Annotated in this window: 47 protein-coding genes, 7 tRNA genes and 1 pseudogene (1 of these 55 cut by a window edge); 43 read left to right on the top strand and 12 right to left on the bottom strand. The window is 64.9% G+C overall.

Annotated elements, in window-relative coordinates:
- From rlmB to D580_RS0109795, 8 genes are all read left to right on the top strand, one after another.
- Nucleotides 1-340, top strand: partial view of a 23S rRNA (guanosine(2251)-2'-O)-methyltransferase RlmB gene (gene rlmB, locus D580_RS0109830; RefSeq protein ID WP_018954219.1) — the 3' portion only. It extends 407 nt beyond the left edge of the window; only the last 340 of its 747 coding nucleotides appear in the window; the start codon falls outside the window, past its left edge; the stop codon is at nucleotides 338-340.
- Between the two features lie 211 nt (nucleotides 341-551).
- Nucleotides 552-3,278 (top strand): carboxypeptidase regulatory-like domain-containing protein, encoded by a 2,727-nt coding sequence (locus D580_RS0109825; protein WP_231363534.1) that lies wholly within the window; start codon nucleotides 552-554, stop codon nucleotides 3,276-3,278.
- Complete coding sequence (locus D580_RS0109820; protein WP_231363533.1) at nucleotides 3,275-6,910, top strand: NF038132 family protein; 3,636 nt, start codon at nucleotides 3,275-3,277, stop codon at nucleotides 6,908-6,910. Before D580_RS0109825 ends, D580_RS0109820 begins: the two co-directional genes overlap by 4 nt.
- A 43-nt stretch (nucleotides 6,911-6,953) precedes the next feature.
- Nucleotides 6,954-9,893, top strand: a complete 2,940-nt coding sequence (locus tag D580_RS0109815) for a transglutaminase-like domain-containing protein (RefSeq protein ID WP_231363532.1) — start codon at nucleotides 6,954-6,956, stop codon at nucleotides 9,891-9,893.
- A 624-nt stretch (nucleotides 9,894-10,517) separates the two neighbouring features.
- Nucleotides 10,518-11,066, top strand: coding sequence for a transposase (locus D580_RS15400; protein WP_018954215.1), 549 nt, complete (start codon nucleotides 10,518-10,520; stop codon nucleotides 11,064-11,066).
- 149 nt (nucleotides 11,067-11,215) lie between these two features.
- Nucleotides 11,216-11,506, top strand: coding sequence for a DUF1778 domain-containing protein (locus D580_RS0109805; RefSeq protein ID WP_018954214.1), 291 nt, complete (start codon nucleotides 11,216-11,218; stop codon nucleotides 11,504-11,506).
- The gene (locus tag D580_RS0109800) at nucleotides 11,503-12,000 is read left to right on the top strand and encodes a GNAT family N-acetyltransferase (protein WP_018954213.1); all 498 of its coding nucleotides are present in this window, start codon (nucleotides 11,503-11,505) and stop codon (nucleotides 11,998-12,000) included. Before D580_RS0109805 ends, D580_RS0109800 begins: the two co-directional genes overlap by 4 nt.
- Before the next feature lie 158 nt (nucleotides 12,001-12,158).
- Entirely contained in the window at nucleotides 12,159-12,698 is a 540-nt protein-coding gene (locus D580_RS0109795) for an HIT family protein (protein WP_018954212.1), read from the top strand.
- Between the two features lie 22 nt (nucleotides 12,699-12,720).
- Here the strand turns inward: D580_RS0109795 and D580_RS0109790 are convergent, their stop codons facing one another.
- Nucleotides 12,721-13,098 (bottom strand): type II toxin-antitoxin system VapC family toxin, encoded by a 378-nt coding sequence (locus D580_RS0109790; RefSeq protein WP_018954211.1) that lies wholly within the window; start codon nucleotides 13,096-13,098, stop codon nucleotides 12,721-12,723.
- Nucleotides 13,098-13,307 carry an AbrB/MazE/SpoVT family DNA-binding domain-containing protein gene (locus tag D580_RS0109785; protein ID WP_018954210.1) on the bottom strand — a complete coding sequence of 70 codons (210 nt, stop codon included), beginning with the start codon at nucleotides 13,305-13,307 and terminating at the stop codon, nucleotides 13,098-13,100. Before D580_RS0109785 ends, D580_RS0109790 begins: the two co-directional genes overlap by 1 nt.
- Before the next feature lie 553 nt (nucleotides 13,308-13,860).
- Between D580_RS0109785 and rpsF the strand changes: the two genes are divergently transcribed.
- The 6 genes from rpsF to alr all read left to right on the top strand — a co-directional run bounded on the left by rpsF (nucleotide 13,861) and on the right by alr (nucleotide 18,694).
- Entirely contained in the window at nucleotides 13,861-14,277 is a 417-nt protein-coding gene (rpsF, locus tag D580_RS0109780) for a 30S ribosomal protein S6 (protein WP_012637496.1), read from the top strand.
- Nucleotides 14,278-14,311: 34 nt separating this feature from the next.
- Nucleotides 14,312-14,536, top strand: a complete 225-nt coding sequence (gene rpsR, locus D580_RS0109775; RefSeq protein ID WP_012637497.1) for a 30S ribosomal protein S18 — start codon at nucleotides 14,312-14,314, stop codon at nucleotides 14,534-14,536.
- A gap of 46 nt (nucleotides 14,537-14,582) precedes the next feature.
- Nucleotides 14,583-15,479 carry a DUF2232 domain-containing protein gene (locus tag D580_RS0109770; protein WP_018954209.1) on the top strand — a complete coding sequence of 299 codons (897 nt, stop codon included), beginning with the start codon at nucleotides 14,583-14,585 and terminating at the stop codon, nucleotides 15,477-15,479.
- 61 nt (nucleotides 15,480-15,540) lie between these two features.
- Nucleotides 15,541-15,993, top strand: a complete 453-nt coding sequence (gene rplI, locus D580_RS0109765) for a 50S ribosomal protein L9 (protein WP_018954208.1) — start codon at nucleotides 15,541-15,543, stop codon at nucleotides 15,991-15,993.
- Nucleotides 15,994-16,214: 221 nt separating this feature from the next.
- Entirely contained in the window at nucleotides 16,215-17,612 is a 1,398-nt protein-coding gene (gene dnaB, locus D580_RS0109760; RefSeq protein WP_018954207.1) for a replicative DNA helicase, read from the top strand.
- Nucleotides 17,609-18,694: an alanine racemase gene (gene alr / locus D580_RS0109755; protein WP_018954206.1), complete on the top strand. Its 1,086-nt coding sequence runs from the start codon at nucleotides 17,609-17,611 to the stop codon at nucleotides 18,692-18,694. The genes dnaB and alr overlap by 4 nt, the downstream gene beginning before the upstream one ends.
- Before the next feature lie 82 nt (nucleotides 18,695-18,776).
- Here alr and D580_RS0109750 read toward each other — a convergent pair whose 3' ends face one another.
- A complete protein-coding gene (locus D580_RS0109750) occupies nucleotides 18,777-20,024 on the bottom strand; it encodes an MFS transporter (protein ID WP_018954205.1) in 1,248 nt (415 codons plus the stop codon).
- Between the two features lie 339 nt (nucleotides 20,025-20,363).
- Here D580_RS0109750 and D580_RS0109745 point away from each other — a divergent pair, with 339 nt between their 5' ends.
- From D580_RS0109745 to D580_RS0109735, 3 genes are all read left to right on the top strand, one after another.
- Entirely contained in the window at nucleotides 20,364-21,545 is a 1,182-nt protein-coding gene (locus tag D580_RS0109745; RefSeq protein WP_026289875.1) for an O-succinylhomoserine sulfhydrylase, read from the top strand.
- A 12-nt stretch (nucleotides 21,546-21,557) separates the two neighbouring features.
- Nucleotides 21,558-22,820 (top strand): glycerate kinase type-2 family protein, encoded by a 1,263-nt coding sequence (locus D580_RS0109740; protein WP_018954202.1) that lies wholly within the window; start codon nucleotides 21,558-21,560, stop codon nucleotides 22,818-22,820.
- A gap of 193 nt (nucleotides 22,821-23,013) precedes the next feature.
- Nucleotides 23,014-23,778: a ferritin-like domain-containing protein gene (locus D580_RS0109735; RefSeq protein ID WP_419581643.1), complete on the top strand. Its 765-nt coding sequence runs from the start codon at nucleotides 23,014-23,016 to the stop codon at nucleotides 23,776-23,778.
- An 82-nt stretch (nucleotides 23,779-23,860) separates the two neighbouring features.
- Here the strand turns inward: D580_RS0109735 and D580_RS0109730 are convergent, their stop codons facing one another.
- Both D580_RS0109730 and D580_RS0109725 read right to left on the bottom strand, forming a co-directional pair.
- Complete coding sequence (locus tag D580_RS0109730; RefSeq protein WP_026289874.1) at nucleotides 23,861-24,583, bottom strand: UDP-2,3-diacylglucosamine diphosphatase; 723 nt, start codon at nucleotides 24,581-24,583, stop codon at nucleotides 23,861-23,863.
- Nucleotides 24,584-24,592: 9 nt separating this feature from the next.
- On the bottom strand, nucleotides 24,593-25,177 hold the full coding sequence (locus D580_RS0109725) for a peptidylprolyl isomerase (protein WP_018954199.1): 585 nt from the start codon (nucleotides 25,175-25,177) through the stop codon (nucleotides 24,593-24,595).
- A gap of 112 nt (nucleotides 25,178-25,289) precedes the next feature.
- Here D580_RS0109725 and gltX point away from each other — a divergent pair, with 112 nt between their 5' ends.
- Together gltX and cysS are read left to right on the top strand one after the other, a co-directional pair.
- Nucleotides 25,290-26,711, top strand: a complete 1,422-nt coding sequence (gene gltX, locus D580_RS0109720) for a glutamate--tRNA ligase (RefSeq protein ID WP_018954198.1) — start codon at nucleotides 25,290-25,292, stop codon at nucleotides 26,709-26,711.
- 8 nt (nucleotides 26,712-26,719) lie between these two features.
- Nucleotides 26,720-28,102: a cysteine--tRNA ligase gene (gene cysS / locus D580_RS0109715; RefSeq protein WP_018954197.1), complete on the top strand. Its 1,383-nt coding sequence runs from the start codon at nucleotides 26,720-26,722 to the stop codon at nucleotides 28,100-28,102.
- A gap of 158 nt (nucleotides 28,103-28,260) precedes the next feature.
- On the opposite strand, the gene folD is transcribed toward cysS, so the two are convergent.
- Nucleotides 28,261-29,121 (bottom strand): bifunctional methylenetetrahydrofolate dehydrogenase/methenyltetrahydrofolate cyclohydrolase FolD, encoded by an 861-nt coding sequence (gene folD / locus D580_RS0109710; RefSeq protein ID WP_018954196.1) that lies wholly within the window; start codon nucleotides 29,119-29,121, stop codon nucleotides 28,261-28,263.
- Between the two features lie 172 nt (nucleotides 29,122-29,293).
- On the opposite strand from folD, the gene D580_RS0109705 reads away from it, so the two are divergent.
- From D580_RS0109705 to D580_RS0109645, 13 genes are all read left to right on the top strand, one after another.
- A tRNA-Pro gene (locus tag D580_RS0109705) sits at nucleotides 29,294-29,370 on the top strand.
- 61 nt (nucleotides 29,371-29,431) lie between these two features.
- Nucleotides 29,432-29,508: transfer RNA gene (locus D580_RS0109700), tRNA-Arg, on the top strand.
- A 40-nt stretch (nucleotides 29,509-29,548) separates the two neighbouring features.
- Nucleotides 29,549-29,624 (top strand) — tRNA-His (locus tag D580_RS0109695).
- 55 nt (nucleotides 29,625-29,679) lie between these two features.
- A tRNA-Lys gene (locus D580_RS0109690) sits at nucleotides 29,680-29,755 on the top strand.
- 142 nt (nucleotides 29,756-29,897) lie between these two features.
- A tRNA-Leu gene (locus tag D580_RS0109685) sits at nucleotides 29,898-29,982 on the top strand.
- A gap of 82 nt (nucleotides 29,983-30,064) precedes the next feature.
- Nucleotides 30,065-31,375: a trigger factor gene (tig, locus tag D580_RS0109680; protein WP_026289873.1), complete on the top strand. Its 1,311-nt coding sequence runs from the start codon at nucleotides 30,065-30,067 to the stop codon at nucleotides 31,373-31,375.
- Complete coding sequence (gene clpP, locus D580_RS0109675; RefSeq protein ID WP_018954194.1) at nucleotides 31,372-32,022, top strand: ATP-dependent Clp endopeptidase proteolytic subunit ClpP; 651 nt, start codon at nucleotides 31,372-31,374, stop codon at nucleotides 32,020-32,022. The genes tig and clpP overlap by 4 nt, the downstream gene beginning before the upstream one ends.
- A 120-nt stretch (nucleotides 32,023-32,142) precedes the next feature.
- Nucleotides 32,143-33,420: an ATP-dependent Clp protease ATP-binding subunit ClpX gene (gene clpX / locus D580_RS0109670; protein WP_018954193.1), complete on the top strand. Its 1,278-nt coding sequence runs from the start codon at nucleotides 32,143-32,145 to the stop codon at nucleotides 33,418-33,420.
- A 206-nt stretch (nucleotides 33,421-33,626) separates the two neighbouring features.
- A complete protein-coding gene (lon, locus tag D580_RS0109665; protein WP_018954192.1) occupies nucleotides 33,627-36,059 on the top strand; it encodes an endopeptidase La in 2,433 nt (810 codons plus the stop codon).
- 344 nt (nucleotides 36,060-36,403) lie between these two features.
- Nucleotides 36,404-36,676 carry an HU family DNA-binding protein gene (locus D580_RS0109660; RefSeq protein WP_018954191.1) on the top strand — a complete coding sequence of 91 codons (273 nt, stop codon included), beginning with the start codon at nucleotides 36,404-36,406 and terminating at the stop codon, nucleotides 36,674-36,676.
- Between the two features lie 12 nt (nucleotides 36,677-36,688).
- Nucleotides 36,689-36,764: transfer RNA gene (locus tag D580_RS0109655), tRNA-Val, on the top strand.
- Nucleotides 36,765-36,792: 28 nt separating this feature from the next.
- Nucleotides 36,793-36,869, top strand: a tRNA-Asp gene (locus D580_RS0109650).
- Between the two features lie 363 nt (nucleotides 36,870-37,232).
- Complete coding sequence (locus D580_RS0109645) at nucleotides 37,233-39,134, top strand: SurA N-terminal domain-containing protein (protein ID WP_018954190.1); 1,902 nt, start codon at nucleotides 37,233-37,235, stop codon at nucleotides 39,132-39,134.
- 104 nt (nucleotides 39,135-39,238) lie between these two features.
- Here D580_RS0109645 and D580_RS0109640 read toward each other — a convergent pair whose 3' ends face one another.
- Nucleotides 39,239-40,027 carry an enoyl-ACP reductase FabI gene (locus tag D580_RS0109640; protein ID WP_012637518.1) on the bottom strand — a complete coding sequence of 263 codons (789 nt, stop codon included), beginning with the start codon at nucleotides 40,025-40,027 and terminating at the stop codon, nucleotides 39,239-39,241.
- A gap of 322 nt (nucleotides 40,028-40,349) precedes the next feature.
- Here D580_RS0109640 and D580_RS0109635 point away from each other — a divergent pair, with 322 nt between their 5' ends.
- The 4 genes from D580_RS0109635 to D580_RS0109620 all read left to right on the top strand — a co-directional run bounded on the left by D580_RS0109635 (nucleotide 40,350) and on the right by D580_RS0109620 (nucleotide 46,719).
- Nucleotides 40,350-42,218, top strand: coding sequence for a peptide-binding protein (locus D580_RS0109635; RefSeq protein ID WP_018954189.1), 1,869 nt, complete (start codon nucleotides 40,350-40,352; stop codon nucleotides 42,216-42,218).
- Between the two features lie 131 nt (nucleotides 42,219-42,349).
- On the top strand, nucleotides 42,350-43,732 hold the full coding sequence (locus tag D580_RS0109630; RefSeq protein WP_018954188.1) for an ABC transporter permease: 1,383 nt from the start codon (nucleotides 42,350-42,352) through the stop codon (nucleotides 43,730-43,732).
- The gene (locus D580_RS0109625) at nucleotides 43,725-44,921 is read left to right on the top strand and encodes an ABC transporter permease (protein ID WP_018954187.1); all 1,197 of its coding nucleotides are present in this window, start codon (nucleotides 43,725-43,727) and stop codon (nucleotides 44,919-44,921) included. The genes D580_RS0109630 and D580_RS0109625 overlap by 8 nt, the downstream gene beginning before the upstream one ends.
- Before the next feature lie 121 nt (nucleotides 44,922-45,042).
- A complete protein-coding gene (locus D580_RS0109620) occupies nucleotides 45,043-46,719 on the top strand; it encodes an ABC transporter ATP-binding protein (protein ID WP_018954186.1) in 1,677 nt (558 codons plus the stop codon).
- 158 nt (nucleotides 46,720-46,877) lie between these two features.
- On the opposite strand, the gene D580_RS0109615 is transcribed toward D580_RS0109620, so the two are convergent.
- From D580_RS0109615 to D580_RS0109605, 3 genes are read right to left on the bottom strand one after another with little or no spacing between them, the layout of a single operon-like run.
- Nucleotides 46,878-47,693 carry an FHA domain-containing protein gene (locus tag D580_RS0109615; protein ID WP_018954185.1) on the bottom strand — a complete coding sequence of 272 codons (816 nt, stop codon included), beginning with the start codon at nucleotides 47,691-47,693 and terminating at the stop codon, nucleotides 46,878-46,880.
- A 7-nt stretch (nucleotides 47,694-47,700) separates the two neighbouring features.
- Complete coding sequence (locus D580_RS0109610) at nucleotides 47,701-48,531, bottom strand: Stp1/IreP family PP2C-type Ser/Thr phosphatase (protein ID WP_018954184.1); 831 nt, start codon at nucleotides 48,529-48,531, stop codon at nucleotides 47,701-47,703.
- 22 nt (nucleotides 48,532-48,553) lie between these two features.
- Nucleotides 48,554-50,224, bottom strand: a complete 1,671-nt coding sequence (locus tag D580_RS0109605) for a LysM peptidoglycan-binding domain-containing protein (protein WP_018954183.1) — start codon at nucleotides 50,222-50,224, stop codon at nucleotides 48,554-48,556.
- A 139-nt stretch (nucleotides 50,225-50,363) separates the two neighbouring features.
- On the opposite strand from D580_RS0109605, the gene D580_RS0109600 reads away from it, so the two are divergent.
- From D580_RS0109600 to D580_RS0109575, 6 genes and pseudogenes are all read left to right on the top strand, one after another.
- Complete coding sequence (locus D580_RS0109600; RefSeq protein ID WP_231363531.1) at nucleotides 50,364-51,110, top strand: class I SAM-dependent methyltransferase; 747 nt, start codon at nucleotides 50,364-50,366, stop codon at nucleotides 51,108-51,110.
- Nucleotides 51,103-51,555, top strand: coding sequence for a ribonuclease HI (rnhA, locus tag D580_RS0109595; RefSeq protein WP_018954181.1), 453 nt, complete (start codon nucleotides 51,103-51,105; stop codon nucleotides 51,553-51,555). Before D580_RS0109600 ends, rnhA begins: the two co-directional genes overlap by 8 nt.
- Nucleotides 51,556-51,795: 240 nt before the next feature.
- A complete protein-coding gene (gene dnaQ / locus D580_RS0109590; protein WP_018954180.1) occupies nucleotides 51,796-52,521 on the top strand; it encodes a DNA polymerase III subunit epsilon in 726 nt (241 codons plus the stop codon).
- Nucleotides 52,522-52,612: 91 nt separating this feature from the next.
- Nucleotides 52,613-52,846 (top strand): annotated as a pseudogene (locus tag D580_RS0109585) (CDGSH iron-sulfur domain-containing protein); the annotation flags it as partial.
- Nucleotides 52,847-53,019: 173 nt separating this feature from the next.
- A complete protein-coding gene (locus tag D580_RS0109580; RefSeq protein ID WP_018954179.1) occupies nucleotides 53,020-53,352 on the top strand; it encodes a hypothetical protein in 333 nt (110 codons plus the stop codon).
- A complete protein-coding gene (locus D580_RS0109575; RefSeq protein WP_018954178.1) occupies nucleotides 53,353-53,916 on the top strand; it encodes a CPBP family intramembrane glutamic endopeptidase in 564 nt (187 codons plus the stop codon).
- 102 nt (nucleotides 53,917-54,018) lie between these two features.
- Here the strand turns inward: D580_RS0109575 and D580_RS0109570 are convergent, their stop codons facing one another.
- Entirely contained in the window at nucleotides 54,019-55,326 is a 1,308-nt protein-coding gene (locus D580_RS0109570; RefSeq protein ID WP_038043539.1) for a methyl-accepting chemotaxis protein, read from the bottom strand.
- A gap of 567 nt (nucleotides 55,327-55,893) precedes the next feature.
- Here D580_RS0109570 and D580_RS0109565 point away from each other — a divergent pair.
- Nucleotides 55,894-56,418 carry a GNAT family N-acetyltransferase gene (locus D580_RS0109565; protein ID WP_018954176.1) on the top strand — a complete coding sequence of 175 codons (525 nt, stop codon included), beginning with the start codon at nucleotides 55,894-55,896 and terminating at the stop codon, nucleotides 56,416-56,418.
- A 21-nt stretch (nucleotides 56,419-56,439) separates the two neighbouring features.
- Here D580_RS0109565 and D580_RS0109560 read toward each other — a convergent pair.
- Nucleotides 56,440-56,869, bottom strand: a 430-nt coding sequence (locus D580_RS0109560; RefSeq protein WP_018954175.1) for an IS4 family transposase, incomplete at its 5' end; no start/stop codon positions are given.

Here is a 56,869-nt window from a genome sequence, read left to right as displayed (position 1 = left end):
GGGCCTCACCCCCGTGGCCCGCAAGGTGGCGAGCGGCGCCGCCGAGGTCGTCCCCTTCGTGCAGGTCACCAACCTGGCCCGCACCCTGGACCAGCTCAAGCAGGCCGGCGTCTGGATCATCGGCACCAGCGGCGACGCCCCCCAGACCCTCTACCAGGCGGACCTCAAGGGTCCCATCGCCATCGTCATGGGCGCCGAAGGGCAGGGCATGCGCCGTCTGACCCGGTCGCGCTGCGACCTGCTGGTGAATATCCCGATGCAGGGCTCGGTGTCGAGCCTGAACGTGTCGGTGGCTACGGGGGTGTGTTTGTTTGAGGTGGTGCGGCAGCGGTTGAGCTAGATTCAACGGTATGCCGCAGAGGCGCGGAGAAACAAAATCGACTGCATGTGACTCCCCTCTCCCTGTTTCAAGTCAGCAGACTTGATTCTCTCCTTCTGGGTTACTGTGCCAAGCCCTGTTGTACAAGGACTTGGCTTGAATCGAAAGCTTGCTCGTTTCGCGTACCCTGTGCTACAAACTTGGTTCAAGGATACATCACAGGGACAGGGGCATGGTTGCTCGATCACGAATGCCGGATTGGCATGTCAGTTGGCGCGTAATTCTTGGCGCTGTCTTTTGGTCACTCATCGCGGTTGCCTCATTCGTTTTTCCCGCGAAGGGAAGCGAGGTGTCGGTGGCGTGGCTGTTGGATCAACAGCATGATGACGGTCGCTTGGCCGCGTCCGACGATGAGGTCCTCCCGTATCGCTCCACTGCCGAGGCCCTGCGCGCGCTGCATGTACTCGGGCAGGGGGCCGGGCCCGTGTTGGATGATGGGTTGGCCTACCTGGATGCGGCAAGTGAACAGGATTCCCTGCCGTATCTGTCTCGTTTAGTGATCCCCCTGCGACTGGCGGAGCAGCCCGTGGCGGGCGTGATCGACGCGTTGCTCTCATTCCAGAACCGAGACGGCGGTTTTTCCGCGCGACCGGGCGAACAGAGCAGTGTGCTGGACACGGTTGACGCGCTGGAGGCCTTGGCAGTTGCCGGATTCAGTGATGCGTCCGTGATTCGACCGGCGGTGGGCTATCTGCTGCAGCAACAGCTTGCCAGCGGCGCCTACTCTGCTACCCCGACAAGTCCCCCGTCCGCATATCTCACTGCTCGATCGCTGTCGGTGCTGCAACCCCACCGTTTCGACTACAACCTTTCCGCGCCGTTGCAGCGTGCAGCGGATTTTCTCTGGAACAACTGGGAGCAGGGGCTTTGGGGGGAAACCTGGGAAAGTGCTCAGGTCCTTTTGGCCCTGATGCCTGTCACTACGGACGCGTCCAGGTACGATGCTGCGCTGAGTCAGTTGCTGGCAAGGCAGGGTACGAACGGATCCTGGGACGCCAGTGTGTTTGCCACGGCCTTGGCCTTGCGCGCAGTCGAGGCACGACGCAGCGTAACAACTCCGCCGGGACCTGGATTGGCGGCAATCGGTGGCCGTGTTCTTGATGACTCCACGGGAGTACCGCTCAATGGGGCCATGGTCACCGTCGCGGGTGAAGATGGTTCGAGCATCACCCTTTCCACCGGAACAGACGGACGATTCACCCTCGCGGACCTGGAGCCGCAAGGGTACACCGTGAGTTACGTTGCCGCCGGATACACGGAGTACGTCCAGTCGTTTTCCCTGCAGGCCGGTCAGTTCCTGGATCTGGGAAATGTGCGCCTTCCCACGGTGCCTCAAACTGCGTTAATTGCCGGGCGCGTGAGCGACGCTGACACCGGTTTGCCCGTGACAGCAACCATAGAATTCAGTGGTGATGCCGATGTGTCGGTCACCACGGGCATGGATGGTCGTTACGCGGTAATGGTGTCGCCGGGTGTGGTTCAGATTCTGGTGGTTGCCCCGGGATACCATGGAGTCAATGCAACCGCGACGGTGCAGGCGGGGCAGCGGGTGGACTTCTCCCCTGCGTTGTATCTGGATGATGGACAGATGCCCGATGGGCCGGTCTCGATTACCGGGACCATCTTGGACGCGGATACCGGTCTTGCCGTAGAGGGTGTATCGGTCACGCTCCAGGATGGAACGGCAGCGGCTGCCACCGATGGTGCGGGCGTATTCGTCCTCGGTGATCTGGAAGCCGGGGAAATCGTGCTGCATGTTTCCCGGGAAGGTTACCAATCCGTTGCCGTTAATCTGGTTGCCGTTCCCGGATCCCAGGTGAATATCGGAACCTTGCACCTGATGCCGCTCCCGGATCCTACCACCACTCTGCACGGGCGCGTCTATGACGTTGAGACGGATCAAGCGGTTGCCGGAGCGACTGTGACGGTGGGTGGCTTGTCCTCTTCGACCGATGAGAACGGGCAATACCAGATTACGGGCATAGAATCGCTGGCGTTTGAGGTGTCCGCGAGCGCGGTTGGCTATCTCTCGGGGTCCAGTGGTTTCGTCCTACAGCAACATGGCGTCGTTCGTCTGGATATCCCGCTGCAGAAGGCCGCTACGGATGGCATAAGAATTGTGCGCGTGGTCAAGGATCGTGTGGCTTATGAGGCCTTCGATGAGGTGATGCTCTCGGCGGAGGTCGAGAACGAAGGGGATGAGAGTCAGCGGGTGGTGATGGCGGCGACCGTGCTGGGGGTCGATAACGACTTGCGTGAGGACTTCGTGATCCCGCTCCCCGGTGGCCCGCGTGACGCGCGATTCGACATCGATCCGGGCGAATTGGTGACCCGTGAATTCACCTGGTCACCCAGAAACTGGCCGCCCGGGGATTACCGCATGATTGTTCAGGTCCTCACGGAACACCGGGACGTGCTCTTGTCCGAAGAGCTGGTGCTCATCCGCGTTGTGGAGACCAGCCGTTTACGCTCACTGGGTATCCACACCATTCCGACCCAGACGGTCAGGGGTGAGGAGGTGGAGATCGAGTTCCTGGCGAGTCTGGAGAATCTCTCGAACGTGGACTCCGAGCTGGCCTTTGACTTTGCCTTGATTGACCCGGATGGGAACGTGGTACATCAGGGTGACGCGCACATTGAGGTCATGGCGGCCGCATCCTCCAGTCTTGTCTCCTTGGGTACGATCACCCAGGCGTTTGACGAGGCCGGCACTTACCCGATTCAGGTCGTGAACATACTGGGTATGACCGTGAGCTCGGTGCGTGCCGGCGAACTCATCGTGTCACCGAACATCCGGATAGAGGGTCATCTTGGAGCGGAACCGGATAGCATCACTCCGGGCGAAAGCAAGGGTATACGCATAAGGCTGCGCATAGAAGGCTTGGAGGACTCCCCATGACACGATCCGTATGGATGCGCATCGCGTTGCTGGCCTTGCTCGCGTGTCTCTCGACCGCTGTTCCGGGCGCCGGATTCGAGAACGGGATCCCAAGCGGATGGACTTGCGAGGGGAACTGCGGCACTTCCCCGGAGGACGGGGTGGTCACCCTGTCGCCCACGGGGGCGGCCCAGTACGGCTGGGTGGCAACGACCGGGAGCAGCTTTCGTGGTGCAACCTTGCCTGGAATCGGTGGCACCAACGGCTCTCGGCTGCGTTCACCCCTGTTTTCCGCCCAGTCCGGAGAGGAACTGGTCTTTCACTTCAATTATGTGACTTCCGATGGTGCGGGGTTTGCCGATTACGCATGGGCGAGGGTTCTGGATGAGTCCATGGAACAGGTCGCACTTTTGTTCACTGCGCGCACCCGCTCGACGGGCAGCATCGTGCCCGGTTTTGGTATGCCGGAGGTGGAGGCGCAGCTCACGCCGGAGAGCGTGGAGATCATCCGAGGCGGGCCAAGATGGAGTCCGCTTGGGGGTGATTCGGGTCGCTGCTGGAGTGGCGGGTGTGGCTATACCGGCTGGGTTCATTCCAGTTACGTGTTTCCGGAGGAGGGCAATTACGTACTGGAGTTTGGAGTGGTCAACTGGTCGGATACCGCGTTTCAATCCGGCCTGGCGTTCGACGGTGTAATGATCGGAGGTCAACCCATCGGTGGTGACCCGGATTATCGGAATGTCACAGTCCTAGCCACGCTTTCGCGTGACGGCATCGAGCTGGATCCTGACTCTTTTGCTGTCGAACCCGAGCGGGTGGAAACCATTGCGGACCGCATCGAGATCGAATGGTTCTTCGAAACGTTCACCATAGGGCGCCTTGAGGATCTCGATTTCGACGTCACCGTCATGGATCCACAGCCTGGCGAACATCGGCCGATTGTGGACCAGGTGGTGATTACCTACACGGATCTCACGGGTCGTGAACATACCCGCCTCCTGGGCCCGCAAGGCGTTGACGTCCTGCCTTCCGGTTTTGACATCGTATTGTCCACGGACCATAGCAGCTACCTCCCTGGCGAGGTGGTGAATGTTTTCGTCGATATCACGAACCTTGACGCCGTGGACGCGACGGCTACCGCAACTCTTGAAGTTCGAGATGCTGCCGGCAACGTAGTGGCGGTGCTGCCGGGTATCGATGCCCTGGATGTGGCTGCCGGCACGCTCGTTTCCGTGACGCCGCGCCTGATCGATACCTCGGGCCTGTATGCCGGTGATTACGAGGTCGTGCTCAGGTTGATTGAAGAAGACGGTGCATCCAATCACGAAGTGGTCTCAGTGTTTAGAATCGATGTGCCGGAGGACACCGGGATCGGCGCCTCGGTGAATACGGATCAGGCGGTCTACGAGCCTCTGGAAACTGTGGTAATTACCGCCCGCTTCCGTAATACCGCACCGAACCTGCAGTTGGAGGGCCATACAGCGAGCCTGGATGTGCTGGATGTTGGCGGCAGTCGGATCTGGAGTGACGAACTGGCATTACGCACGCTGATGCCGGGCAGCCAACAGGACGTGGTCCGGTCCATGCCACTGGGACCCGCGCCTGCCGGCGACTATCAGGTCGTTCTCACGGTTCGTGATGCGGACGGGGTGACCCGTGCTGTCACCGGTACCGAGTTCGAGGTGTTGTCTACCAGTGAAACAGGTGCAGGTCTTTCCGGAAGCGTGTCGGTTGCGCCCGATCCTGTATTGCGCAGCGAGACGCTGTACCTGGAGGCACAGCTGAGTAATCACGGCAATGATGCCGTGGCGGATCTTCCGGTGACGCTCACGTTGCTGGATCCCGAGAACGAGCAGGAATTGGCGAGCTGGTCGGAGACCTTGGACCTGCCCCGTGACGGGGTCGCCAGCCTGACCGGCTCCTGGTTCGTGCTCGAACCCGTGGGTACTGTGCTGATGGCCGTATTGAGTGCCGAGATCCAGGGAGAGGTCCGGGTCCTTGGTCATGCCGCCGTTCGTGTGGAGGAGAAATTCGTATCCGCACCGATGTTGGGTGAGCGGGGACGTCTTCTGGTCCTGATGGACATACCACGCAGGGATCAGTGTGAAGGCGTGAGCGGAATGCAGTGGGATCTGATGCCGCCCGGCGGGTTGATGCAGGGTGACACCGTGCAGGTGAGCCTCTTCGACGGGTCAGGGTTTCTGCACGACATGGAGACCGTCCGTGTCGGAGACGGGTTACCAGTCGACCAGAATGCCGGACAAATGGCCAATCTCAGTATCGACGCCCTCACGGTGAACGGCATTCGACTGCTGGTAGAGGCCACCGAGGGCGGTGAGGCGCTTGCAGACCGCCTGCGATTGCTGGCCACCGTTCAGCAGGACGACGGAACCGTTAGCGAGTACGACTCCGGTCTTGTCCCGGCGGCGTGTGGCGATTACCCCGAGGTGGGGGCCGCGTTGGGTGCGTTCACCTTTGCAGGCGCACTCACGTGGTCAGCCGACGGAGTTGCCGAGCAACGCGATTATCTGACGTCCCTGCTCCGAGATGCAGGCTGGTTACACACCATCGTGACCGACCGTGAAGCCTTCGCGAGAGAGCTGAGGAGTGGCGGCTACAGCGTTTACTTGTTGCTTTCGTCCAATGTCGCTCTCAATCCGCAGGTGGAGCGCGAGCTTCGCGAAGCGATCTACGGGGGCGCAGGCGTCGTCATGGCCGGTGGCCGGGATCATCGTAACCAGCAGATGATGATGGACGGCGGGTCTCTGGACGTATTTGGAGTCCAGATCGTGGGCATGTTGCCTGAAGTGACCGGTATCGAGCCGGTCCCAGGCGCGCCGATCTCTGTGCCGGAGGCTGCCCTCCCGGTCAGTGAGCGGTCCCTGGCGCTTCGGCTCGCGGGTGCCGTGCCGATTGCCGAGTACAGGGTGAGTCGCGGACGGCCACGGGATCACACGGCCATGGCAGTGCATCAGTTCGGTTCCGGCAGGACTGTGATGGCGGGATTTGATCTCCTGGCACAGGCCTACGCGCAAGGCGCCGAGGGCGTCTTTGCCCGGCTATTGCTTGATGCCCTGGAGTACGTCCAGCCGGTACCGGGCTTGCATCGCGCCGGGATGGCCGTTCCGGTCCACTGGCGGATCCTCAACCGGGGTGACCTGGCATCCATTCGCCTGAGCCTAGAGACGGCCGACGGGGTACTTCTGGATCCTGGGGTGGGCGTTCTGCTTGATCCGTACACCGTGATGTTCGACCTTGAGATTGCAGCCGGCGAGGAACTGGAGCGGGTGTTCTGGTGGTTGCTGCCGGACGACGTCGAGGATGCCTGGATCAGCGCAACCATCGAGGTGCGCGAGGGGGTGGCACGGGTGGACTACCGCACCAGTCGGTACCGGTTCCAGGTTTCGCCGCCGCCATCGTTCGATGAGGTGCGGGCCGGGCTTCTCGGGCGCTTGGAGTTTCACGCGGATTACGGACGAGTCCTTGAGAAGTTGGACCAGGCCTACGCTTTCCATGAGCGTGGTGATCCGGAAAAGGCCGTGTTCCACCTCTTGAAGGCAGCGGACCGGCTTGCGCGGATTCACGAGCCGGAGGCGCGACAGTTGCGGGAGGCTCTCTCCTGGCTGATTCACGGGATCTCCGGTGAGATCTGATTTCCGAACGGAATGAAACGCTAATTTCGAGGGATCGACTCCCATGCGCACCACAGCAGGTTTTCCATTGATCTTCCGGCACGCCCTGTTCTGTCGAACGGTGGCGACGATGGTGATCGTTGCATTCACCATGCTGATCACCCAGCCGTTGGCCGCGGCGTTACATACCGAGTCCCACAGGCATCAGGAAGAGCGTGTCAGGGCACCGACCCAGGGGGAGCTCCTGGCGGCCTCGCTGCGTCAGGCCCGAGAGGTGTTGCGCGCCGCTGAACGGGGTGTCGGCCAAGGCCGGGCTATTGCCGCGGAACGCCGGGCGCTCGCCGACCTGCGCCGCCAGATCGCCGCCCTGGACCGGGACATTCTGCGCGAGTTTGATGAGATCGAGGCGCGTCTGCAGGCGCGTGGTGTTCCCGGCGAGATCGTCGCCCGGCATCACGAAACGGTGGCCGCCTACCAGGAGGAGATGAGGTCCCTGCTTGAGGACCTCACCGGCATCGAAACCATCGAAGCGGAAAGCGAACTGCGCGACCGCATCGAACGTGCCGAGCGGCGTCTCTCAGCCCGGCAGATGGAGCGTTCCCAACATCCCTTCGACCCGGAGCAACTGCCCCATCGTCCACAGCGGCCCAACCCTGACAACATACCGCGGGAAGACCGGGACGGCTTCCTGGGGGCGGGGCTCCTGGATAACCCGCTGGCACAATGGGCGGGCCTGGAAGGCTACACCTACGATCTGCTCCCCGGCGCCGATGATCCGGCCTACCTGGATGAAACCATCGAGATCCGGCTCAGTCCGGCGATCCGGGCAAAGGCCGAGGAATTGAATTACCATCCGGTGGAGATCTACCACTGGGTGCGCAACAACGTCGAATGGCTACCCACCTGGGGCGCTGTGCAGGACAGCGATCTGACGCTGTCGGCGCGACGGGGCAACGCCATGGACATCGCCGGCTTGCTCGTGGCCCTGTTACGTGCCTCGAACGTGCCCGCCCGCTATGTCCACGGCACCATCGAGGTGCCCGAGGACCGTTTCCGCAACTGGGCGGGTGGTTTCCAGAACATCGAGGAGGCCATGGACTATGCCGCCTCCGGTGGCATCCCCTTGACAGGGCTCATCCAGGGCGGCCGTGTGACCCATGTGCGCATGGAGCATGTCTGGGTCGAGGCGGCCATCGACTTCCTGCCTTCGCGGGGCGCGGTGATGCGCAGCGCCGACACCTGGCTGGCCCTGGATGCGAGCTTCAAGCAATACGAATTCCTGGAAGGACTGGACGTGGCGGCCATCGCCGGGATCGACGCCCAAGCCCTGACCGACAGCTTTTTACAAAGCGGTGCCGTCAACGAATCCGAGGGTTGGGTCCAGGGGCTCGATCCAACCCTGCTTGAGTCGGCGCAGGAAGATGCCCGTCAGGCCCTGGAGGCGTACATCGAACAGATGCACGAACCCACCGTGGGCGAGGTTATCGGCGGGCGCAAAGTCATTGTGCGGGAGGAGCCGATCCTGCCGAGCGGACTGCCCTATCCACGGGCTGTTGAAGGCGTGCGCTACGCGGCCCTGCCCCAGGTGCTGCAGCCGCGCATCAGCTTCGGCCTCGGAGCCGACATCCTGGGCGATCCCCTGGCCCAGACCAGCTTCCCCTGGGCCCAGGTCAACAATGCGCGCATCACCCTCTCGTTCCGCCCCGCGACCCAGGCCGATGAAGACGCCCTTATTGCGCTGCTGCCGGAGGGCGAGATCACCGACATCAGCCAGCTGCCCTCCAGCATCCCGGCCTATCTCATCCAGGTGGTGCCCGAGCTCAAGGTGGAAGGGGAAACGGTGCTCACCGGACCCCGCATGCGCCTGGGCGAGGAGTTGGCATTCCGCTACAGCGTCCGGGACCCGGTGCACGGCACCCGCCACTACCCCAACAAGGTGGTGGCCGGCTCCTACCTGGCGGTGGGCGTGATCGGCGGCAGCGTGGCGGTGGGCAGCCTGGAAGAGGTACAGGCGCGCCTGGAACAGACCCGGGACATCCTCGAATCCGAGAATGAGGCACTGCTTGGGGGCCTGACCAGAGAAGACCTGCTGGGGGACATGTTCCACGCGGGGCTGCTGGGCTACTTCGCCCAGTACCAGGCCCTGGGCCATCTGTCCGCCCTGACGCAGCAGAGCCACTTCCAGCTGGCCACCTCGGTGGGGACCTACGGCTATGTGCCCAATGTCACCTATTTCTTCGGTATTCCGAGAAGCATCACCCCCGGCGGCGTGGAGATGGACCTGGACCGGGTGGCGCACGTCTCAAGCGTTGATGGGCAGGGCCATGAGACCTGGAAGCACTTCAACTTCCAGCTCGGTGCCTTGAGTTCCGCCCTGGAGCACGCCGTGCCGGAGCAGATGTTCGTGACGCCCGAGAACCCCGGCGAGGCGGTCTCGGCGGTCAAGGCGCTGCAGAAGGCCGCGCAACAGGGCCAGAGGATCTATCATATTACCCGGGCCAACCAGGCCGAGGCCCTGCCGCACATCCGTCAGAACAGCCTGACCATGAACGAGATCCGCGCTGCATTGGCGGTGGGCAAGGAAGTGATCGTGCACACCGACCCGATCAGCGTGCCGGGGTGGAGCGGGGCGGGGTATGTTATTTTCGACCCGCAGACAGGGGCGGGGGCTTGGAAGATTGGGGGTGGGGGGAATGGGGGGTTTCTTGATGGTGGTTTCCTCGTCGCCTTTGGCATTACTGCTCTGGGCCTCATAATAGGCGCACTCTTGATACTTGGTGGTGCACTTTGGTTGGGGTTGCTGCTGCTTGCTTGGGAACTTATAAACTCTGCCATGTGGATCAACGCGATTAACGCTTCGGATAGTTTTGATGATTTTAACCGGGCCAACTTCGCTCAAGCCATACTGGGAGGCCTTGGCATACTGCCATTTGCTGTGCCAGTGGCAGTCATCGTGCAATGGTTTGGAATCATATTTTCATGGATACTCGTAAACTCTTTCTAGTCGGAATAGATTTGTTCGCAGCTTTCTTATTATTTATATATATTTGGCAATTTATATCATTCTTTTTCTTGGATTCTCCTCTTATATCAAAGATTGCCTGGTTGATTTTGTTTGGTGCTTTTTTATTTGTTATGTCTGTCGCAATATCAACTTATCTGGTTTGCCTTGACAATGTGCTAACCGGTCCCACTCGCGCGCTTGCGCCTTTACTGGTTGGAGTCGGCGTCCTTCAATTTGTCATTATTCAGCACTTTGAGATTCTAGAGACCCCCTCAATTAAGTTATTGGCCGCGGTTCTGGTTCTATGGTTTTGGTTTAGGGGGTATGTTGTTTCTAGGTGTCTTGCAGCGAGATTTCCGGTACCAGAACACGAACTAAGAAAAGTCGTTTCTGTACTCCCACCTAAGAGTTTTCACGACATGTGGTTATTCCACATTTTCATTATAACCGTTTTGGTTCTGGTGCCTTATGTTGCGCGCCTATCTTGGGGGGCGTTGGCGTAGACTCTGAAAACGGAGAATATGAAAAGGGGTCGGTGACAGAATATGAAAAGGGGTCGGTGACAAATGAGAATCATTTGTCACCGACCCCTTTTCCGACCCCTTTTCCGATTACATCGATCTCATGGCGGAGTTCACCGAAGCAACCCAAACAGAGATTTGGGCCTACTGTCTGATGCCTAACCACGTTCATCTCGTGATGGTTCCACAGCATGAGGATGGCTTGCGCGCTGCTCTTGGCGAGGTGCATCGCCGTTACACGCGCCGCATCAACTTTCGCAATGGATGGCGGGGACATCTTTGGCAGGAGCGCTTTCACTCATTTGTCATGGATGAGCAGTACCTGCTTGCGACGGTTCGCTATGTCGAGCTCAACCCGGTGAAGGCCAGGCTTTGTCGACAGCCTGCCGACTGGCGCTGGTCGAGTGCGTTGGCCCACATGGAAGGTCAGGATGACCGCCTGGTCAAGGTGCAGCCGATGATCGACAGGGTCGGCGACTGGTCGGCCTATCTTTCCCATGACCCGGTTGAAGAGCAAGAGCACATCGCTCGACACACCCGCACCGGAAGGCCACTCGGTAGCGCGGCCTTCGTAGAACAACTCGAAGCGCTTACCGGAAAGTCATTGGCACCGAAACGCCCCGGACGTAAGGCTCGTCGGGAAACGCAATAGGTATACTGCTCCAAGAATTCCATTATTAACATGGGCTTGGCGCGGACTTTTCGTGGTCAGGCATAACCACCAGTCATCATGCCAAACTGGACGGCGTTCGGCCAATGTACTAACATTGCGTCAATTGCGCTAACGCCGGGAGATCAACCATGGCTACCACTACCCCTTCAGCGACGCGTTCCGCCCGCCTGGGATTGCGTGCCACGCCCGAGCAGGAAGCTGTCCTGCGCCGCGCCGCCGACGTGGCGCACAAGTCGCTGACGGATTTCATTCTCGACAGCGCCTGCCAGGCCGCCGAGCAAACCCTGCTCGACCAACGCTTGTTCATGGTCTCGGGAAGCCAGTACCAGGCCCTGATGGATCTGCTGGAACGTCCCGAACAGGCCAACGAGGGGCTGCGCGATCTTTTCTCGCGGAAGGCCCCTTGGGACAAGGCATGAGCTTGAGTGGCCCGGAACCCCTTGGGCCACAGCATCGGATCGAAGGTTTTGATTGCGGCAAACCGACGCTCAATGACTGGCTGGTGCGCCATGCCCGACAGGCGCAAGGCAGCGGCTCCGCCAAGACCTTCGTCGTCAGCGAAGACGATCGGGTCGCCGGTTATTTCAGCCTGACCGTCGGCCAGGTCGACGCGCTCGATGCGCCAGAGCGCATTCGCAAGGGCATGGGACAGTATCCGATCCCCGTCGTGATCCTTTCCCGTCTGGCCGTCGGTCGGCAGGACCAGGGCCTAGGGATCGGCATCGGTCTGTTACAGGATGCCATCCGCCGCACCCTGCTGATTGCCGAGCAGGCCGGCATCCGGGCGATGCTGACCCACCCCATCGATGAGCAAGCAGCGAGGTTCTATACCCGCTTTGGCTTCATTGCCTCACCGCTGCGTGAGCAGCAACTCTTGCTGCTGCTCAAGGATGCCCGCCGCTGGGTCGAGTGATCCGGCGAGGGGCCGGGGACAGTATCCCCATTACTCAGCGGCCCACAGTCATGGTAGAACAGCTCGAAGCACTTACCGGAAAATCATTGGCACCGAAATGCCCCTGACGTAAGGCTCGTCGGGAAAAGAAATAGGTAAACTGTCCCCGGAACCCCACCATGACCAGCTCCCCGCCCACTCACAACTGTCACTTCTGCCGCATTGCCGCCGGCCTGGCCGACCCGATCATTTATGAGAACCGTTCGTTCGTGGTCGCCTTCGACACCAACCCCGTCAATCCGGGGCATACGCTTGTCATCCCGCGTCGGCACGTGGTCTCGCTGTTCGAGCTCGATGAATACGAGCAGGCGGATTACTTTGACGCGATCCACGGCGCGCGGCGGGTGATCGAATCGACCGATATGGCCGCGCTGTACCGGGATATGCTCAATCGTCCCGACCTGCGCGATCGTCCCAAGGGCCACATCGAAAACGTCTTGAAGCTCCCGTTCCTGGGCAAGCGGCCCGATGCCTACACCGTGGGCAACAACGATGGCCGGGCGGCGGGTCGCAGTATCGACCACCTCCACGTGATCCTGCTGCCGCGCTTCCAGGGTGACGTGGAGGATCCCCGAGGGGGTATCAGGAACGTGATCCCGGACAGGGCGAAATACCATCTGCATGTCCAGCGCGAAACAACTGGGGTCGGTGAGAAATGATTCTCAACGGTCACCCGCATTTTCAGTCCTTCCGGTAAAACTCAACCCCTGGCAGGTCTTCAAAATGGTCGTCCGATGTGGTCAGCGTAGCGCCGTGGCGCTGTGCCGTGGCATAGATCAGGGCGTCGGCAAATGACAGGCGGTGGGCCAGGGAGAGGTCCGCGGCCAGCAGGGCGGTGGCGGTGTCGAGCGACACGATATGACACTGCTCGGTCAGGGCGATGATTTCCAGTGCTGTGACTTCATCCCTTTCCCGCTTGACCCACTTGTACAGTTCAAACTGGATGGCCGTCGGCACTACGACCTCCTCGGGCCGCATAAGGTGTGGCGCAAACTGATCGGCCAGCTCGCCATCCGTCAGCCATTCGATCCAGCCGCAGGTGTCGACCAGTGCCGGCATCAGACGCGATCCTTGCGGTCCCGGTAGTCCTGCGTATTTGCGCCCCTGAGCCGGCCTCGTGCCTTCGCAATCTCGCCAATGGGGACCAGTTCGATGGTGGTGCCCTTGGCGATGACGGCAAAGCGCTGGCCCGGTTGCAGGCCCATCGACTCGCGTATCCCTTTGGGGATGGACATCTGGAACTTGCTGGAGAGCGTTGTGGCATACATTTTTACGATTCTCGGATCGATTGTTAATGAGTAAGAATCTAGGTGGAGTGGGTCGAACAGTCAAGGGGGCATCAAGCATTGCGACGCGGGACAGGGGCGCGGACGCCATTCCCTCCTGGCAGTTGCGCTAGCCCGCATATCTCACCGGGATCGCGGGAGCAGGCGAAGGATTCGTGCCTGTAGGCGCCGCTCTGGAGCGAAACCCATAGCAATAGCTATGGGTTGAGTGAAGAGCAAGCCTGCGGGCGCGAAGACGAGCCTGAACCGCGATAGGACACCGGCGGGAACAGACTGTCATGCTGAGGTTGCCGACCTTTTCGGTGTATTCCACCTACGTTTCACCCTGTTACGCGCCCGCCGGTGTCCGACCGGTGGGATGTGCGGGCTAGTCCTGAGCGCCTTTTCTCACCGGGAGACGTTGGTTTTCAGGATTGTGCGTTGCGCCTGATCACCCCAGCGGCTATGATTGTCGGCTTTTCCGGGCCCAGCCCGGGAATTCTCCTTGCCTCACCGGATGGTCCGGGAGGCTTTATATCCGTAAGGAGTTCTGGCAATGCGTCATTATGAAATCGTGTTCATGGTCCATCCGGACCAGAGCGAACAGGTCTCCGCCATGATCGAACGCTACCGCGGCCTCATCGAGGGCGACGGCGGCAAGATCCACCGGCTGGAAGACTGGGGTCGCCGTCAGCTGGCCTACCCCATCAACAAGATCCACAAGGCCCACTACGTGCTCATGAACGTGGAGTGCGGCGAGGCTGCCCTGGCAGAACTGGTCAGCGCCTTCCGTTTCAACGACGCGGTGATCCGCCACATGGTGATGCTCATGGAGCGCGCCTTCACCGAGGCCTCCCCGCTCGCCAAGGGCCGCGAAGAGGACGACAGCGACTCCTCCGCCCGCCGTGCCCGGGATGACAGCGACGACGATGGCGATGACGACGAAGACGATCGTCGCGCCTCCGCCGACTGATCCCCTTCCACAGAATCCCCTAGAGGAATAAGCCATGAGCCGTTTCTTCCGCCGCCGCAAGTACTGCCGGTTCACCGCCGAGGGTGTCGAGTTCATCGACTACAAGGATCTCAACACCCTGAAGAACTACATCACCGAGACGGGCAAGATCGTACCGAGCCGCATCACCGGCACCAGCGCGCGCTACCAGCGCCAGCTGGCCACCGCCGTGAAGCGTGCCCGCTACCTGGCCCTGCTGCCCTACTGCGACAACCATTGATCCGCTGATGCCCGCTCGCCCGTGAGGGTGGGCGGGCGGGCTGCCCATGAAAGCGCTGGCATCGTTCATCATGCAGGGCCGGCTGCGGGCGGTGACGACCGTGGCCGGGTTCGGCGCCGCGGGTCTGATCATCCCGCCCCTGGGGCTGGTGGCCAGCGCTGCGGTGGCCCTGGTCGCCCTGCGCCTGGGTACCCTGCAGGGTCTCTGGGTGCTGCTGATGGCCTCGGCCCTGTTGGCAGGCCTGGTGTGGGTGAGCGGCGTGCAGCCAGCGGTGGGTTTCATGCTCGGCGCGGTGCAGTGGCTGCCCATGCTGCTGCTGGCCCACCTGCTGCGCCAGACCGTGTCCTGGCCCGCGAGCCTGCTCGCCGGCGTGGCGGTGGCCTGCGGTGGCATCCTGCTGGTGCACGCCTCGGTGCCGGACGTGACCGAGATGTGGGTGCAGACCCTGCACCAGATCCTGGGCCCCGTGTTCCAGCAGTCGGGCACCTCGGCGGCGGACCTGGACGAGGCCCTGCGCCAGGCGGCGCCGCTCATGACCGGCATGCTGGCCGCGGCCCTGCTGATGAGCCTGGCCCTGGCGCTGGTGCTGGCGCGCTACTGGCAGGCGCAGCTGTACAACCCGGGTGGTTTCGCCGACGAGTTCCAGCGGCTGCAGCTGGGTCGGGTACCGGCCCTGGTGCTGGCGGGGCTGATGCTGGGGGCCTGGATGACCCAGTCCACCCTCCTGATCGAGCTGAGCCTGGTGTTCCTGGTGGTGTTCTTTCTCCAGGGCATTGCGCTGGTCCACGGCCTGACCCGGCAGCTGGAGATGCACAAGTTCTGGCTGGTGGGCATGTACGTGCTGATGGTCATCGCCCTGCCGCAGGTGATGATCATGCTGTCGGCCTTCGGGGCCATCGACAGCGTGGCGGATTTCCGCGCCCGCTTCGCCCGCAAGGCATGAGCCGCCGGCGGACAGCGCATCGATAAACTTGAATCATCGTCAACGACGAAGGTAAACGAAGATGGAAGTGATCCTGCTTACGAAGGTGGAAAACCTGGGCAACCTGGGCGACAAGGTGCGTGTGCGCGACGGTTATGCGCGTAACTACCTGGTGCCCCAGGGCAAGGCCAAGTACGCCACCGCCGAAAACATCGCCGAGTTCGAGGCCCGCCGCGCGGAGCTCGAGAAGGCCGCCGCCGAGGCCCTGGCCGCCGCCGAGGCCCGTCGCGCCAAGCTCGAGGCCCTGGAGCCCGTGACCATCGCCTCCAAGTCCGGCGGTGAGGGCAAGCTGTTCGGCTCCGTGGGTACCCACGACATCGCCGAGGCCGTGACGGCCGCCGGCGTGGAAGTGGAGAAGCGTGAGGTGCGCATGCCCCTGGGTCCGATCCGCCAGACCGGCGAGTACGACATCGAGCTGCACCTGCACACCGACGTCAACGCCACCGTGAAGGTGGTGGTGGTCGCCGAGCAGTAAGCAGGCCGCGCCCGGTCATGCCGGGCGTCTCCGCTCACTGGCGTAGCCCGTCCGGACGCAGATCCGGGCGGGCTTCGCCGTGTGTGTTCGACCCGCCGGTTCGGCTTGATCCTGGCCCGCATATCTCACCACCCTTCTACTGCGGCCGCTGATCTGCGCGCTAGATGCGGCGCCCGCCTGCCTGAGGCATACTGTGTTCCCCGCACAGCCGCTTCGATCCCATGCCCGAAACACAGCGCAGTTCCGCCCCGCGAGGCAGTACCGAGTCCCTGAAGGTGCCCCCCCATTCCATGGAGGCCGAACAGGCGGTGCTGGGCGGTCTGATGCTGGACAACGAGGCCTGGGACGCGGTGGCCGACCGGCTCTCCGAGGCGGACTTCTACCGCCATGACCACCGCCTGATCTTCCGCGCCATCGGTGAACTGGCCGAGCGCAACAGCCCCTTCGACGTGGTGACCCTGTCCGAGCGCCTGGAGTCCCGTGGAGAACTGGATGATGCCGGCGGGCTCGCCTACCTGGGCCTGCTGGCCAAGGACACGCCCAGCGCCGCCAACATCCGCGCCTACGCGGACATCGTGCGCGAGCGCTCCGTGCTGCGCCAGCTCATCAGCGTGGGCACCGAGATCGCCGATTCCGGCTTCAACCCGGAGGGCCGCGAGAGCCGTGAACTGCTGGATGCCGCCGAACAGAAGGTGTTCGAGATTGCCGAGCAGGGCGCCCGCGCCCAGCAGGGTTTCCGCTCCATGCGCGCACTGCTGCGCAACACCGTGGAGCACATCGAGATGCTCTACGAGCGGGACAATCCCATCACCGGCCTGCCCACCGGCTACAGCGAGTTCGACGAGATGACCTCCGGCCTGCAGGGCGGAGACCTGGTGATCGTGGCCGGGCGCCCGTCCATGGGCAAGACCAGTTTTGCCATGAACATCGCCGAGTACGCGGCCCTCAAGCAGCAGGCGCCGGTGGCGGTGTTCAGCATGGAGATGCCCGGCGAGCAGCTGTCCATGCGTCTGCTGTCCTCCATGGGTCGCATCAACCAGCAGCGCCTGCGCACCGGGCGGCTTGAAGATGAAGACTGGCCGCGCTTCACCAGCGCCGTGTCCATGCTCTCCGAGGCGCAGCTCTACATCGACGACAGCCCTGCCCTGTCGCCCACGGAAGTGCGCGCCCGCGCCCGGCGCCTGATGCGCGAGCACAAGAAGCTGGGTCTGATCGTGATCGACTACCTGCAGCTCATGCAGGTGCCCGGCAGCAACGAGAACCGCACCACGGAGATCTCCGAGATCTCCCGGGGTCTGAAGGCCCTGGCCAAGGAACTGAGCGTGCCGGTGATCGCGCTGTCCCAGCTCAACCGCGGCCTGGAACAGCGGCCCAACAAGCGCCCGGTGATGTCCGACCTGCGCGAGTCCGGTGCCATCGAGCAGGATGCGGATCTCATCTGCTTCATCTACCGGGACGAGGTCTACAACCCGGAGAGCCCCGACAAGGGCACCGCCGAGATCATCATCGCCAAGCAACGTAACGGTCCCATCGGCACCGTGCGGCTCACCTTCCTGGGCCAGTACACCCGCTTCGAGAACTACGTGCCCGAGGTCTACTCCAGCGAGGCCTTCTCATGAGGCGAGCGGCCCGTGCCCGCATCGACCTGAGCGCCCTGCGTCACAACCTCCGCACCGCCCGCCGGGCGGCCCCCCGCAGTCGTGTCATGGCGGTGATCAAGGCCGAGGCCTACGGTCATGGCATGGTGGCCGTGGCCCGGGCACTCGCCGCCGAGGCCGACGCCTTCGCCCTCTCCTGCATCGACGAGGCCCGGGTACTGCGGGAGGCGGGCGTGATGCTGCCCCTGGTGGTGCTGCAGGGCTTTCGGGACGCGGGGCAGCTGATCGAGGCCGCCCGCCTGGGTGACGTGCAGCCGGTGATCCACAGCGCCGGGCAGCTGGACGTGCTGGCATCGGCCGCGCTGCCCGCGCCGCTTCGGGTGTGGCTCAAGCTGGACACGGGTATGCACCGGCTGGGCCTGCCGCCCGCAGAGGCGGCCGCACTGCAGAAGCGCGTCGCCGCGCTGCCCCAGGTGGCCGGTGTGCCCGGGCTCATGACCCATCTCGCCTGTGCCGACGAGCCCGAGCGCCCCGAGACCAACGCGCAGTTGCAGGTCTTCGATGCCGCCACCGCGGATCTGAGCGGTGAGCGCAGCATCGCCAATTCCGCCGCAGTACTTCGCATGCCTGCCGCCTGCCGGGACTGGGTGCGTCCGGGCATCATGCTCTATGGCGCCTCGCCCCTGGTCGGCGAGCAGGCGCAATCCCTGGATCTCAAGCCCGTGATGACCGTGAGCGCACCGGTGGTGGCGGTCAAGCGGCTCGCGGCCGGGGATGCGGTGGGCTACGGCGGCAGCTACGTGTGCAAGTCACCCCGCACCATGGCGGTGGTGGCCATGGGCTACGGCGACGGTTATCCGCGCCATGCGCCGAGCGGCACGCCGGTGCGGGTGCGCGGCCGGCGCTGCGAGCTCATGGGTCGCGTGTCCATGGACATGCTCTGCGTGGACGTGACGGAAGTGCCGGGCGTCGCGCCGGGGGATGCCGTGACCCTCTGGGGCGAGGGCCTGCCCGTGGACGAGATCGCTGCCGCCGCCGGCACCATCAGCTACGAGCTGCTGTGCAACGTGGGCGGGCGGCTGCGGATGGAGTACGGGGGGTAAATTCAAGATTCAAAATTCAAGATTCAAAGGGAGGACGGCAACCGCTGTTTCCACCTTTGAATTTTGAATTTTGAATCTGTCCTCACCCCTTCAGATCCAGTTCCGGCGCGATCTCCGCGCGCGGATCCATCTCCGCGGCGACCGCCGAGGTGCGGGTCACGGGCACGAACTCACCCTGTTCCTCGGCAGACACCGGGCGGTCACTGCGGATGCGGTGCTGCACGAACAGGGCCAGCAGCACCAGCAGCACGCCCATCACCAGGGGCCAGACCCGGGTGTCGGTGAAGTGCAGCACCAGGCCGGTGAGGATCGGGCCCAGGGTGGCGCCGATGCCGTTGAGCAGCAGCAGGCCGCGGGTGGCGTCCAGCACCTGGCCCACGTCCACCCGGTCATGGGTGTGGGCCACGCACAGGGCATAGAGGGAGAAGGAAAACCCGCCGTAGAACACCGAGGCCACCAGCAGGCCGATCAGGGTGATCCCCGAGACGGCGAAGATCAGGGTCGCGGCGATGGCGCCCACCAGGCACACCAGCACCAGCACCACGCGCCGGTCCCGGTTGTCGGAGAGCAGTCCGATGGGCCACTGCAGCAGGGCGCCGCCGAAGATCACCACGCTGATGAACAGCGCCACCCCCAGTGCGTCCAGCCCGATGGCCAGGGCGTAGACCGCCGACAGGCCCCAGAAGGTACCGGTGATCATGCCGGAGGTGAAGGAGCCCACGAAGCCCACCGGCGACTGGTGGTAGAGGCGTACCAGTGGGAAGCGCGGCGTCTGCACCGGCACCGGCTGGGAGACCGGCGTAAGCGCCACCGGCAGCAGGCCTAGGGAGAACAGCATGCCCACCAGCACGAAGCTCGCCAGGCTGGAGGGGCCATAGGCCAGGATCAGGAACTGGCCCACGCCCAGGGCGACCAGGCTCACCATCATGTACACGGCGAACACCTGCCCGCGCTTGTGGCGCACCTGCTCGTTGAGCCAGCTCTCGATCACCATGTACAGGCCCAGCACCGAGATGCCGGTGATGACGCGCAGCACCCACCACACCACCGGATCCACCACCAGGCCGTGCAGCAGGGAGGCCACCGAGGCGGTGGAGGCCAGGGCGGCGAAGGCGCGGATGTGTCCCACCCGGCGGATCAGGGGCGGGCACAGGAAAGAGCCGAGGATGTAGCCGAGGAAGAAGGCGGACATCACCACGCCGATCAGCAACTCCGAATAGCCCTCCAGGCCCGCGCGCAGGCCCAGCAGGGTGCCCAGCAGGCCGGAGCCGGCCAGCAGGATGCCCATGCCGAGCAGGAGTGAGTAGATGGAGGCGACGGTGGCAAACATGGCGGGTATTTCCGTGAATACAGGCGGCCGACGATCAAGGGCGCCATGGTAGTGGCTTGAAGACAGGACTGCGATGGCATTCGTCCCGCCCATTGGACCGGCGGTCTGTCATGAGTTCCCGCGCGGCGTCATTTCCTGCGTGACTGTTCGCTCGTGCCATAGGGCGGGCCGTGCCCACCGTCAGCCGCAGGTCCGCGGGCAGCAGGCGGCCATAGGCCGCCCCATGCGCTGTTCGCGCGCTTCATTTGACAGGCTTTCCCCCCTTACCTAGCATCGCCCGTCTGTCCCCGAATGTCACCGCCCGGCCGTGAGGCCGCGCACCCTGATACGGAAGCCGAGATGAAAGATCCCCAGGATTACGCCTTCGAGACCCGCGCCGTGCGGGCCGGTCAGCACCGCACCAACGAGGGTGAGCACTCGGAGGCCATCTTCCCCACCTCCAGCTTCGTGTTCGAGAGCGCGGCCCAGGCGGCGGCCCGCTTCGGCGGCCAGGAGCCGGGCAACATCTACTCGCGCTTCACCAACCCCACGGTGCGCACCTTCGAGCAGCGCCTGGCCGCCATGGAGGGGGGCGAGGCCTGCGTGGGCACCGCCTCGGGCATGGCGGCGATCCTCGCCACCTGCATGGCGCTGCTCAAGGCGGGCGATCACATCGTCTCCTCCAAGGCGGTGTTCGGCACCACCACCTCGCTGTTCAACACCTACCTCACCCGCTTCGGCGTGGCGGTGAGCTTCGTGCCGCTCGCGGATCTCGCCGCCTGGGAGGCGGCCATCCGCCCCGAGACTCGCATGCTGTACGTGGAATCCCCCTCCAACCCGCTCACCGAGCTGGTGGACATCCGCGCCCTGGCGGAGCTGGCCCATGCCCGGGGTTGCCTGCTGGTGGTGGACAACTGTTTCTGCACCCCGGCCTTGCAGCAGCCCCTGGCCCTGGGCGCCGACATCGTGATCCATTCCGCCACCAAGTACCTGGACGGCCAGGGCCGCTGCGTGGGCGGCGCGGTGGTGGGCGACGCGGAGCGGGTGGGCAAGGAGGTGTTCGGTTTCCTGCGCACCGCCGGCCCCACCATGAGCCCGTTCAACGCCTGGGTGTTCCTCAAGGGCCTCGAGACCCTGAGCCTGCGCATGCGCGCCCATTGCGAGAACGCCCTGGTGTTGGCCCGCTGGCTGGAATCCCTGCCCCAGGTGGAGCGGGTCTACTACCCGGGCCTGGAGAGCCATCCCCAGCACGATCTGGCCAAGCGCCAGCAGTCGGGCTTCGGCGGCATCGTCTCCTTCGAGGTCAAGGGCGGGCGTGAGGCGGCCTGGCGGGTCATCGACGCCATCGAGATGCTGTCCATCACCGCCAACCTGGGGGATGCCAAGACCACCATCACCCACCCGGCCACCACCACCCATGGCCGGCTGACGCCCGAGCAGCGGGAGGCCCAGGGCATCCGGGAGGGGCTGATCCGGGTGGCGGTTGGCCTGGAGGCCATCGCGGACATCCAGAAGGATCTGGCTCGCGGCTTAGGCGGCTGACCGCCGCGCGCCGTGATCCGGGAGGTCACCGCGCTGGACGACCCGCAGCTGCCGCTGGTGCTGCTGCGTGCGGCTCTGTCGGCGGTGGAGGGCCAGGCCGTGGTGCGCCAGGCCCTGTCCGAGTCCCCGCCCGAGGGTCCCTGCCACGTCATCGCCCTGGGCAAGGCGGCCGCCGCCATGGCCCGGGGTGCCCGCTCGGTGCTGGACGGGGGCCTCGCCCGGGCCCTGGTGGTGAGCCGCCAGGGCCACCTGGATTTCACCCTGTGTTCCGATCCCCGCATCCGCTGCGTGGAGGCGGATCATCCCGTGCCGGGACCCCTCAGCCTGGAGGCTGGCCGCCAGTTGCTGGCCTTCATCGACTCGACCCCGGCCGATCACTGCCTGCTGTTCCTGATCTCGGGGGGCACCTCGAGCCTGGTGGAGGTGCCGGTGTCCGGGGTGGGCGGCGAGCGCCTGGCGGTGCTCAACGAGTGGCTGCTGGGGGCGGGCCTGGACATCGCCGTCATGAACCGGGTGCGCAGCGCCCTGTCCCGGATCAAGGGCGGCCGCCTGGGCCAGCGCCTGGCGGGGCGCAAGCTGCGTGCCCTGCTTATCTCCGACGTACCCGGTGACGACCCGGCGGTGATCGGTTCGGGTCTGCTGGCGGCGGGCAGTGTGCTTGCGCCCTGGCCTGTCCTACCGGCCCATCTCGAATGGGTGGGGCGCTGCGCCCAGCCGCCGCTGCTGCCCGCCGAGGTGCCCCGGTTTCCCCTGCGCGTGGTGGCGAACCTGGAACAGGCCTGCGCGGCGGTGGAGGCGGCGGCCCGGGACCAGGGTCTGCCCGTGTTCCGGCACCGGGAGTTTCTCGAGGCCGAGGCGGCGGCCACCGGCGAGGCCCTGGCCCGGACGCTGCTGGATGCGGAGCCTGGCGTGCACATCTGGGGCGGCGAGACCCGGGTGACGCTCCCGCCCGAGCCCGGCCGCGGCGGGCGCAACCAGCACCTGGCCCTGGCGGCTGCACGGGTGCTGGCAGGCCATGACGGGGTGCGCCTGCTGGCCGCGGGCACCGACGGCTCCGATGGCAACAGCCTGGACGCCGGTGCCCTGGTGGATGGCGGCACCGTTTCCCGGGGCAAGGCGGCGGGGCTGGATGCCGCCGCCAGCCTGGAGAAGGCGGACTCGGGGCGTTTCCTGGCCGCCGCCGGTGACCTGATCCACACCGGCCCCACGGGCACCAACGTCATGGACCTGGTGATCGGCGTGGTGGCCGCTTCGCGGCCTGGCCGGGCTGAGTGACAGGACGCAAAGCGCGCAAAGACGCGGAGAACGCAAAGTGTTTTCAACAAAAGAACCTCTGCGTTCTTTGCGTCTCTGCGGCCTTCGCGTTGTCTCCACGAATCAAGATAAAGACCGCATACCTGACGTGAACGAAACAACTGACAGAACCGAGCCCGTGGCCTGCGTGCATGAAGAGGCCTTCGCGGCGCTGATGCAGGCGGACCCGGCCACCAAGTGCCGCATGGCCATGGCCCTGCGCGCTCGCTGGCAGGCGGGCCGCGTGGCGCCCGCACCGAATGCGTCGGCACCCGAGTCGGTGCCGGTGCCCGGGCGGCCCGAACGCCCGCGCCTGGTGGATCCCATGGCCGTGCCCCGGCGCAAGCTCACCACGCCCCGGGGCCAGGCGGCCCTGGTGCACGCCATCGCCCACATCGAGTTCAACGCCATCAACCTGGCCCTGGATGCCGTCTACCGTTTCCGCGCACTGCCCGCCGACTATTACGGAGACTGGCTGCGGGTGGCTGACGAGGAGGCCCGGCATTTCCTGATGCTGCGCCGGCGCCTGGAGGGCCTGGGTCATGGCTACGGGGACTTCGACGCCCACAACGGCCTCTGGGACATGGCGGTGAAGACCGCCCACGACCCCCTGCTGCGCATGGCCCTGGTGCCCCGGGTGCTGGAGGCCCGGGGCCTGGACGTGACGCCGGGCATGATGGAACGCCTGCGCGCGGCCGGGGACCTGGAGACCGTGGAGATCCTGGAGGTGATCCTGCGCGAGGAGGTGGGCCACGTGGCCATCGGTACGCGCTGGTTCCGCTATCTCTGCGACCAGCGTGGCCTGGATGCGGACGCCACCTTCGGCGCGCTGATCGCCGAGTACATGCCCGGGCGCATCAAGCCGCCGTTTCACGAGGCGGCACGGCTGGAGGCGGGGTTTACGGAGGCGGAGATGGCGCTCTTGAAGGGGGAAGGGTGAACTGAAGTGCGAAGTGTGAATTGGGAAGTCGGAAGTACAATCTGGGCCCAACTTCGCACTTCCCAATTCACACTTCGCACTTCTACCTGATTGTTTCCAGTTTCATCCCTTCCGGCGTCACCCGCAGCATCCCCCCGGTCTCGTACCAGTCCGCCAGCACCACCCGCTGTGATGGCCTGCCGTCCACGGTGAGCGCGTGGATGGCGGGGCGGTGGGTGTGGCCGTGGATGAGCAGGTCCACCCCGTGGCGGCGCAGGGCGTCCTCCACGGCCCGTGGGCTCACGTCGGTGATCTCCGGTGACTTCATGCGCCCGTTTTCGCGGCTTTTGGCGCGCATGGCCTCGGCCTCGGCGCGGCGACTGGCCAGGGAACGGGCGAGGAAGGCCTGCTGCCAGGTGCCGTCGCGCACCATGTCCCGGAAGGCCATGTATTCGTGGTCGTCCAGGCACAGGCTGTCGCCGTGCATGAGCAGGGCGGGGCGGCCGTAGAGGTCCACCACCGTCTCCTCAGCGAGAAGGCGCATGCCGGTACGCCGGGCGAATGCCTCGCCCAGCAGGAAGTCGCGGTTGCCGTGGGCGAAGTACACCGGCACGCCGGCATCGGTGAGGCTGCGCAGGGCGGCGGCGACGCCCCCCAGGTGGGGGGCGTCGTCGTCGTCACCGATCCAGTATTCAAACAGGTCGCCCAGGATGTAGAGGGCGTCGGCCTCCCGGGCCTGCTCGTGCAGGAAGCGTTCGAACAGGGCCAGGATCTGCGGACGTTCCCTGTCCAGGTGCAGGTCCGAGATGAACAGGGTCTGGGGCACGACCCGCAATCAGTTCGCGGGGGCGACCCGGGTCATGACCACCGGCTCCACCGGCACGTCCTGGTGCATGCCGCGGTTGCCGGTGGCAACACCCTCGATGGCCTTCACCACGTCCATGCCCTCGACCACCTTGCCGAACACCGCGTAGCCCCAGCCCTGCTGGGTCTCGGACTGGAAGTCCAGGAAGCGGTTGTGCTTGACGTTGATGAAGAACTGGGCGGTGGCGGAGTGGGGGTTGGGGGTGCGCGCCATGGCCAGGGTGCCCACCTCGTTGCTCAGCCCGTTGCTGGCCTCGTTCTTGATCGGGTCGCGGGTGGGCTTCTGGGACATGTCGGCGGTGAAGCCGCCACCCTGGATCATGAAGCCGGGGATCACCCGGTGGAAGATGGTGCCGTCGAAGAAGCCGTCGTTCACGTACTGCATGAAGTTGGCCACGGTCTCGGGGGCCTTGTCGGCGAACAGTTCGACGACGATGGTGCCCTTGCTGGTTTCGATGCTGACTTTGGGGTTCTGGTTATCGGCCATTGCGAGGCTTCCTAGGGTTACGGACAGCAGCAGGCTCAGGCTCAGGAGCTGTCGGATCAGGTTTTTCATGGGGTGGATTTCCGTGGGTTAACCGGAAGAGCCTGAATCATAGCCTCTGGAGAGAGGCGGCGAAACCTGCCGGCTTTGTTGTGTGGACGGGTTTTTCGCTACCATTCGCGCCATGTCAGCCACCCCCGTCAAGACCCGCTTCGCGCCGAGCCCCACCGGGCTCCTGCATCTGGGCAATCTGCGCACCGCGCTGTTCAGCGCCCTGCTGGCCCGCCGGGAAGGCGGGATCTTCCTGCTGCGCATCGAGGATACCGATGCCGCCCGCAGCCGCGACGAGCACGTGGTCGACATCATGGAGGACCTGCGCTGGCTGGGCCTGCACTGGCAGGAGGGGCCTGAGGTGGGCGGTCCCCACGGCCCCTACGTGCAGTCCGAGCGCGCCGGGATCTATGGCGAGGATTACCAGCGCCTGGAGACGGCCGGGCTGGCCTATCCCTGTTTTTGCAGCGAGGCGAGCCTCAAGCTCTCCCGCAAGGCCCAGCTGGCCGCCGGCCAGCCGCCCCGATACCCGGGCACCTGTTCACACCTGTCACCGGACGAGGTGCAGGCCAGGCTGGCCCAGGGCCTCAAACCCACCCTGCGTTTCCGGGTGCCCGCCGGACGGCAGCTGCGCTTCGAGGACCTGGTGCGCGGCGAGCAGCGCTTCGACACCGACACCATCGGCGATTTCGTCATCCGTCGTTCCGACGGCACGCCGGCGTTCTTCTTCAGCAACGCCGTGGACGACGCCATGATGGGCGTGACCCACGTGCTGCGCGGCGAGGACCACCTGGCCAACACGCCGCGCCAGATGCTCATCCTGGAGGCCCTGGGCCTGCCCGTGCCCAGCTACGGCCATATCTCCCTGATCCTGGGCGAGGACGGCGGCCCCCTGTCCAAGCGCCTCGGTGCGCTCAGCTTGCGGGAACTGCGCGCCCGGGGCTACCTGCCCCGGGCGGTGCTCAATCACCTGGCGCGCCTGGGCCACCACTTCGAGGCCGACGGCCTCATGGACCTGGACGCCCTGGCCCGGGGCTTCGACACCGCGCGCCTGGGCCGGGCGCCGGCCCGCCACGACCCGGTGCAGCTGGACCACTGGCAGCACCTGGCGGTGCTGGCCCTGTCCGAGGCCGAGCTGGAAGACTGGCTGGGCGAGAGCCTGGAGGACGTGGTGCCGGAGGGCGCTCGGGAGGCCTTCCTCAAGGTGCTGCGTGATAACATCCGCTTCCCCAGCGAGGCCCGGGACTGGGCCCGGCGCCTGTTCGGCCGTCCCCCCGAGGTCGATGCTCCCGGACGCGACGCCATGGAACTGGCCGGGCGCCGGTTCTTCACCGCCGCGCTCGCGGCCCTGGACCCCGCGCCGGCCGATTTCCGGGAACTGGCCCAGCGGGTCGGGGAGGCCACCGGCGCCAAGGGTCGGCACCTGTTCATGCCCCTGCGCGCGGCACTGACGGGTCTGAGCCACGGCCCCGAGATGCGCGACCTCTGGCCCCTGCTGGGTCCCGAGCGGGTGGCCGAGCGTTTCACCGCCGCCCGTGACTCACTGCCCCACTGAGATCCCCCATGCTCCAGATATACAACAGCCTGACCCGCCGCAAGGAAACCTTCATCCCCATGGAGCCCGGGCGCGTGCGCATGTACGTGTGCGGCATGACCGTCTACGACTACTGCCACCTGGGCCACGCCCGGGTGCTGGTGGTGTTCGACGTGGTGTACCGCTACCTCAAGGCCCTGGGGTTTGATGTCACCTACATCCGCAACATCACCGACATCGACGACAAGATCATCCGGCGGGCGGCGGAAAACGGCGAGGACATCCGCGCGCTCACCGACCGTTTCATTGCGGCCATGCACGAGGACGCTGAAGCCCTGGGCGTGTTGCCGCCGAGCGCCGAGCCCCGGGCGACCGAGCACATCGACGGCATGCTGGCCATGATCAGTACATTGCTCGAGCGGGGTTACGCCTACCAGGGCGACAATGGCGACGTCTACTACGCGGTGGCCAAGTTCGAGCCCTACGGCCGGCTCTCCGGCAAGCGCCTCGAGGACCTGCGCGCCGGCGAGCGGGTGGCCCCCGACGAGGCCAAGCGCGACCCCCTGGACTTCGTGCTGTGGAAGGCCGCCAAGCCCGGCGAGCCCGCCTGGGACTCCCCCTGGGGGCCGGGCCGGCCCGGCTGGCACATCGAGTGCTCGGCCATGTCCACCCATTATCTGGGCAACCACTTCGACATCCACGGCGGCGGCCAGGACCTGCAGTTTCCGCACCACGAGAACGAGATCGCCCAGAGCGAGGCGGCCACCTGCGAGCACTTCGTCAACTACTGGATGCACAACGGCTTCGTGCGCGTGAACGAGGAGAAGATGTCCAAGTCCCTGGGCAACTTCTTCACCGTGCGCGAGGTGCTGGCCCGCTACCCGGCGGAGGTGGTGCGCTATTTCATCCTCTCCAGCCACTACCGCAGCCCGCTCAACTACTCCGACGAGCCCCTGGATGCGGCCCGCGCCGGCCTGACCCGGCTCTACACCGCCCTGCGCGGCCTCATGCCCGCAGAGCCCGGCGCCGAGGCGGATCCCTGGCGTGCCCGCTTCCGCGAGGCCATGGACGACGACTTCAACACCCCCGTGGCCATGGCGGTGCTGTTCGACATCGCTCGGGAGATCAACCGCCTGCGCGACGAGGATCCGCCTGCGGCCGCCCGACTGGCGGGTCTGCTGCGGGAACTGGGCGGGATGCTGGGTTTGCTGGCCGGGGACCCGGAGGCCTTCCTCAAGGGCGGCGAGGCCGGTGAGCTCGACGAGGCGGCCATCGAGGCCCTGATCGCCCAGCGCCTGGCGGCCAGGAAGGCGAAGGACTTCGCCGAGGCCGACCGCATCCGCGACGAACTGGCAGGGCAGGGGATCGTGTTGGAAGACGGGCCGGGCGGGACCACCTGGCGGCGGGGTTGATGAATGTCTGCCGCAGAGGCGCGGAGGCGCAGAGTGGTTTTAGTGAAAGCCCCAGTGCAGCGCCAGATGATGGCCGGCGTGCATGACACCAGTCACCTGATATCCAGCACCTGACTTTCTCTGCGCCTCCGCGCCTCTGCGGCAAGTCTTCTTAAGAATCACCCAGCCGAAATCCTGGATTCATACGACTGGATCGTGTTCTTCATGAGCATGGCCACGGTCATGGGGCCGACGCCGCCCGGGACCGGGGTGATCCAGGCGGCGCGCTCGGCGGCGGCCTGGAAGCTCACGTCACCCACCAGGCGGCCGTCGTCCAGGCGGTTCATGCCCACGTCGATCACCGTGGCGCCGGGCTTGATCCACGCCCCGGGCACCAGGTCCGGCCGGCCCACGGCCACCACCACGATGTCCGCCCGGGCCACGTGTTCGGCGGTGTCCCGGGTGAAGCGGTGGCACACGGTCACTGTGGCGCCGGCCAGCATCAGCTCCAGGGCCATGGGACGGCCGACGATGTTGGAGGCGCCCACCACCACCGCGTTGCGGCCCTTGTAGACCTCGCCGGTGCTGTCCAGCAGACGCATCACGCCATAGGGGGTGCAGGGGCGCAGGGTGGGCAGGCGCACCGCCAGGCGGCCCACGTTGTAGGGGTGGAAGCCGTCCACGTCCTTGGCCGGGTCGATGCGCTCGATCACCGTCTCGGTGTCGAAGTGGGCGGGCAGGGGCAGCTGCACCAGGATGCCGTCCACGGCCGGGTCGGCGTTGAGCGCGTCGATGAGATCCAGCAGCGCGGACTGGGGGGTGTCGCCGGGCAGGTCGTGGGAGCGGGATTCGATGCCCAGGGCCTCGCAGGTGCGCCGCTTGTTGCGCACGTAGACCTGTGAGGCGGGATTCTCGCCCACCAGCACCACCGCCAGTCCCGGCGCCCGCCGGCCCTGGGCGGTGTGCCGCTCGACCGCCTGGCGGACCTCCTCGTGCACCTGTTGGGCCACCTGGCGTCCGTCGATCAGTCTGGCGGTCATGGGATTCAATCCTGGCAAATTTGAGCGGGCGCAAATTCTCGCATGGCCTCCCTGTTTGCCACAAGAAACGAAGGGCTGAACGCGTTGACGGCGGCGGCGCTCGACGGGTATGATGCGCAGCTTCTCCGCAACGCAGGGCCGCTCGCTCGTGTGCGGCCAGCACTCGGTTTTCCGGGGTATAGCGCAGTCTGGTAGCGCGCCTGCTTTGGGAGCAGGATGTCGGGGGTTCGAATCCCTCTACCCCGACCATTAGCTCCAGGTCAGGGGCTCCAGGGCCGGGGGCTCCCGGGGCCCGTGGCGGAAACGAACTGCGCCCGTAGCTCAACCGGATAGAGCATCGGCCTTCTAAGCCGAGGGTTGCAGGTTCGAGTCCTGCCGGGCGCGCCATTCATGAGGGCCGGCTGGCGGGGTCAGGCGGTTCATTATGGTGGCTGTAGCTCAGGTGGTAGAGCCCCGGATTGTGATTCCGGTTGTCGTGGGTTCGAGTCCCATCAGCCACCCCATATCCGTTTTGCGGAACAATCACGCGATCCGCGTGGTCGTACCGGAGCGTTTTCCGGGCCGTTAGCTCAATTGGTAGAGCAGTGGACTCTTAATCCATTGGTTGTAGGTTCAAGTCCTACACGGCCCACCATTCCTGCAGAGGGCCCGGCGCGAAGGCGCCGGGCCCTTTTGCGTTTTGGGCGGCCGATGCTTACGCACCGGTGGGGTATCGGGGTACAATTACCCGTTTACTGCCGCCGCAGCGGGTGCGCTTTGCGCGCGGGGTGGCCACAGCGAAAGTGGCGGAACTGGTAGACGCGCTGGATTTAGGTTCCAGTGGGGGAACCCGTGAGAGTTCGAGTCTCTCCTTTCGCACCAGATTGACACACCGGGCGCGTGCCACGTGGGCGGGCCCGGTCACACAAGTTATCCAAGAGAATTTCCGAGAGGAACCATCGACATGCAAGTCTCAGTGGAAACCGTCAGCAACCTGCAGCGCCGAATGACCGTCCAGGTCCCCTCCGAGCGCATCGAGCAGGAGGTGGATCGTCGTCTCAAGTCCCTCGCCAGGCGCGTCAAGATCGACGGCTTCCGCCCCGGCAAGGTGCCCCTGAAGGTGGTGCAGCAGCGCTATGGCGCCGGCGTGTTCCAGGAAGTGGTGGGCGAGGTGCTGCAGAGTTCCTATCAGGAGGCGCTGCTGCAGGAGAAGCTCGAACCCGCCGGCAGCCCCAGCATCGAGCCCAAGCCCCTGGAGCCGGGCAAGGGTCTGGAATATACCGCCACCTTCGATGTGTTTCCCAAGGTGGAGATCGCCGACCTGAGCGAGGTGGTCGTCGAGCGCCCCAAAGTGGAGCTCACCGACGCCGATGTGGACAAGGTGATCGACACCCTGCGCCGTCAGCGCAAGGAATTCGTCGCCGTGGATCGGGCCGCCCAGAAGGGTGACCAGGTGATCGTCGACTTCGACGGCAGCCTCGACGGCGAGCCCTTCGAGGGCGGAAAGGGCGAGGCCATGCCGGTGGAGCTGGGCGAGGGCCGCATGCTGGCCGCCTTCGAGGATCAGCTCAACGGCATGAAGCCCGGCGACGAGAAGACCATCGACGTGCCCTTCCCGGAGGATTACCCGGCGGAGAACCTCAAGGGCAAGACCGCCCAGTTCGCCATCAAGGTGCGCGAGGTGAAGGAGCCCAGGCTGCCGGAAGTGGACGAGGCGTTCGCCAAGTCCTTCGGCATCGAGGAGGGCGGCGTCGAGAAGCTGCGCGAGGACGTGCGTGCCAATATGGAACGCGAGGTGGCCCAAGCCGTGAAGGCCAAGGTCAAGGACCAGGTCATGCAGGCCCTGTTCAAGGCTCATCCCCTGGAGCTGCCCGAGGCCCTGGTGAAGGACGAGATCGACCGTCTGCGCCAGCAGGCCCTGTCCCGCTTCGGCGGCCAGGTCAAGCCGGAGAACTTCCCCGACGATGTGTTCCGCGAGGAGGCCGTGCGCCGCGTGTCCCTGGGCCTGATCATCCGTGAACTGGTCGCAAGCAAGGGCATCAAGCTGGATGCCGATCGGGTCAAGGCGGAGCTGGAGGCCATGGCCGCCGGCTACGAGGACCCCAGGCAGGTGATAGACTATTATCGTAACAACCGTCAGGCCCAGAGCGGCCTGGAGGCCATGGTTTTGGAAGACCAGGTGGTGGACTTCGTGGTGGAGCAGGGCAAGGCCACCGACAAGCCCATGAGCTTCGATGAACTCATGAATCCCCGTAAGGAGGGTGCATCCGAATGAGCAATCAGGGCATTGGCGACCGCGGCGCACTGGATACCCGGGCGTTGAATCTGGTCCCCATGGTGGTCGAGCAGACCGCCCGGGGCGAGCGGGCCTATGACATCTACTCCCGGCTGCTCAAGGAGCGGGTGATCTTCGCCGTGGGTCCCGTGGAGGACTACATGGCCAACGTGATCGTGGCCCAGCTGCTGTTCCTGGAGTCCGAGAACCCGGACAAGGACATCAGCCTGTACATCAACTCCCCGGGCGGCGCGGTGACCGCCGGCATGGCCATCTACGATACCATGCAGTTCATCAAGCCGGACGTCTCCACCCTGTGCATCGGCCAGGCGGCCAGCATGGGCGCGGTGCTGCTGGCCGGTGGTGCCAAGGGCAAGCGTTTCTGCCTGCCCCATTCCCGGGTGATGATCCATCAGCCCCTGGGCGGTTTCCAGGGTCAGGCCACCGACATCGACATTCATGCCCGCGAGATCCTGAAGGTGCGTGCCGAGCTCAACCGCATCCTGGCCCATCACACCGGCCAGAGCATCGAGCAGATCGAGCAGGACACGGAACGTGACCGGTTCCTCAACCCTGTCGAGGCTGCGGAGTACGGTCTGATCGACCAGGTGCTCTCCAGCCGCGCGATGGCGGAGCAGGCCGGCTGAGCCGGCCCAGTCCTGGCGACAACACCGGTTGTCGGTGCACGCTAAAACCCTGTCTTTCTCCGGCTTGCATCCCGGCGGGAAAAGTAGCAAGGTGGTTTCAAAGCATTTAGAGGCCTGCCGATGAGCGACAACAAGATGAAAGATTCCGATAGCGGCAAGCTGCTGTACTGTTCCTTCTGTGGCAAGAGCCAGCACGAGGTCCGCAAGCTCATCGCGGGTCCCTCCGTGTTCATCTGCGATGAATGCGTCGAGCTCTGCAACGACATCATCCGCGAGGAGATGCAGGAGCAGGGCGCTGCCGTGGGCGACAAGCTGCCCAAGCCCCACGAGATCAAGAAGATCCTCGACGAGTACGTGATCGGTCAGGATCGCGCCAAGAAGATCCTGGCCGTGGCGGTGTACAACCACTACAAGCGTCTCGAGGCCCGCAGCGCCAAGGACGAGGTGGAGCTGGCCAAGAGCAACATCCTGCTCATCGGCCCCACCGGCTCCGGCAAGACCCTGCTCGCCGAGACCCTGGCCCGTCTCCTGAACGTGCCCTTCACCATCGCCGACGCCACCACGCTCACCGAGGCGGGCTACGTGGGCGAGGACGTGGAGAACATCATCCAGAAGCTGCTGCAGAAGTGCGACTACGACGTGGAGAAGGCCCAGACGGGTATCGTCTACATCGACGAGATCGACAAGATCTCCCGCAAGGCCGACAACCCCTCCATCACCCGTGACGTCTCCGGCGAGGGTGTGCAGCAGGCACTGCTGAAACTGATCGAGGGCACCATCGCCTCGGTGCCTCCCCAGGGCGGCCGCAAGCATCCCCAGCAGGAATTCCTGCAGGTGGACACCCACAACATCCTGTTCATCGTCGGCGGCGCCTTCGCCGGTCTCGACAAGGTGATCCGCGACCGTACCGAGAAGGGCGGCATCGGCTTCTCCGCCAAGGTGAAGAGCAAGGAGGACAAGGGCCCCGTCTCCCGGACCCTGTCCGGCGTGGAGCCCGAGGACCTGATCAAGTACGGCCTGATCCCCGAGTTCGTGGGCCGTCTGCCGGTGGTGGCAACGCTCGAGGAGCTGGACGAGGACGCCCTGATCCAGATCCTCACCGAGCCCAAGAACGCCCTGACCAAGCAGTACGGCAAGCTGTTCGAGATGGAAGGGGTGGATATCGAGTTCCGGGAAGACGCCCTGCGCGCGGTGGCCGCCAAGGCCATGGAGCGCAAGACCGGCGCCCGGGGCCTGCGTACCATCCTGGAGCAGGTGCTGCTGGACACCATGTACGATCTGCCCTCCACGGAGAACGTCTCCAAGGTGGTGATCGACGACGCGGTGATCCGGGGCGAGGCCAAGCCCTACCTCATCTACGAGAACTCCGACTATCAGAAGGCAGCCTCTTCCGACTGACCGGTGCGCCCCGTGGCCGAGCCACGGGGCGGGCCCGGGCGCCCCGGACCGGGGCGAGGTTCGGGCATTTGTCCCGATGTGCCATCCGGGACCCTTGATTTCCTCCCCGATCTCCCCCATCAATAGACCTGACCCCACTCCTTCGGAGCGGGTTCGGCCCGGCGACGCCCGGGTTCACCGCCCCGACTGACCAGAGAAAACATCCCATGACGGATTCCGACGACAAGACTCAGGCCGCCACCCAGGACCCCTTGCAGGCCGTCCCTGTCCTGCCCTTGCGGGACGTGGTGGTCTATCCCCACATGGTCATCCCCCTGTTCGTGGGTCGCGAGAAGTCTATCCGGGCCCTGGATGCGGCCATGGCCAACAACAAGCAGATCCTGCTGGTGGCCCAGCAGAGTGCCGAGGTGGACGAGCCGTCCGCCGACGAGATCCACCGGATCGGCACCCTGTCCACCATACTGCAGCTGCTCAAGCTCCCCGACGGCACCATCAAGGTGCTGGTGGAGGGTTCCGAGCGCGCCCGCATCGTGGACCTGGTGGACAGCGAGGAGCACTTCGCCGCGCGCATCGCGGTGATCGAGCCCGACCGTGCCCTGGACGAGCGTGAGGTGGAGGTGCTGACCCGTTCGGTGCTCAACCTGTTCGACCAGTACGTGAAGCTCAACAAGAAGATCCCGCCGGAGATCCTCACCTCCCTGGCCGGCATCGACGACCCCGCGCGCCTGGCGGACACCATCGCCGCGCACATGTCGCTCAAGCTGGACGAGAAGCAGAAGATCCTGGAGATCCAGGACGTGCGTGCCCGCCTCGAGCACCTCATGTCCCTGATCGAGGGCGAGATCGACATCCTGCAGATCGAGAAGCGCATCCGTGGCCGCGTCAAGCAGCAGATGGAGAAGAGCCAGCGCGAGTACTACCTGAACGAGCAGATGAAGGCCATCCAGAAGGAACTGGGCGACTTGGAAGATGCCCCCAACGAGGCGGAGGAGCTGGCCCGTAAGATCGAGAAGGCCGGCATGCCCAAGGAAGCCAAGCAGAAGGCCATTGCGGAACTGAACAAGCTCAAGATGATGTCGCCCATGTCGGCCGAGGCCACCGTGGTGCGCAACTACATCGACTGGCTGGTGAGCGTGCCCTGGAAGAAAAAGACCAAGGTGCGCAACGACATCGCCGAGGCCCAGCGGGTCCTGGACGAGGACCACTACGGCCTGGAGAAGGTCAAGGAGCGCATCCTCGAGTACCTGGCCGTGCAGCAGCGGGTGAAGAAGCTCAAGGGCCCCATCCTGTGCCTGGTGGGCCCCCCGGGCGTGGGCAAGACCTCGCTCGGCCGTTCCATCGCCCGGGCCACCAACCGCAAGTTTACCCGCATGTCCCTGGGTGGCGTGCGTGACGAGGCCGAGATCCGCGGCCATCGCCGCACCTACATCGGTTCGCTGCCGGGCAAGATCGTGCAGAACCTGTCCAAGGTGGGCACGCGCAACCCGCTGTTCCTGCTGGACGAGATCGACAAGATGGCCATGGATTTCCGTGGCGATCCGGCCTCGGCCCTGCTGGAGGTGCTGGACCCGGAACAGAACGTCAACTTCAACGATCACTATCTGGAGGTGGATTTCGACCTCTCCGACGTAATGTTCGTGGCCACCGCCAACAGCATGAACATCCCCGGGCCCCTGCTGGACCGCATGGAGGTGATCCGCCTGCCCGGTTACACCGAGGACGAGAAGACCAGCATCGCCATGAATTACCTGGTGCCCAAGCAGATGAAGAACAACGGCCTCAAGGAGGACGAGCTCTCCATCAGCGAGGCGGCCATCCGCGACATCGTGCGTTACTACACCCGCGAGGCGGGCGTGCGCAACCTCGAACGGGAGATCTCCAAGATCTGCCGCAAGGTGGTCAAGACCCACCTGCTCAAGGCCTCCGAGCGCAAGACCAGCATCACGCCCAAGAACCTGGACAAGTACCTGGGCGTGCGTCGCTTCCGTTACGGTGTGGCCGAGGAGAAGGACCAGGTGGGCCAGGTCACTGGACTGGCCTGGACCGAGGTGGGCGGCGAACTGCTCACCATCGAGTCGGCGGTGGTGCCCGGCAAGGGCAAGATCCAGCACACTGGCAAGCTGGGTGACGTGATGCAGGAATCCATCCAGGCGGCCCTGACCGTGGTGCGCAGCCGCGCAGGGGTCCTGGGCATCCCGGAGGACTTCCACGAGAAGAAGGACATCCACATCCACGTGCCCGAGGGCGCCACGCCCAAGGACGGTCCCAGCGCCGGCATCGGCATGTGTACCGCCCTGGTCTCGGCACTCACCGGCATCCCGGTGCGGGCCAACGTGGCCATGACCGGCGAGATCACCCTGCGCGGCGAGGTGCTGCCCATCGGCGGTCTCAAGGAGAAGCTGCTCGCGGCCCATCGCGGCGGCATCACCACGGTGGTGATCCCCGAGGAGAACGAGAAGGATCTGGTTGATATTCCGAAGAATATCAAGAGCCGCCTGGATATCCGGCCGGTGCGCTGGATCGATCAGGTGCTGGAGATCGCACTCACCGAGATGCCCGAGGCGGCACACGCGGCGGCCGAGGCCAAGCGGGTGGAGAAGCCCGCCGAGGGCAAGCGTCGCAGCGTGCCTCACCACTGATCCGTTCGTAGTGCAGGACAATGGCGCGGGCCTTCGGGCCCGCGTTTTGCTTGACATCGGCGCACGTGAGGCGAACATCACTTCCGCCTGCGTCACACTTTTCTGCTTCTTCTGCAAATCCCGACGGATGGCGCCCGAGTCGTGTTGACAGCTTTTGAAGGCGCTTGGTATAAAGTTCGCGATCCACACGTTTTCCTTATAACAAGATCCACCATTGGGGAATCCGCCAGCACTCTGCCAGCGCCCAGTTCCTGCGACACGGCGCGCGGAGTTCGTTATCTTCCCGCCTTGTCGAGCCCCGTGAAGCGGGGTAGCCCATTTGCTTAACCGAAAGGAATGCATGAATGAATAAATCCGAACTCATTGACGCCATCGCCGCCTCCTCCGATCTGCCCAAGGCCCAGGCCGCCCGTGCCGTGGACGCCATGATCGACGTGATCTCCAGCGCCCTGAAGAACGGCGACCAGGTGACCATCGTGGGCTTCGGCACCTTCCTGGTGCGCGAGCGCGAGGCGCGTTCCGGCCGCAACCCCCGCACCGGTGAAACCATTCAGATCGCCGCTTCCAAAATGCCCAGCTTCAAGGCTGGTAAAGGCCTGAAGGATGCAGTAAACTAGCGCGCCTTCAACGGGTGCTTAGCTCAGCTGGTAGAGCGTCGCCCTTACAAGGCGAATGTCGGGGGTTCGATCCCCTCAGCACCCACCAAGGTGCAAGGTTTTGTGTTTGAAGAAATGGAGTGGTAGTTCAGCTGGTTAGAATACCGGCCTGTCACGCCGGGGGTCGCGGGTTCGAGTCCCGTCCACTCCGCCACGTTGAAAAGGGTGCCTCTGGCACCCTTTTTTTTGTCCTTATCCCGGGACTGGGTGTCGAAAGGCCATGTTCTCTCGCCAAGACGAAGACGCAGAGAAATGAATGGACAGGATGGACAGGATTTTTCAGGATTCACAGGATTTAGGCGCTTGAATCAAACCGATCCGTTCATGCCTTGATCCTGTCAATCCGCTCAAATCCTGTTCATCCTGTCCTGGTTTTCTCAGCGTCGAGACGACATATGTCCTGGCGAGGGGGCAGGCCTTTCAGCCTTGCCATGAAACCCCGCATCCCCCGGCGGGCTCAAATTCGCTATCATGGGCGGATTGCACTGAATCCAACGTCAAAAGCGACTCCACAACCATGCTGCAGAAGATCAGAGACAAGGCCACGGGCTGGCTCGCCTACGCGATCATCATCCTCATCAGTATCCCCTTCGCCCTCTGGGGGCTGAACGAGTACTTCGGCGGCGCTCCGACCCAGGTGGTCGCTGAGGTCAATGGCGTGGAGATCCCCGCCCGGGCCTATCAGCAGGAATTCCAGCAGCAGCGCCAGCAGTTGGCGCAGATGTTCGGCGGCCGCATCCCCTCAGGGGCGGTGGACGAGGATATGATGCGGGAGAACGCCCTGCAGACCCTGATCCGGCGCGAACTGGTGGCACAGATGGCCAAGGAAAAGGGTTTCCGCATCAGCCCCTCGGCCGTGGCCAGCGAGATCCGCGCCGTGCCCGGTTTCCAGCGTGACGGCGTGTTCGATCCGGAACGTTATCGCCAGATCATGGAGGCACAGCGCCGCAGCCCGGCGGAGTTCGAGGCCCGGGTGGCCCAGGCCATGCTGCTGGAGCAGTTCCAGAGCGGCTACCAGCGCAGCGCCTTCCTGCCCGAGGCCATGGTGGAGGACTTCGTGCGCCTGCGTCATGAGCGCCGCCAAGTGAGCGTACACCGCTTTCCTGCCGAGGCCTATGCCGAGCGCGTGCAGGTGAGCGAGGAGGAGATCGCTGCCTACTACGCCGAGCACGGCGAGCAGTTCCAGACCCCGGAACGCCTGCGTCTCGCCTACCTGCTGCTGGACGACGCCACCCTGGCCGAACAGGTCAGCGTGACCGAGGCCGATCTGCGCCGCGAGTACGAGCAACGCAGCGACCTGTTCACCCAGCCGGAAGAGCGCCGCGCCAGCCATATCCTGATCCGCATCGAGCCGGGTGCGGATGCCGATGCACAGGCCGCCGCCGAGGCGCGCGCCCGGGAAGCGCGGGCGCGCATCGAGGCCGGCGAGGACTTTGCCGAGGTGGCCCGTGCCGTGTCCGACGATCCCATGGCCGAGACGGCCGGTGGCGACCTGGGCTACATCGCCCGGGGCGATGTCGATCCCACCCTGGAGGGCGTGCTGTTCACGATGCGGGTGGGCGACGTGAGCCAGCCGGTACGCACGGGTCTGGGCCTGCAGATCATCAAGCTCACGGCCATCGAGCCCTCCAGGCGCGAGCCCTTCGAGGCGGTGCGCGACGAAGTGGAGGCGGAGTTCCGCAGCCGCCGCGTGGAAGGCCTGCACATCGAACTGACCGAGCGTCTGCTCACCGAGAGCTTCGAACAGCCCGGCACCCTGCAGCCGGCCGCCGAGGCCACCGGGCTTTCCATTGCCTACACCGACTGGTTCACCCGCCAGGGTGCTGCCGAGGGCATTGCCTCGGAGCCCGAGGTGCTGCGGGTGGCCTTCAGCCAGGAGGTCCGCCAGGGCCGCAACAGCGACCTGATCGATCTGCCCGATGGGCGCGTGGTGGTGGTGCGCCTGCACGAGTACGAGCCCGCCGCGCCCCGGCCCCTGGAAGAGGTGGCCGAGGAGATCCGCCTGCAACTGGTGTGGGAGGAAAGCCGCAGGCTGGCCGAGGCCGATGGCGCCAGGGCCCTGGAGGCACTGCAGGCCGGCAGCGACTGGGCGCAGAGCCTGGCGGGTCTGCCCGGTGAGAGCACCACGGAGCTGTGGGTGACCCGTGATTCCGGAGAACTGCCGGGCGCCGTGACCAGCCGGGTGTTCACCCTGAACCGGCCCGCCAACGATCGGCCCGTCTTCTCCGGCCTGTCCCTGCGCGATGGCGATTACGTGCTCGTCGCCCTGTACGCCAGCGAGCCCGGCGAGCTGCGTCCGGAGCGCATGAACGAGGCCCGGCAGCAGCTGGCCAATCTCTACGGCGGCCTGGAGTTCGAGGCCCTCTACCAGGCCCTGGAGGCCCGGGCGAAGATCCGCATCTTCAGGGAAAACCTGTGATGAAGTAGGAAGGGTGAATTGAGAAGTACGAAGTCATGAAAAAGGCGAGCCATTGGCTCGCCTTTTTTATTTCCCACTTCCCAATTCACCCTTCTTACTTCAATTCACACTTCCGCAGGCCCGAGCCCGATGATGTTGTAGCCGGAATCCACGTAGAGCACCTCGCCGGTGATGCCCGAGGACAGGTCGGAGGCCAGGAAGGCGCCGGTGTTGCCCACGTCCTCGATGGTGACGTTGCGGCGCAGGGGGGCGTTCTTCTCCACGTGATCCAGGATCTTGCGGAAGTCGCCGATGCCGGCGGCGGCCAGGGTGCGGATGGGGCCGGCGGAGATGGCGTTCACCCGGGTGCCCTCGGGACCCAGGGTGTAGGCCAGGTAGCGCACGTTGGCCTCCAGGCTCGCCTTGGCCAGGCCCATGACGTTGTAGCTGGGCATGGCACGCACCGCGCCCAGGTAGCTCAGGGTGATGATGGAGGCGTTGCGGTCCTTCATCATGTGGCGCCCGGCCTTGGCCAGCGCCGCCAGGCTGTAGGAGCTGATGTCGTGGGCGATGCGGAAGCCGTCGCGGGTGATGTTGTCCAGGAAGTCGCCTTCCAGCTCCTCCTTGGGCGCGAAGGCCACCGAGTGCACCAGCACGTCCAGGCTGTCCCAGTAGTTGTCCAGGTGCTCGAACACCGCTTCCACTTCCTGGTCGCTTTCCACGTTGCAGGGCACCACGATGTCGGAATCGAATTCCGCGGCGAATTTCTCCACCCGCTCCTTGAGACGCTCGTTCTGGTAGGTGAAGGCCAGTTCGGCGCCTTCACGCTTCATGGCCTGGGCGATGCCGTAGGCGATGGATCGGTTGCTGGCCACGCCGACGATCAGGGCGCGCTTGCCGGTGAGAAAACCCATGTGATTCTCCTGTGCTTGGGCGCCGCGCATGTTCGGTTACTGCGCGGTCGAATGAACCTGCTCACCGATGGGGAGTCTGAACGCAACGGATGGCCTCGAACGGCACGGGCTGGCACATCACCCATCGGGGATGGCCGCATCATACTATCGCCCCGTGCCGGCGTTCCACTCCGCTGCGCCCAATCCGGGCCGCTGCCGCGCGGCGCGCGGGCGGATGAAACGGACGCGGAATCCATCTATAGTCGAGGCGACTTTGCACGCGAACAAGCCGAGACGGCCTCCCTGGTGAGGCCGCTCGCGGCCTGGATGGACACGGAGCCCCATGGAAACACGTTTTGCCGCCAAAGACCTGACCCTGATCCTTGGCCTGGTCATCCTGGGCGTGATGCTGATCCTGCTCATGTACCAGGTGGACCGCCAGTGGAGCCGCATGAGCGAGATGCAGCGAGCCATGCAGGAGCAGTCCGACGATCTGCGCCGGGTGCGCGTGGCCCTGCAGTCCCTGGAGACCCGGGTGCGCAGCGGCGTGGCCGTGGGTGCAGGGGAGGGGGATCAGTTGACCGACATCCCGCCCGCCTTCCGGCGCGCGCAACAGGCCGCCGCCCAGCCCGACTTCGCCCCCGGCGACTGGCTGGTCCAGGCCTTCCCCACGGGGCTGAGCACCATCACCCCCCTGGTGTCCGCCGACGCCTATTCCCGGGAGGTGCAGAACTACGTGCTGGAATCCCTGATCACCCGGGATCCGGACACCCTGGAATGGCAGGGCCTGATCGCCCGGGACTGGACCATCAGCGAGGACGGACTCACCATCACCTTCCGCATGCGTCCCGACGTGAACTTCTCCGACGGCGAGCCGCTCACCGCCCACGACGTGGTGTTCACCTGGGCCTTCATCATGAACGAGGCCATCGCCGCGCCCCGTTCCCGGGCCTACCTGGAGAAGCTGGAGAAGGTCGAGGCCCTGGATGATCACACCGTGGCCTTCACCTTTGCAGAGCCCTACTTCAACAGCCTGTCCCTGGCCGGCGGCCTGGAGATCATGCCGAGGCATTTCTACGCGCGTTTTCTGGACGATCCCGAGGCCTTCAACCGTTCCCGCGGCCTGCTGCTGGGCTCCGGCCCCTACCGGCTGTCCGACCCCGAGGGCTGGACCCCGGACCAGGGCCTGGTGGAGCTGGTGCGCAATCCCCGCTACTGGGGGCCGGTGGATCCGCCCTTCAACCGGGTGCTCTGGCGTGTCATCGAGAACGACAGCGCCCGCCTGACCACCTTCCGCAACGGCGAGATCGACGCCTACGGCGCCCGTCCCCGCGAGTACCAGCGCCTGCTGGAGGACGAACAGTTGCGCAGTCGCACCCGGCACTTCGAGTACATGAGCCCCACCGCCGGCTACAACTACATCGGCTGGAACCAAGAGCGGGACGGCCGTCCCACCCGCTTCGCCGATCCGCGGGTGCGCCAGGCCATGAGCCACCTCACGCCCATCGAGCGCATCATCGACGAGATCATGCTGGGCTATGCGGAGCCGGCGGTCAGCCCCTTCAACCCCCGCAGCCCGCAGCACGACTCGAGCCTCGAACCCTATGCCTTCGACATCGAGCGGGCCACGCAGCTGCTGCACGAGGCGGGTTACCGTAGCCGCAACCGTGACGGCATCCTGGTGGACGAACAGGGCAGGCCCTTCGAGTTCGAGCTGGTGTTCTTCCAGGACAACGAGGATACCCGGCGCATCGTGCTGTTCCTGCGCGACATCTACGCCCGGGCCGGCATCCTGTTGCGTCCGCGGCCCACGGAGTGGTCGGTGATGCTGGACCTGCTCACCCGCAAGGACTTCGATGCCATCACCCTGGGCTGGACCAGCGGCGTGGAGACCGACATCTACCAGATGTTCCACTCCAGCCAGACCGTGGCCGGCGGCGACAACTTCATCAACTACCGCAACCCCGAACTGGACCGGCTCATCGACCAGGCCCGGGCCGAGGTGGACGAGGCCGCGCGCATGGCACTCTGGCAGCAGGCCGAGCGCATCCTGTACGAGGATCAGCCCTACACCTTCCTCATGCGCCGCCAGACGCTCGCCTTCATCGATCAGCGCCTGCACAACCTGCAGATCACCAACCTGGGCCTGAATCTCGGTGCGGTGCCGGTGGAGATCTATGTGCCGGCGGATATGCAGAGGTATACGAGATGATTCAACATTCAATATTCAATATTCAATATTCAAAGTTCAATGGCGGCGCGTTGGTATCTCGGGGAGTGCACGTATGGCGGGTTGCGCATGCCCTTTGAATCTTGAACTTTGAATCTTGAATTGCCTTTCCCGTGACCACCTATATCCTGCGTCGCCTGCTGCTCATGTTCCCCACCTTGCTGGGGATCACGCTCGTGGTGTTCGTGGTCATGGCCGCGGCCCCCGGCGGCATCAGCGCCCAGGCCCTGGTGGACGGCCTGAACCTGGAGCCCCAGGCCAAGAAGGCCCTGGAGGACTACTACAACCGCCGCTACGGACTGGATCAGCCGGCGCCGGTGCAGTACCTGCGCTGGTTGAACAACGTCTCGCCGATGGGTTTCCAGATCGACGAGACCACCGGCGAGCTGGGACGCTTCTCCTTCTTCAAGGGCTCGGACCTGGGCATGAGTTTTCGCTATGGGCGCCCGGTGATGGATCTGATCGCCGAGCGCCTGCCCATCACCCTGCTGCTGAACGTGATCTCTATTCCCATCATCTACGTCATCGCCATCGCCGTGGGGGTGCATGCCGCCACCCGCCGGGGCAGCAGCTTCGATGTCAGTTCCAGCGTGGTGATGCTCGGGCTGTGGTCGGTGCCTACCATGCTGGCGGGCGTGTTGCTCATCGGTTTCTTCGCCTCTGACCAGTTCTGGCGCTGGTTCCCCACCGCCGGCATCAGCCGGCGCGAGGCCCTGGACATGCCCTTCCTGCCGCACTGGGGCAGTCTGGGCGAGGTGTTGTTGCTGTTCCTGGCGGCGGGGCTCTGCGCCGCGCTGCTGGTGTGGCTCAGCCTGCGCGGCACGGCACGCCTGCGCATGGCGCTGCTCGGCGCGCTGGGCGCCGTAGCGGGCGTGGTCATGGCGGGGCAGGTGAGCGATGGCTTCGGTGCCGCCCACATGATGCTGGCGCTGCTGGTGGGTGCCGCCTTTGCGGGCATCGGTTGGAGCGGTTTCCAGGCGCTGCGCACCGTCACCCTGGGGCTCATGGGCGTGATCCTGGGCATCCTGCTGGTGGCGCAGTTCTTCCCTGGGGAGTTTACGCGCGGCTTCCTGCTGGACCGGCTCTGGCATCTGGTGCTGCCGGTGATCTGCCTGTCCTATGGAGGCTTCGCCTTCCTGGCCAAGCTGACCCGCTCCTCGGTGCTGGAGAACCTGCTGGCCGACTATGCCCGCACCGCCCGCGCCAAGGGCGTATCGGAAAGCGATGTGTTGTGGAAGCACGTGTTCCGCAATTCCCTGCTGCCCCTGATCACCGTCTCCGCCACACTCCTGCCTAGCCTGCTGGCGGGCTCGGTGATCGTGGAGACCATCTTCAGCATCGACGGTATGGGTAAGCTGGCGGTGGAGGCGGTGCGCGGCCGCGACCGGGAGCTGGTGCTCTCGGTGACCCTGATCAGCGGCCTGCTGACCCTGGCCGGCTACCTGCTGGCGGATCTGTGCTATGCCATCGTGGACCCGCGGGTGAGCTATGACTGAGTCGCTCGCCACCACCAAGCCCGCCTCCCTCGCGCCCCGGCGCAGCTACAGCGCCCAGGTGTTGCGCGAGGTGTTCCTGCGCTGGGGCGCCCGTGTGGGGCTCGCCTGGATCCTGGTGCTGGTGGGCGTGTCGGTGTTCGCGCCCTTCATCGCCACCAGTCATCCCCTGCTGCTCTCCGAGGGCGGGCGGCTCTCCAGCCCTGTGCTACGCCATCTGACGCCCGCGGATGTCACCATTCTGGCGGTCTTTCTGGCCGCGGTAGCGGTGCTGTTCTGGCGGGTGGCGTTCCGCAAGCGCCTGGCGGTGGTGCTGGGCGTGCTGGCGCTGAGCGCGACACTCAGCTACAGCCTGATCACGCCGCCGTCCCTGGTGATCTTCGAGCAGTACCGGGAGGCGGAGGCCGCCGGGCAGTATGACTGGGTGTGGCGTGCGCCCATCCCCTATTCACCCAAGGACTACCTGCGTGACTTCGGCGACACCGGTCTCGAGGCGCCGCTTGAGAGCGCCGAGCGGCGCCACTGGCTGGGCACCGAGGAGAACGGCGCAGACGTGCTCTCGCGCATGATCCACGCCTCGCGCATCGCCCTGGCCATCGGCTTCATCGCCACGGGCATCGCGCTCGGCATCGGCGTGATCATCGGCGGTCTGATGGGCTATTTCTCCGGCATCGTGGACATCATCGGCATGCGCCTGGTGGAGATCTTCGAGGCCATTCCCACCCTGTTCCTTTTGCTGACATTCGTGGCCTTCTTCGGCCGCAGCCTGTACATGATGATGATCATCATCGGCATCACCTCCTGGTCGGGCTATGCCCGCTATGTGCGCGCCGAGTTCCTCAAGCTGCGACAACAGGATTATGTTCAGGCGGCGATCGCCTGTGGCCTGCCGCTACGCTCCATCCTGTTCCGCCACATGCTGCCCAACGGCGCCGCGCCCATCCTGGTAGCGGCGAGCTTCGGCGTGGCCTCCGCCATCCTCGCCGAGGCCACGCTGAGCTTCCTGGGTCTGGGCCTGGTGGACGATCCCTCCTGGGGCCAGATGCTCAACCAGGCGGTGCAGTCCTCCACCTTCAACTGGTGGATGGCGGCCTTCCCGGGCGGCGCCATCTTCCTCACGGTGTTCGCCTACAACCTGGTGGGCGAGTCCCTGCGCGACGCGCTGGATCCGCACTTGAAGAAAAACGCCTGACATTACGCCGCAGAGGCGCGGAGACGCAGAGATCAGTGATGAGTAAAGCAGGAGTCGTCCATGCACAGTTCTCCGCGCCTTTGCGTCTCTGCGGCAAGATCTTGGTTGTTCGGGAAATCACATGCTGCTTGAAGTGAAAAATCTCCAGACCCATCTGCGTGCCGGCGGGGAGACCGTCAAGGCGGTGGATGACGTGAGCTTTCACATCGAGCGGGGTGAGACCTTCTGCCTGGTGGGGGAGTCGGGCAGCGGTAAGTCGGTCTCGGCCCTGTCGGTGATCCAGCTCCTGCCCCGGGACATCAGCAGCCATCCGGGCGGCGAGATCTGGTTCGAGGATCGTCAGCCCGACGGGCGCATCGAGCGGGTGGACATGCTCAGGCTCTCCGAGGAGCGGCGCCGGCAGATCCGCGGCAGCCGCATCAGCATGATCTTCCAGGAGCCCATGACCTCGCTCAACCCGGTGTTCACTGTGGGCGACCAGATCGTCGAGGCCCTGCGGCTGCACCGTCCCGAGATGGGCGATGCCGAGGCCCGTGAGCGCGCCGTGGCGGCGCTCGCCCAGGTGCAGATCCCCAAGCCGGAGGAACGCTTCCACGAGTTTCCCCATCGCCTCTCCGGCGGCCAGCGCCAGCGGGTGATGATCGCCATGGCCATGGCCTGCGAGCCGGACCTGCTCATCGCCGACGAACCCACCACCGCCCTGGACGTGACCGTGCAGGCGGAGATCCTGCGCCTGATGCGCGAGCTGCAGGAGAAAAACGGCATGGGCATCCTGTTCATCACCCACGACTTCGGCGTGGTGGCCCAGATGGCCCGGCGCCTGGCGGTGATGCAACTGGGCAAGATCGTGGAGACCGGCGAGGTGAAGAAGGTGCTCACCGAACCGCAGCATCCCTACACCCGCCAGCTCATCGATGCGCTGCCCGAGAACCTGCGCAAGCGCCGGGCGTCGACGGTGATCGAGTCAGTGGCTGCGGTTCATCCGCCGCGGATCGCCGAGGCGCCCCTGGTGGAATTGAACGATGTGCGCATTCACTTCCCGGTGCGCAAGGGGCTGATGCGCCGGGTGGTGGATCACGTGCGCGCCGTGGACGGCGTGACGCTCAGCATCCCCCAGGGTCAGGTACTCGCCCTGGTGGGGGAGTCCGGCTGCGGCAAGACCACCCTGGGACGGGGCATCCTGCGGCTGCAGGACATCACCAGCGGCTCGGTGCGTTTCGAAGGCGAGGACATCACCACGCTCAGCCCCCGGGAGATGCGTCCCTTCCGCAGGCGCATGCAGATCATCTTCCAGGACCCGGCCTCGTCGCTGAATCCGCGCATGACCGTGGCCGGGGCGCTCACCGAACCCATGGCGGTGCATGGCATCGGCGAGTCCCTGGAGGAGCGCCTGCACCTGGCCCAGCAGGTGCTCGACCAGGTGCAGCTGCCCGCCGACAGCCTGTGGCGCTATCCCCATGAGTTCTCCGGCGGTCAGCGTCAGCGCATCGGCATCGCCCGGGCCCTGGTGCTCAACCCGAGCTTCATCGTCTGCGACGAGGTGACCAGCGCGCTGGACGTCTCGGTGCAGGCGGAGATCCTGCAGATCCTCCTGGCCCTGAAGGCGGAGCGCGGCCTCACGCTGCTGTTCATCACCCACAACATCGGCGTGGTGGAATACCTGGCCGACACCATGGCGGTGATGTATCAGGGGCGGGTGGTGGAGTACGGTCCGACGGAGCAGGTGAGCAACCGTCCCCGGGACGATTACACCCGCAAGCTGCTGGCGGCGGTGCCGAGGCTGGATCTGGTGGCGTGAATGGAAGTTGGAAATGTGAATTGGGAAGTGGGAAAGGAAGTTGGAAGTGTGAATTGGGAAGTGCGAAGTAGGGATTGGTTTACACTTCTCACTTCTCACTTCTCACCTCTCACTTCTCACTTCTCACTTCCCACGTCTTACTTCCCGCTCCCCACTTCTTACTTGGTCACAAACTCCATCCGAATGCCTGCGATATCGATGGTGTCGCCATGCTTGAGCAGGCGGGCCTGGTTGCCGATGGGCTGGTCGTTGACCTTGGGGGATTCGCCGCTGGCGCCAGCGTCCACGCGCACCAGCACGTAGCCCTGGGCGCGCTTGGTGATGGCGGCCACCTGGACGCCGGGCCGGCCCAGGGTGGTGAGGTTCTTCACGAGTTCCAGGCTGCGTCCGGCGTTCGGGCCGGACAGGATGCGCAGCGAGCCGGTGCCCGCCGTCGCGGGTTGCGGAGCAGGGGTTGCTGCGGCCGCGGACCTGGAGGGCGTGATGGCAGGCAGGGGCTCCGGCCGGCTCCGGGCGGGTGCCGGTGCGGCGGGTTTCGCCGCCGGTGCCGGGGCAGGGGTGGCCTCGATCTTGCGCACGGCCTTTTCCATGCCGGCATCGGCCTGGGTCTGGGGCAGGCCCAGGGCATCCATGCGCACGATCATGGTCTTTTCCAGGTTCTCGGGCGCCAGGGTCTTCACCGGACCGGTCTGGTGGGTGAAGCGCAGGCGATAGTGATGGATGTTGATCTCGTCGCCTTCCTGCAGCGCCCGCTTGCGGATGCGCACGCCGTTGACCCAGGTGCCGTTGGTGCTGCCCAGGTCCTCGATGAAACTGTCGTTGAGGAGGGTGATGATCTGGGCGTGGTAGCCGCTGACCGCGTGGTTGTCCAGATGGATGTCGTTGTCCGGCTTGCGACCGATGGTCAGGGTCTCCCGGCTGAGCGGGATGTCCTTCAGGACCTGGTCGTTGAGCGTGAGGATGAGACGGGCCATGGCTGTCCTAGCTGCGTTTTAGGATCTTCGTGATCCGTTTATACCACGGCAGCTCCTTCGGGTGGGTATCCAGCACCCGCGTCAGCACCACGGAGACGTTGTCCCGTCCGCCCGAGTTGAGGGCCTGCTCCACCAGCCGTTCGGCGGCGGCCTCGATGTCGGGCGCGGCCTCCAGCAGGGTGTGCTCGATGGTGCTGTCGTCGATCATGTCGTTCAGGCCGTCGGAACACAGCAGGTACACGTCGCCCGGCAGGGCCAGGCCTTCGAGCACGTCCACCGCCACGCTGGGTTCGATGCCGAGCGCGCGGGTCACCAGGTTCTTGTTCTGGGCGGTGCGTGCCTCATCGCGATTGTAGTAGCCGTGATCCACCAGTTCCTGGATGAGGGTGTGGTCGGTGGTGAGCTGTTCCAGGCGCCGGTCGCGCATGCGGTACAGGCGTGAGTCCCCCACGTGGGCGATGGTCACCTGGTTGCCATGGAAGGCGGCCATCACCAGGGTGGTGCCCATGCCCGCGTGGCGGGTGTCCTGCTGGGCGGCCTGGAAGATCTTGTGGTTGGCCCGCAGGATGGCCTCGCGTACGGCCATGGTCTGGCGGGTGTAACCCAGTTCCGGGTCCAGTTCGCCCGGGTTCAGGCCGGGCAGCACCCGCTGCAGTTCTTCCAGGATGGTATTGACCGCGATCTGGCTGGCCACCTCGCCGCTGGAATAACCACCCATGCCGTCGGCCAGCACCACCACACCCAGGTGCGGGTCGTTGCCGATGGCGTCCTCGTTGTGGCTGCGCACGTGGCCGGTGTCGGTGCGGCTGGCGACCAGGATCGGGGCCGTGTCGTTCACGTGCGCTCAGAGTCCTGGGGCGTCATGCACCGCCGCCCTGGCTGGTGACATCCACGTACAGGGTGAGGGTCTGTCCGGGGCGGATCAGGTTGCCGTTGCCCAGGTTGTTCCAGCGGCGGATGTCAGCCACGCTGACCTGGAAGCGCTGGCCGATGCTGGCCAGGGAGTCCCCGGGGCGCACGGCGTAGTTCACCGTCTGGCGCCGCGCGGCGGGGTTCTGGAGCGCGGCCGGACCTGCCGAGGCCACCGGGCCTGCGTCGCTGCTCAGCCACACGGACAGGCGCTGTCCGGGGCGCAGGGTGTCGCCGGGGGCCATGCCGTTCCAGCGGGCCAGTTCCTGCACCGAGACGTTGTAGCGCCGGGACAGGCCCCAGAAGGTGTCACCCGCCTGGACCAGGTGCTGGTGCTGGACCCGGCCGGCCGGTCCGCGCGCCTGGGTCTGGGTGCGGCGCTGGTCGGCCGTCAGGGTGTAGGTGGAGGCCGGTTCGCTGGCGCTCGGCACCAGCAGGTACTGGCCGGCGCGGATGTTGCTGCCGCGAATGTTGTTGGTGCTCTGCAGCATGGCCACGGTGGTGCGGTACTGGCGGGCGATGTGGATCAGGGTCTCGCCCTCCTGGATGCGGTGGCGGTTCCACACCACCCGCTCGGAGGCATCCAGGGCGGCCAAGCCCTCGCGGAAGGCCGGGGCACGGTCGCGCGGCAGCAGCAGGTGGTGGGGGCCTTCAGGATCGGTGGCCCAGCGGTTGAAGCCCGGGTTGAGCTGATAGACCTCTTCCAGGTCCAGGCCCGCCAGGCGCGCCGCCACGGCGAGGTCCAGCTGGCCGTCCAGCTGCACCAGTTCCAGGTAGGGCTCGTCGGGTACCGGCCAGAGCTCCACGTGGTAGGCCCAGGGGTCTTCCACCAGGCTGCGCAGGGCCAGCAGCTTGGGCACGTACTGGCGGGTCTCCCGGGGCAGGTCCAGGCTCCAGAAGTCCGTGGGGCGGCCCAGGCGCTCGTTCCTCTGGATGGCCCGGGCCACGGTGCCCTGGCCGGCGTTGTAGGCGGCGAGCGCCAGCAACCAGTCGCCGTCGAAGCGCTGGTTGAGCTGCTGTAGGTAGTCCAGGGCGGCGGTGGTGGAGGCGTGAATATCGCGGCGCCCGTCATACCACCAGTTCTGCTTCAGGCCGAAGTGGCGCCCGGTGGAGGGGATGAACTGCCAGATGCCCGCCGCGCGGCCGTGGGAATAGGCGAAGGGCAGGTAGGCGCTTTCCACGATGGGCAGGAGCAACAGCTCCGTGGGCAGGTCCCGGGCCTCGATCTCTTCCAGGATGTAGTGCAGCAGGGGTTCCGCCCGGGCGGTCACCCGCTGGATGAAGTCGGGGCGGCACAGGTGCCACTGGATGTGGGGTTGGACGCTGGGGTGGTGGCGGTAATCGGGCATGCCCATGCCGGCGCGCACCCGGCCCCAGATGTCCTCGCTGGGCGGGCTCTCGCCCACGGGGATGTCTCGGGAGGGAGTCAGGTCGGGGAAGGGGGTTGCCTCCTCCAGGCCGAGCAGGGTCTGCTCGGCGTCCGCCAGTCGTGCGGTGTCGGTTTCTTCAGTGATTTCAACCCGTTCCGGTTCGCCGGGTTGAGAGGGGAGGCTGCCGCAGGCGCTCAGCAGGAGGGCCGCGGGTAGCAGCGCGGCGATGACCATGAAACGGATGGGGTTCATGGATGCCAAGGATAGCGACCGGGGGGTACCCTCCACAACCCTGAACCGCGGCATCCATCGGGTCGTCTACACGTCTGTCGGACGTCGCTGCGTTCGGCCTGTCATGGACTTGCACGGCCCATGGGATATGCTGTCGGCCATGAACCCCTCCGACGCCATCCGCGACCGACAGGACCTGCGTGCCTGGTACGCCACGCCGCCCGGCGAGGCGCTCAGGGCGGAACTGCGCCGCTATGCGGCCAGCGTGGTGCCCCAGCTGTTCGGCTACCATGCCCTGCAGGTGGGGGACCTGGGCGAATCCCTGGACCTGCTGGAGGGCTCGCGCATCATCCACCAGGTGAGCCTGAGCCTCACCCCCCCGGCCCAGGTGCTGGCCCAGCCCCGGGCCCTGCCCGTGCAGTCCGACACCCTGGACGTGGTGATCCTGGCCCATGTGCTGGAATTCTGCTCCGATCCCCACCAGGTGCTGCGTGAGGTGGACCGCACCCTGGTGCCCGAGGGGCATCTGCTCATCGTCGGCTTCAACCCCTTCAGCCTCATGGGCCTGCGACGCCTGTTCGCAGGTCGCAAGGGGGTGGCCCCCTGGCGCGGGCGCTACTACAGCGTGTTTCGCATCAAGGACTGGCTGCGCCTGCTGGGTTTCGACCTGGTGGCCTGCGTGCCCGCCGGCTTCCGTCCGCCCCTGCGGCGCGCCGGGCTGTTGCGCCGCCTGCAGTTCATGGAGACACTGGGCGCCCGTTTCTGGCCTTTCTTCGGAGGTGCCTACGTGATCCTTGCCCGCAAGCGTGTCGCCACGCTCACCCCCATGCGCCCCCGCTGGCGCCCTCGCCGCCGGCTGGCCGCCGGGCTGGCCGGTTCCGGATTGCGGAGACAGGGTCGTGGCTGAGTCCCGGCGGGTGGAGATCTTCACCGACGGTGCCTGTCGCGGCAATCCCGGTCCCGGCGGCTGGGGTGCCGTGCTGCGTTACAAGGGCAGGGAGCGCACCCTCAAGGGGGCCGAGGCCGAGACCACCAACAACCGCATGGAGCTGACCGCCGCCATCATGGCCCTGGAGACCCTGACCCGCCCCTGCGCCGTGGATCTGACCACCGACTCCCAGTACGTGAAGCAGGGCCTGACCCAGTGGATCCACGGCTGGAAGCGCAAGGGCTGGCGCACGGCCGACGGCAAGCCGGTGAAGAACCAGGACCTGTGGATGCGCCTGGACGCCGCCGCCGCTCGCCACGACGTGGCCTGGCACTGGGTACGCGGCCACACCGGCCACCCGGAAAACGAACTGGCCGACCAGCTGGCCAACGAGGCCATCGACGAGATGCTGGCGGGGGCTTGAATGCAAACGCGGCGCAAAGATGCGAAGAAAACCGTGATTGCTGATCAAATTCTGATTTCCCCGTGACTCCGTGCCCTCGTGAGAGAACATGTGTTTGCCTGGCTTTCAGAAAACAGGCTTCTCTCACGGAGCCACTGGGACACGGGGAACCCAATTGGGTGTCTTTCATGTTTCGCGTCTTTGCGTCTTCGCGTCAAAATCTTTTAATGTCTGTCCAAAACGCCTGAACCGAGAACCCCCATGAACAACCCCGTCGAGATGCTCGATAACAACCACCGTCAGGTGGTGCTGGATACGGAAACCACCGGTCTTGAGCCTGCCCAGGGTCATCGCATCATCGAGATCGGTTGCGTGGAGCTGGTGGGGCGACGCATCACCCGGCGCACTTTTCACCACTACCTGCAGCCGGACCGGGAGATCGACGAGGGCGCGCTGGCGGTACACGGCATCAGCAACGAGTTTCTGGCCGACAAGCCGCGCTTCGCCGACGTGGTGGACGAGTTCCTGGAGTTCATCCGCGGCGCCGAGCTGGTGATCCACAATGCCCCCTTCGACGTGGGCTTCCTGGACCATGAGCTCAAGCTGCTGGACGCCGCCCGTGGCCAGGTGACCGACTACTCGACCATCCTGGACACCCTGGACCTGGCCCGGCGCATGCACCCGGGCCAGCGCAACAGCCTGAACGCCCTGTGCAAGCGCTACCAGATCGACAACTCCGGCCGCGAGTTGCACGGCGCCCTGCTCGACGCCCGCATCCTGGCGGATGTCTATCTCGCCATGACCGGCGGTCAGACCACCCTCTCCCTGGGCGGCGAGACTGCGGGCGCCAATGGCGAGGCGCGCGCCGAGCGCATCCGGCGTCTGCCCGAGGGCCGCGCGCGCCTGCGGGTCATCCGCCCCTCGGAGGCGGAATTGCAGGCCCACACCCGTCTGTTGGAAAAGCTCGATCCGCCGTCCCCCTGGTAGTCCCCGATCCCTGCGCCGCAGCAGGGCAGGGCAGTGAACAACAACCGACAACAAGTCACTGACAAGCAAGCAACCCGAAGGAGACTTTTACATGAGCAACTGCAAGCCCGAGATCGCCGCCAAGCAGCCCATCGCCGTGCAGCTGGAGGCGGGCAAGAAATACTTCTGGTGCGCATGCGGCAAGTCCAAGAAGCAGCCGTTCTGCGACGGATCCCACCAGGGCAGCGGTTGCGAACCGGTGGCCTTCACCGCCGAGAAGACCGGCGAGGCCTGGCTGTGCCAGTGCAAGCGCACGGGGAATGTGCCGTTCTGCGATGGTAGCCATAACAAGCTTTAAGTGGTGTAATGCCTCCATGCGCGCAGGGCTTGCGCGCGCATGGAGGCAGAAATGGCTTCAGTCGAATCGCAGGTAGACTGTTGTTTGTGTCGCCGGCGTTATGAAGCTTGACGCGGTCGGACAGAGGCCGGCTCAGCTCGTTTTGATCACAGGGATGTGACATGAAATCAGAAGTTTCATCACGCCTTCCCCAGATCCGTTACTGCCTGCTGGCCATCCTGGTGCTGTGGTACTGGGCGCCGGGACGTTACGAGTTCGCATACCATTGGGTCGAAGGCGAGTGGTACCGCTTTGATCTCGCGGCTATTTACTACATGCAGGGCACGATGGCCCTGTTCATCCTCTTCATGGCCTACTGGGTTCGTCTGGAGCCCGCGAGGATTTTCGGGCGCGGCTTCGATTCGAAGGATATTGCGCCGACGCTGCTCGTGGTCGTGATGACCTTTTCTGCTTCCACGGTGCTGATTGTCCTGTTCCACATCCCCGTATCCTAAGTGCTGCCGGATTTCGTGGATTGGTGGCTGGCCTGGGCCTTCTACCCGATCATCTACGTCGCATCGGATGGCAGTATCCCCGTTTTGGCAAATCTGCTGAACCTCGTGTCTCTCGTGGTGCTTGCGCCACTGATCGAGGAGATCCTTTTTCGCGGCTACCTGCTGCATCGCCTGGCGCAGAAGTGGGGCCTCTGGGTGGGTGTGGTGGTCAGCTCAGCCCTGTTTGGTGCCGTGCATCCCGATACTCTGGCTGCGGCCGTCACCGGCTTTGGCCTGGCGCTGTTGTATTTGAAGACCCGAACCCTCTGGGCCCCGATCCTGGCCCATGCGCTTTACAATCTGCTGGTCTGGTTCTGGGAGCTGCATGGTGTTGTTGTTCAGGGCGCGGATTACCATGAGTCGTACGGCATCGAGCAGTTGCGGCAGGACTGGTGGGTGGGGGCCGTTGCACTCATCGTGCTCGTGTTGATCGTGGATCGTTTGATGCGGCAGCGTGCGCCCCTGGGTCCGTTTGCCCTGCCAGGCGATGTCAGGCCCTCGGGTATGGATGATCAGCGCAGCTGACTCTCCTTGCTCCCGCTGCGGTGACGGCACCCAGGGTGCCTGTGCCATGCATTCTAGCCTGCGAGTCTGCTGGCGTTCAGCGGCTCCCCGGGAAGGCTTGCCTCACGCCACCCTGGGAATCGAGGACACCAGGTCCACCACGTGGGTGGCCCCGCTGCGGATCTCGTCTACCAGGGTACCCGCGGAGATGACCTGCTGGCGGCCCCTTTCCGCGGCCTCGCTGACGTTCTCGATGCGCGTGACGATCTCCGTGGTGTACTGGAGATTGCCCTGGAGTACGCGGGTGATTTCCTCCGTCGCGGCACTGGTGCGGGCGGCCAGCTGGCGGACCTCGTCGGCCACCACGGCAAATCCGCGACCGTGTTCCCCGGCGCGGGCCGCCTCGATGGCGGCGTTGAGCGCCAGCAGGTTGGTCTGGGAGGCGACGCTGCTGATGGTGGCGACGATGGTCTCGATGTTCTTGGACTGGCTGTTGAGGTCGTGGATGGCGCGCTTGGCCTCTTCGATGAGCGCGCGGATCTGTTCCGAGTTCTCCACCGAGGCAAGCAGGGACGTGTAGCCCCGTCCGGCGTTGTCGGCGGTCTGCTGTGCCGTGGAGTAGGCCACAGCGGATGCGTCGCGGATCTTGTTGGCGGCGTCGACGCTTTCGGTGATGTCGGTGGCGAATTTGATCACCTTCACGGTCCTGCCCTGTTCGTCCAGGATCGGGTTGTAGCTGGCCTCGAGCCAGAGCTCGCGGCCATCGGAACGCAGCCGGCGGAACTTGCCGGTCATCAATTCCCCGGCAGCAAGCTGTTCCCAGAAATGGGGGTGATCGCGGTAGAAGGCCTCGTCGCAGAACATGCGGTGATGTCGTCCGCGGACCTCGTCCAGCCGATAGCCCACGGCATCCAGGAAGTTGCGATTGGCATCCAGGATCTGGCCCTCGGGGGTGAAGGAGATGACGGCCATGGACCGGTCCAGGGCCTGGAACACGGCCGCCTGATCGCGCAGCTGTTCCTGCTTGGCAGTCACGTCGGAGGCGATCTTGATCACCCGGGTGACCCTGCCCGAGGCGTCCCTGACGGGGAAATAGGTGGCTTCCAGCCAGAGGCGCCTGCCATCCGCCATGCGGCGGGGGAAGGTGCCTGCATGGGATTCGCCCCGGGCGAGCCGCTCCCAGAATTGCCTGTATTCAGTGGACTTGACGTAGGACGGTTCACAGAACAGGCGATGATGGGCGCCGAGCACGACATCCCGGGTATGGCCCGTGGCGGCCAGGAAGTGCTCGTTCACATCCAGGATTTGCCCATCTGGCGTGAATTCAATGTAGGCCACCGAGGCCCTGATGGCATCGAATGCGAAGCGGGTCTCGGCCAGGGCCTGTCGACATTCGGCCAGTTCGTTGTGCAAGCGCTTGTTCAGAATCATGAGGCCTCCCCGGAGGATGCGCGTGACCACGGTGGTTATGGCTATCTTGTGCATAACATGTACACTAATTGTACATGATTCCTGGGAATGCGCCAGTGAAGTGCCAGTATTCGCTTGCCCTGAGATCAGTTTTTGATCTTATCCATAGTATAAACATATAGATAGAGATTTTGAGATTCGCCTTCCAGGTGGCTGATGGTGGTTTTGGAGTGTACAGGTGGGGCAGATCAGGCCAGTAAGCGCCCAAGGGAAATCCGGGTCGCGGATGTGCGGAGAAGTTGACCCGGTCTGCGCAGAACCGGGTCAACCGGCTGGCTAAATTCTGATCAGGGTCTATGCTCCATGGTCATAAATGCGGCTTCAGGCAAGTTCCAGGCCTGAAAGCGGCTCATCAAGGGCTGATTCATACAAACTGGGGGATCCATGGTGAACAGGCCATCCTGTCCGATGGTGCTCACCGCTCGTTCCTGTCTTCTCGCGGGTCATCCGGCCATGTCCGGCTGTGCGATCTGCGTGCCGTGCCTTCGCCCATCATCCTGTCAGCACTAGCCCCGGGAGCCTTCGAGCATGCAATGGCAGGGAAGCGAGGTGCAGGGGGGTGGCTGGACCATCCGCGAGTTCGAGGATGAGGACCTGAACGCCGTTCTGCGGGTGTTCCAGGACGCGGTGCGCAAGGTGGCGGCCCGGGACTATATCCCCGAGCAGGTTGAGGCCTGGGCCCCCGACCCCCCGGATCAGCCCTCCTGGTGCCGGCGTCTGGCCCGCTGCGCTGTGTTCGTCTACGTGGTGCAGGGGCAGGTGGTCGGGTTCATCGCCATGGAAGCCAACGGGCATGTGGACATGCTGTTCGTGGACCCCGGCCACCTGCGGCGCGGTATCGGCACCGCCCTGCTGGACCATGCCCGGGCTTGGGCCCTGGAGCGGGGCGTGCGCCGTCTGACCACCGATGCCAGCATCACCGCGCGACCCTTCTTCGAGCACGCCGGCTTCCGGTTGGTGGAACACCGCATCGTGCCCCTGCGGGGCATGATGTTCCGTAATTTCCATATGGCGCTGGATTGCCGTTCGGGGCTGGGTTTTGATCTGGCTTGATCGGTAATCACTAGTGTCCGGTTAAGAATCGAACAGATTCAATTGGTTACGAGACTCAGGATCATCGCAGCTGTAGTTTGCATCCAAGAATGCCGTATTTAACGGCATTTTCTCGAACAGCGTGATCGAGAAAATCTGTAGCAAAGTGTAGAGAGAAACCTGCAGGTCCAATCGTTTCTTGACAATGGCCACCAACACATAAACCGACACAGCACTCCAGATCTGTGTCTTGACCGCATTCTCTGAGGTGCCCAGGAACTTCTTGATGCGCAGGTGTTGCTTGATCCACTTGAAGAAGAGCTCGACTTGCCAGCGCGCTTTGTACAGGGCACAGATCGTGGCTGGCGGCGGTGCGAACAGATTGGTCAGGAAGACCAGCGTCTTGCCGCTCTCTGGGTCCTTGAAGCGAATTCGGCGCAGGTGGGTAGAGTAATTTTGCTGCGTGTAGAAC

This window comes from Thioalkalivibrio sulfidiphilus, assembly GCF_000377945.1.
GTDB classification, from domain to species: domain Bacteria; phylum Pseudomonadota; class Gammaproteobacteria; order Ectothiorhodospirales; family Ectothiorhodospiraceae; genus Thioalkalivibrio_A; species Thioalkalivibrio_A sulfidiphilus_A.
Note: the sequence above shows the minus strand (reverse complement) of the source record. Positions and strands in the feature narration are given on the sequence as shown.

What these genes read in the sequence shown, in the direction of transcription:
- D580_RS0109825 (WP_231363534.1), top strand. Translation starts at nt 552, where the DNA reads ATGGTTGCTCGATCACGAATGCCGGATTGGCATGTCAGTTGGCGCGTA.
- D580_RS0109820 (WP_231363533.1), top strand. Translation starts at nt 3,275, where the DNA reads ATGACACGATCCGTATGGATGCGCATCGCGTTGCTGGCCTTGCTCGCG.
- D580_RS0109815 (WP_231363532.1), top strand. Translation starts at nt 6,954, where the DNA reads ATGCGCACCACAGCAGGTTTTCCATTGATCTTCCGGCACGCCCTGTTC.
- D580_RS15400 (WP_018954215.1), top strand. Translation starts at nt 10,518, where the DNA reads ATGGCGGAGTTCACCGAAGCAACCCAAACAGAGATTTGGGCCTACTGT.
- D580_RS0109805 (WP_018954214.1), top strand. Translation starts at nt 11,216, where the DNA reads ATGGCTACCACTACCCCTTCAGCGACGCGTTCCGCCCGCCTGGGATTG.
- D580_RS0109800 (WP_018954213.1), top strand. Translation starts at nt 11,503, where the DNA reads ATGAGCTTGAGTGGCCCGGAACCCCTTGGGCCACAGCATCGGATCGAA.
- D580_RS0109795 (WP_018954212.1), top strand. Translation starts at nt 12,159, where the DNA reads ATGACCAGCTCCCCGCCCACTCACAACTGTCACTTCTGCCGCATTGCC.
- D580_RS0109790 (WP_018954211.1), bottom strand. Translation starts at nt 13,098, where the DNA reads ATGCCGGCACTGGTCGACACCTGCGGCTGGATCGAATGGCTGACGGAT.
- D580_RS0109785 (WP_018954210.1), bottom strand. Translation starts at nt 13,307, where the DNA reads ATGTATGCCACAACGCTCTCCAGCAAGTTCCAGATGTCCATCCCCAAA.
- rpsF (WP_012637496.1), top strand. Translation starts at nt 13,861, where the DNA reads ATGCGTCATTATGAAATCGTGTTCATGGTCCATCCGGACCAGAGCGAA.
- rpsR (WP_012637497.1), top strand. Translation starts at nt 14,312, where the DNA reads ATGAGCCGTTTCTTCCGCCGCCGCAAGTACTGCCGGTTCACCGCCGAG.
- D580_RS0109770 (WP_018954209.1), top strand. Translation starts at nt 14,583, where the DNA reads ATGAAAGCGCTGGCATCGTTCATCATGCAGGGCCGGCTGCGGGCGGTG.
- rplI (WP_018954208.1), top strand. Translation starts at nt 15,541, where the DNA reads ATGGAAGTGATCCTGCTTACGAAGGTGGAAAACCTGGGCAACCTGGGC.
- dnaB (WP_018954207.1), top strand. Translation starts at nt 16,215, where the DNA reads ATGCCCGAAACACAGCGCAGTTCCGCCCCGCGAGGCAGTACCGAGTCC.
- alr (WP_018954206.1), top strand. Translation starts at nt 17,609, where the DNA reads ATGAGGCGAGCGGCCCGTGCCCGCATCGACCTGAGCGCCCTGCGTCAC.
- D580_RS0109750 (WP_018954205.1), bottom strand. Translation starts at nt 20,024, where the DNA reads ATGTTTGCCACCGTCGCCTCCATCTACTCACTCCTGCTCGGCATGGGC.
- D580_RS0109745 (WP_026289875.1), top strand. Translation starts at nt 20,364, where the DNA reads ATGAAAGATCCCCAGGATTACGCCTTCGAGACCCGCGCCGTGCGGGCC.
- D580_RS0109735 (WP_419581643.1), top strand. Translation starts at nt 23,014, where the DNA reads ATGCAGGCGGACCCGGCCACCAAGTGCCGCATGGCCATGGCCCTGCGC.
- D580_RS0109725 (WP_018954199.1), bottom strand. Translation starts at nt 25,177, where the DNA reads ATGAAAAACCTGATCCGACAGCTCCTGAGCCTGAGCCTGCTGCTGTCC.
- gltX (WP_018954198.1), top strand. Translation starts at nt 25,290, where the DNA reads ATGTCAGCCACCCCCGTCAAGACCCGCTTCGCGCCGAGCCCCACCGGG.
- cysS (WP_018954197.1), top strand. Translation starts at nt 26,720, where the DNA reads ATGCTCCAGATATACAACAGCCTGACCCGCCGCAAGGAAACCTTCATC.
- folD (WP_018954196.1), bottom strand. Translation starts at nt 29,121, where the DNA reads ATGACCGCCAGACTGATCGACGGACGCCAGGTGGCCCAACAGGTGCAC.
- tig (WP_026289873.1), top strand. Translation starts at nt 30,065, where the DNA reads ATGCAAGTCTCAGTGGAAACCGTCAGCAACCTGCAGCGCCGAATGACC.
- clpP (WP_018954194.1), top strand. Translation starts at nt 31,372, where the DNA reads ATGAGCAATCAGGGCATTGGCGACCGCGGCGCACTGGATACCCGGGCG.
- clpX (WP_018954193.1), top strand. Translation starts at nt 32,143, where the DNA reads ATGAGCGACAACAAGATGAAAGATTCCGATAGCGGCAAGCTGCTGTAC.
- lon (WP_018954192.1), top strand. Translation starts at nt 33,627, where the DNA reads ATGACGGATTCCGACGACAAGACTCAGGCCGCCACCCAGGACCCCTTG.
- D580_RS0109660 (WP_018954191.1), top strand. Translation starts at nt 36,404, where the DNA reads ATGAATAAATCCGAACTCATTGACGCCATCGCCGCCTCCTCCGATCTG.
- D580_RS0109645 (WP_018954190.1), top strand. Translation starts at nt 37,233, where the DNA reads ATGCTGCAGAAGATCAGAGACAAGGCCACGGGCTGGCTCGCCTACGCG.
- D580_RS0109640 (WP_012637518.1), bottom strand. Translation starts at nt 40,027, where the DNA reads ATGGGTTTTCTCACCGGCAAGCGCGCCCTGATCGTCGGCGTGGCCAGC.
- D580_RS0109635 (WP_018954189.1), top strand. Translation starts at nt 40,350, where the DNA reads ATGGAAACACGTTTTGCCGCCAAAGACCTGACCCTGATCCTTGGCCTG.
- D580_RS0109625 (WP_018954187.1), top strand. Translation starts at nt 43,725, where the DNA reads ATGACTGAGTCGCTCGCCACCACCAAGCCCGCCTCCCTCGCGCCCCGG.
- D580_RS0109620 (WP_018954186.1), top strand. Translation starts at nt 45,043, where the DNA reads ATGCTGCTTGAAGTGAAAAATCTCCAGACCCATCTGCGTGCCGGCGGG.
- D580_RS0109615 (WP_018954185.1), bottom strand. Translation starts at nt 47,693, where the DNA reads ATGGCCCGTCTCATCCTCACGCTCAACGACCAGGTCCTGAAGGACATC.
- D580_RS0109605 (WP_018954183.1), bottom strand. Translation starts at nt 50,224, where the DNA reads ATGAACCCCATCCGTTTCATGGTCATCGCCGCGCTGCTACCCGCGGCC.
- D580_RS0109600 (WP_231363531.1), top strand. Translation starts at nt 50,364, where the DNA reads ATGAACCCCTCCGACGCCATCCGCGACCGACAGGACCTGCGTGCCTGG.
- dnaQ (WP_018954180.1), top strand. Translation starts at nt 51,796, where the DNA reads ATGAACAACCCCGTCGAGATGCTCGATAACAACCACCGTCAGGTGGTG.
- D580_RS0109580 (WP_018954179.1), top strand. Translation starts at nt 53,020, where the DNA reads ATGAAATCAGAAGTTTCATCACGCCTTCCCCAGATCCGTTACTGCCTG.
- D580_RS0109570 (WP_038043539.1), bottom strand. Translation starts at nt 55,326, where the DNA reads ATGATTCTGAACAAGCGCTTGCACAACGAACTGGCCGAATGTCGACAG.
- D580_RS0109565 (WP_018954176.1), top strand. Translation starts at nt 55,894, where the DNA reads ATGCAATGGCAGGGAAGCGAGGTGCAGGGGGGTGGCTGGACCATCCGC.